General features: G+C 31.9%; 31 protein-coding genes, 2 rRNA genes and 1 riboswitch. Of the genes, 27 read left to right on the top strand and 6 right to left on the bottom strand.

Annotated features, from left to right (window positions below; genetic code table 11):
- From ACK2WN_RS07605 to ACK2WN_RS07545, 13 genes are all read left to right on the top strand, one after another.
- Positions 1 to 98 (top strand): 23S ribosomal RNA (locus ACK2WN_RS07605); the annotation flags it as partial.
- Positions 99 to 166: 68 nt separating this feature from the next.
- Positions 167 to 283: ribosomal RNA gene (gene rrf, locus ACK2WN_RS07600) — 5S ribosomal RNA — on the top strand.
- A 59-nt stretch (positions 284 to 342) separates the two neighbouring features.
- A riboswitch (cobalamin riboswitch) is annotated at positions 343 to 527 on the top strand.
- Positions 528 to 746: 219 nt separating this feature from the next.
- On the top strand, positions 747 to 1,478 hold the full coding sequence (locus ACK2WN_RS07595) for an energy-coupling factor ABC transporter permease (protein WP_006440549.1): 732 nt from the start codon (positions 747 to 749) through the stop codon (positions 1,476 to 1,478).
- Complete coding sequence (locus tag ACK2WN_RS07590; protein ID WP_050754681.1) at positions 1,441 to 1,803, top strand: energy-coupling factor ABC transporter substrate-binding protein; 363 nt, start codon at positions 1,441 to 1,443, stop codon at positions 1,801 to 1,803. Before ACK2WN_RS07595 ends, ACK2WN_RS07590 begins: the two co-directional genes overlap by 38 nt.
- Positions 1,804 to 1,905: 102 nt before the next feature.
- Positions 1,906 to 2,586: a cobalt ECF transporter T component CbiQ gene (gene cbiQ, locus ACK2WN_RS07585; protein WP_201416658.1), complete on the top strand. Its 681-nt coding sequence runs from the start codon at positions 1,906 to 1,908 to the stop codon at positions 2,584 to 2,586.
- Between the two features lie 32 nt (positions 2,587 to 2,618).
- Positions 2,619 to 3,434, top strand: a complete 816-nt coding sequence (locus ACK2WN_RS07580; protein WP_416155275.1) for an energy-coupling factor ABC transporter ATP-binding protein — start codon at positions 2,619 to 2,621, stop codon at positions 3,432 to 3,434.
- Between the two features lie 116 nt (positions 3,435 to 3,550).
- Entirely contained in the window at positions 3,551 to 5,818 is a 2,268-nt protein-coding gene (locus tag ACK2WN_RS07575; RefSeq protein ID WP_414698394.1) for a DUF3553 domain-containing protein, read from the top strand.
- Positions 5,819 to 5,873: 55 nt separating this feature from the next.
- Positions 5,874 to 7,166, top strand: coding sequence for a M18 family aminopeptidase (locus ACK2WN_RS07570; RefSeq protein ID WP_416155274.1), 1,293 nt, complete (start codon positions 5,874 to 5,876; stop codon positions 7,164 to 7,166).
- A 69-nt stretch (positions 7,167 to 7,235) separates the two neighbouring features.
- Positions 7,236 to 7,994 carry a patatin-like phospholipase family protein gene (locus tag ACK2WN_RS07565; protein WP_329998920.1) on the top strand — a complete coding sequence of 253 codons (759 nt, stop codon included), beginning with the start codon at positions 7,236 to 7,238 and terminating at the stop codon, positions 7,992 to 7,994.
- Between the two features lie 90 nt (positions 7,995 to 8,084).
- The gene (locus tag ACK2WN_RS07560; RefSeq protein WP_334304218.1) at positions 8,085 to 8,603 is read left to right on the top strand and encodes a peptidylprolyl isomerase; all 519 of its coding nucleotides are present in this window, start codon (positions 8,085 to 8,087) and stop codon (positions 8,601 to 8,603) included.
- Between the two features lie 496 nt (positions 8,604 to 9,099).
- A complete protein-coding gene (locus ACK2WN_RS07555) occupies positions 9,100 to 12,390 on the top strand; it encodes a cell wall-binding repeat-containing protein (protein ID WP_416155273.1) in 3,291 nt (1,096 codons plus the stop codon).
- Between the two features lie 310 nt (positions 12,391 to 12,700).
- Positions 12,701 to 16,210: a cell wall-binding repeat-containing protein gene (locus ACK2WN_RS07550; protein WP_416155272.1), complete on the top strand. Its 3,510-nt coding sequence runs from the start codon at positions 12,701 to 12,703 to the stop codon at positions 16,208 to 16,210.
- A gap of 313 nt (positions 16,211 to 16,523) precedes the next feature.
- Positions 16,524 to 19,907 carry a cell wall-binding repeat-containing protein gene (locus ACK2WN_RS07545; protein ID WP_416155271.1) on the top strand — a complete coding sequence of 1,128 codons (3,384 nt, stop codon included), beginning with the start codon at positions 16,524 to 16,526 and terminating at the stop codon, positions 19,905 to 19,907.
- A gap of 216 nt (positions 19,908 to 20,123) precedes the next feature.
- Here ACK2WN_RS07545 and ACK2WN_RS07540 read toward each other — a convergent pair whose 3' ends face one another.
- Both ACK2WN_RS07540 and ACK2WN_RS07535 read right to left on the bottom strand, forming a co-directional pair.
- Positions 20,124 to 20,468 (bottom strand): hypothetical protein, encoded by a 345-nt coding sequence (locus ACK2WN_RS07540; RefSeq protein ID WP_329998926.1) that lies wholly within the window; start codon positions 20,466 to 20,468, stop codon positions 20,124 to 20,126.
- An 8-nt stretch (positions 20,469 to 20,476) separates the two neighbouring features.
- On the bottom strand, positions 20,477 to 20,725 hold the full coding sequence (locus tag ACK2WN_RS07535; RefSeq protein ID WP_040410605.1) for a hypothetical protein: 249 nt from the start codon (positions 20,723 to 20,725) through the stop codon (positions 20,477 to 20,479).
- Positions 20,726 to 20,904: 179 nt separating this feature from the next.
- On the opposite strand from ACK2WN_RS07535, the gene ACK2WN_RS07530 reads away from it, so the two are divergent.
- The 12 genes from ACK2WN_RS07530 (at position 20,905) to purB (ending at position 35,167) form a co-directional block, all read left to right on the top strand.
- A complete protein-coding gene (locus ACK2WN_RS07530; protein WP_300529394.1) occupies positions 20,905 to 21,654 on the top strand; it encodes a YkgJ family cysteine cluster protein in 750 nt (249 codons plus the stop codon).
- An 18-nt stretch (positions 21,655 to 21,672) separates the two neighbouring features.
- The gene (locus tag ACK2WN_RS07525) at positions 21,673 to 22,617 is read left to right on the top strand and encodes an MBL fold metallo-hydrolase (RefSeq protein ID WP_416155270.1); all 945 of its coding nucleotides are present in this window, start codon (positions 21,673 to 21,675) and stop codon (positions 22,615 to 22,617) included.
- A gap of 87 nt (positions 22,618 to 22,704) precedes the next feature.
- On the top strand, positions 22,705 to 23,508 hold the full coding sequence (locus ACK2WN_RS07520; protein WP_118549222.1) for a GTP pyrophosphokinase: 804 nt from the start codon (positions 22,705 to 22,707) through the stop codon (positions 23,506 to 23,508).
- Positions 23,509 to 23,513: 5 nt separating this feature from the next.
- Entirely contained in the window at positions 23,514 to 24,206 is a 693-nt protein-coding gene (locus ACK2WN_RS07515; RefSeq protein WP_416155269.1) for a metallophosphoesterase, read from the top strand.
- A 33-nt stretch (positions 24,207 to 24,239) separates the two neighbouring features.
- Positions 24,240 to 24,806, top strand: a complete 567-nt coding sequence (locus ACK2WN_RS07510) for a 5' nucleotidase, NT5C type (RefSeq protein ID WP_416155268.1) — start codon at positions 24,240 to 24,242, stop codon at positions 24,804 to 24,806.
- 13 nt (positions 24,807 to 24,819) lie between these two features.
- On the top strand, positions 24,820 to 25,311 hold the full coding sequence (locus tag ACK2WN_RS07505; protein WP_416155267.1) for a hypothetical protein: 492 nt from the start codon (positions 24,820 to 24,822) through the stop codon (positions 25,309 to 25,311).
- Between the two features lie 423 nt (positions 25,312 to 25,734).
- Complete coding sequence (locus tag ACK2WN_RS07500; RefSeq protein ID WP_329998930.1) at positions 25,735 to 27,015, top strand: adenylosuccinate synthase; 1,281 nt, start codon at positions 25,735 to 25,737, stop codon at positions 27,013 to 27,015.
- Positions 27,016 to 27,145: 130 nt separating this feature from the next.
- A complete protein-coding gene (gene purF, locus ACK2WN_RS07495; RefSeq protein WP_270840118.1) occupies positions 27,146 to 28,549 on the top strand; it encodes an amidophosphoribosyltransferase in 1,404 nt (467 codons plus the stop codon).
- Positions 28,550 to 28,568: 19 nt separating this feature from the next.
- Positions 28,569 to 29,639, top strand: coding sequence for a carbamoyl phosphate synthase small subunit (locus ACK2WN_RS07490; RefSeq protein ID WP_270840117.1), 1,071 nt, complete (start codon positions 28,569 to 28,571; stop codon positions 29,637 to 29,639).
- Positions 29,639 to 32,845, top strand: coding sequence for a carbamoyl-phosphate synthase large subunit (carB, locus tag ACK2WN_RS07485; RefSeq protein ID WP_329998931.1), 3,207 nt, complete (start codon positions 29,639 to 29,641; stop codon positions 32,843 to 32,845). The genes ACK2WN_RS07490 and carB overlap by 1 nt, the downstream gene beginning before the upstream one ends.
- Before the next feature lie 117 nt (positions 32,846 to 32,962).
- Positions 32,963 to 33,673, top strand: coding sequence for a phosphoribosylaminoimidazolesuccinocarboxamide synthase (purC, locus tag ACK2WN_RS07480; RefSeq protein ID WP_300529410.1), 711 nt, complete (start codon positions 32,963 to 32,965; stop codon positions 33,671 to 33,673).
- Positions 33,674 to 33,736: 63 nt separating this feature from the next.
- The gene (gene purB, locus ACK2WN_RS07475; RefSeq protein ID WP_300529412.1) at positions 33,737 to 35,167 is read left to right on the top strand and encodes an adenylosuccinate lyase; all 1,431 of its coding nucleotides are present in this window, start codon (positions 33,737 to 33,739) and stop codon (positions 35,165 to 35,167) included.
- A 199-nt stretch (positions 35,168 to 35,366) separates the two neighbouring features.
- Here the strand turns inward: purB and ACK2WN_RS07470 are convergent, their stop codons facing one another.
- The 4 genes from ACK2WN_RS07470 to fba form a co-directional block, all read right to left on the bottom strand.
- Positions 35,367 to 36,257, bottom strand: coding sequence for a LysR family transcriptional regulator (locus tag ACK2WN_RS07470; RefSeq protein WP_300529414.1), 891 nt, complete (start codon positions 36,255 to 36,257; stop codon positions 35,367 to 35,369).
- 344 nt (positions 36,258 to 36,601) lie between these two features.
- Positions 36,602 to 37,138 carry a serine O-acetyltransferase EpsC gene (gene epsC, locus ACK2WN_RS07465; protein WP_300529416.1) on the bottom strand — a complete coding sequence of 179 codons (537 nt, stop codon included), beginning with the start codon at positions 37,136 to 37,138 and terminating at the stop codon, positions 36,602 to 36,604.
- 95 nt (positions 37,139 to 37,233) lie between these two features.
- Positions 37,234 to 38,142, bottom strand: a complete 909-nt coding sequence (gene cysK / locus ACK2WN_RS07460; RefSeq protein ID WP_329998937.1) for a cysteine synthase A — start codon at positions 38,140 to 38,142, stop codon at positions 37,234 to 37,236.
- 625 nt (positions 38,143 to 38,767) lie between these two features.
- On the bottom strand, positions 38,768 to 39,694 hold the full coding sequence (fba, locus tag ACK2WN_RS07455) for a class II fructose-1,6-bisphosphate aldolase (protein ID WP_416155266.1): 927 nt from the start codon (positions 39,692 to 39,694) through the stop codon (positions 38,768 to 38,770).
- 314 nt (positions 39,695 to 40,008) lie between these two features.
- Here fba and ACK2WN_RS07450 point away from each other — a divergent pair, with 314 nt between their 5' ends.
- Both ACK2WN_RS07450 and rlmD read left to right on the top strand, forming a co-directional pair.
- Positions 40,009 to 40,734: a pseudouridine synthase gene (locus ACK2WN_RS07450; RefSeq protein ID WP_416155265.1), complete on the top strand. Its 726-nt coding sequence runs from the start codon at positions 40,009 to 40,011 to the stop codon at positions 40,732 to 40,734.
- A gap of 57 nt (positions 40,735 to 40,791) precedes the next feature.
- Positions 40,792 to 42,168: a 23S rRNA (uracil(1939)-C(5))-methyltransferase RlmD gene (gene rlmD, locus ACK2WN_RS07445; protein WP_416155264.1), complete on the top strand. Its 1,377-nt coding sequence runs from the start codon at positions 40,792 to 40,794 to the stop codon at positions 42,166 to 42,168.
- Positions 42,169 to 42,457: the final 289 nt, after the last annotated feature.

Below are 42,457 nucleotides of genomic sequence, written 5' to 3'. Positions count from 1 at the left end.
AGTAAGACCCCATGAAGACTACGTGGTTGATAGGTCGGAGGTGGAAGTGCAGTAATGTATGCAGCTTACCGATACTAATAGGTCGAGGACTTGACCAAGAAAATATTTGGTGATTTGATTAATATGTATGTAGTTTTCAGAGTACAATCTCTGAAAATAAAGATTATGTGGTTATTATAGAAGAGAGGATACACCTGTTCCCATTCCGAACACAGAAGTTAAGCTCTCTATCGCTGATGGTACTTGGGGCGAAGGCCCCTGGGAGAGTAGGACGTAGCCACGTAATCTTTTTTTATGTAATAATATAAAAAACTATAGTATAATAAAGTTAATAAGACAAATTGAATATAAATAGTTTTCGGTTTCCGCAAGGAATTAATAAGGAATCAGGTGAAAGACCTGAGCAGCCCCCGTTACTGTGAAGCTGACGAAAGTTAGAATAAAGCCACTGTAATTATAAATTATGGGAAGGTTAATGAGTAGGATGAAGCAAAGCCAGGAGACTTGCCGAAAATATAGAGTAAATTTCTTCGGGGATGGGGAAAGTTTCTTGAAAATATAGTATTATAAAAGCTAATTTTTAATTTTGAGAAGATATTATATAGAAATTTCTGAGTCCTGCAGTTTTTGTAGGACTTTTTATTTTTGAGTTATTTTAGAGTAGGTTGATTAAACAAAAATTCTTGAAACAAATCTCTCTTTTATATTTGAATGTCTTAAAATATATATAATCAAAGGAGAGAAATATGAAAGAAAAGATGAAATCAGTTCTTGCAGCTGCACTTATGCTAGTGGTTTTAAATCCAGTACAGTCTAGTGCAATGCACATCATGGAAGGATTCCTTCCAAAGCAGTGGTCTTTAATATGGACTATAGTATTTATACCTTTCTTCATAGTTGGTATAAGATCAATCAACAAAATAGTGAAAGAAGAGCCAAAGAAAAAAGTACTATTAGCTTTATGTGGAGCTTTCGTATTTGTACTATCAGCTCTTAAAATTCCATCAGTTAATGGAAGTTGCTCACATCCAACAGGTGTAGGTCTAAGTGCAATATTATTTGGACCAGGAGTAACCGTTGTACTTGGTACAATAGTATTATTATTCCAGGCAATCTTACTTGCTCATGGTGGTTTAACTACATTAGGTGCAAATGCATTCTCAATGGCAATAGTTGGCCCAATAGTATCATACCTTATATTCAAAGGAATGGAAAAAGTATGCAAAAATAGAAAAGTAAATGTATTCTTAGCTGCAGCACTTGGAGACTTAGCTACATACACTGTAACATCATTCCAGCTTGCATTTGCATTCCCAGCTGCTACAGGTGGAGTAATGGCATCTGCTATAAAATTCTTAGGAATATTCTTTGTAACTCAGGTTCCAATAGCAATAGCAGAAGGTATATTAACAGTAATCGTATACAACCTAATAGTTGAAAATGTGGAAGGAGTTGATTTTAATGTCAAAAACAACTAAAACTAACATATTACTAATAATATTAGCAATAGCATTAATAGTACTTCCACTAGTAGTAAACCCAGGTGCTGAATACGGAGGAGCTGATGGTCACGCTGAGGAAGCAATAACAGAAATAAATCCAGAATATGAACCATGGTTTGCGAGTTTCTATGAACCACCAAGTGGAGAAATAGAAAGTTTATTATTCTCAACTCAGGCTGCATTTGGAGCAGGAATAATAGGTTATATACTAGGGAACTTAAAAGGTAAAAAATCTGGAAGAGAAGAAATGAGAAAAGAACTTGAAGCTAAAACAAGTGAAAAAAGCGACGATAAAGAATAATAAAAAATGACAATTAATAACATAAAAAGTATAATAATAATTAGGGAGAGCTGCATTACTTGCAGCTTTTCTAATATCTAAAATAAAAGGAGGAGAATAGAGATGCTAATAATAGATAAATACGCATACACAAATAGTCTTAGCGAAAAAAATCCATACATAAAAACAATATTCTCCATACTATTTTTAATAATATCATTAATAATAGAAAATCCAGTATATCAAATAGCTATAATAACTGCTATGTCGATAATAATACTATCTACATCCAAAATGGGAATAAGTGAATATCTAAAGCTACTTTCAATCCCATTAATCTTTATGGTAATGAGCATACTGGCTATAATCATAAGCATATCCACAGAAAAAACAGATATGTTGACATATTTTACTATTGGAAGTACATATATGGGAATATCAAAATTTGGACTTTCTAGTGCATTAAAAATACTAGCAAGATCAATATCGTGTCTAACATGTGTATATTTCTTGATGCTTACAACACCGTTTAACCAGTTAATACAAGTATTTAAAAAACTACACATACCAGACAATGTAATAGAAATTGCTATGCTTATCTATAGATTTATATTCATATTCTTAGAAGAAGTACACGAAATATACAAATCTCAGGAAATGAAAATGGGGTATATGGGAATGAAAAACTCATACAATTCATTGGGGTTATTGGTAAATATGCTCTACAAAAGGATGATGAAAAGATACGAAGATATGTCTATAGCACTAGATATGAAATTATTTGATGGAAAATTCCACATATAATGAAATTCCAAAGATATTAGGATGGTGAAAATATGTATAAAATAGAAAACCTATCATTTAAATATGAAAAGAATAAACATGCATTAAAAAATATAAATATGGATTTCTCAAAAGGAGATATAATTGGAGTAATCGGTGAAAATGGATGTGGAAAATCTACCTTATTTATGAATATGACTGGAATACTAAAGCCAGAATCAGGAGAAATTCTGTACAATGGGGAAAAAATAAAGTACGGGAAAAAAGACTTATACAATCTTAGAAAAAGAGTAGGAATGGTGTTCCAAGATCCAGAGAAACAAATATTTTACTCTAAAGTTTACGACGATATAGCATTTACTATGAGAAACATAGGTATGGATGAAGAAGAAATAAAAATAAGAATAGAAAAAGCACTAGAGGCTGTAAATGGAAGCGAATTTATAGATAAGCCTGTCCAATTTTTAAGCTATGGGCAGAAAAAAAGAGTTGCAATAGCATCAGTAATCGCTATGCAAAATGAAACAGTACTCTTAGACGAACCTACATCAGGACTAGACCCAAGAAGTACAGATGCAGTTGTAGAAATAATAAAAAATATGAAAAAAAATGGCACAAAAGTAGTAATATCTAGCCACGACATGGATTTGATATACGAAATATGTGACTATGTATACGTAATGAACAAGGGAGAAATAATAAAAGAAGGAAATCCAGACGATGTATTCATAGATGAAAAAATGATAAAAAACGCTGGATTAAAAACACCTTGGATAATAAAAATCTACAACGAACTAAAAAACAATAAAACTAATAATAATGAAACAAACTTAGAAATAATAAAAACAAAATTCGCACAGTACAAATAAAAATATTAAGGAGCTGAGGCAAAATTAATGCAACGGCTCCTTTTTTGTTCACATTGTAAAAATTCTTATAATAGCTTAAAATATATATTATAATCGAACAAAAGGAGAACACGATAATGAATTTAGATACATTAAATCCGTCTCAAAGACGGGCGGTTGAGAGAACTGAGGGACCTGTTCTTATACTTGCAGGAGCTGGTTCGGGAAAAACGAGAGTGCTTACAACTAGAATAGCACATCTAATAGACAAAGGTGTACAGCCAGCAAACATACTTGCAATAACATTTACCAACAAAGCGGCAAATGAAATGCGAGAAAGAGTAGAAGAAACTGTAGAATCAGACACAAAAGATATGTGGATTAGCACATTCCACTCTTGTTGCGTAAGGATACTTAGAAAAGACATAAACAAAATAGGATACAACAGAAGTTTCGTAATTTACGATGCTGCTGACCAGGTAACGCTAATAAAAGACTGTTTAAAAGAATTAAACATAAGTGACAAGGCATTTGAACCTAAAACAGTAATAAGCTATATATCAGGTGCAAAAGATAAATTAAAATCTCCAAAACAGTACAAAGACGACTGCGCTGGAGACCCAAGAATGTCTAAAATTGCGGACATATACTCTCTATATCAGGACAGATTAAAAAGAAACAGTGCACTTGACTTTGACGATTTAATAATAAAAACTGTAGAACTATTCAAGAAAAATCCAGAAGTACTAGACTACTACAGAAGCAGATTTAGATACATAATGGTCGACGAGTATCAGGATACAAGTATGGCTCAGTACGAATTTATAAAACAATTAGCAATGGGGCACAAAAATATATGTGTCGTAGGTGACGACGACCAGAGTATATACGGATGGAGAGGTGCCGACATCAGAAACATACTTGAATTTGAAAAGGATTACGATGATGTTTTTGTAGTTAAATTAGAACAGAACTACAGATCAACTCAGGTAATACTTGATGCAGCCAACCACGTAATCTCAAACAACATAGAAAGAAAAAGAAAAAAACTTTGGAGTGAAAAAACTGAAGGCGAAAAAATAAAAATAGAACTAGCAGAAAATGAATTAGAAGAAGGAAGATTTATAGCCGAAACGATAATAGATAAAGTGCAGGGCGAAGGAAGAAAATACAGCGATTGTGCAGTACTTTACAGAGCAAATGCACAGGCTAGACCTATAGAAGATGCACTTAACAGAGCCGGAGTTCCTTACAATATATATGGAGGAACAAAATTCTATGAAAGAAAAGAAATAAAAGACTTAATTGCATACCTTAGAATAATTGCAAACCCTCAGGACGACATATCTCTAAAAAGAATAATCAACGTTCCAAGAAGGGGAATAGGACTTAGAACAATAGAAAAAATAGAGGACAGAGCGAGCCTAAAACAGGAAAGTATGTACTCTGTACTTTTAGACATAGACTCAAACTCAGAAATATCAACAAAAGCTAAAAAACAGATAAATGGCTTTGTAGATTTAGTAGGAACTCTTAGAGCAATAAAAGAAGTATATCCTGTAAGCAAATTGATAGAAAAAGTACTAGACAGCACAGGATACATATACGAGCTAGAAGAAGAAATGAAGAAAAATCAGAATAGCATGAATGGTAAATATGAAGAAGCTCAGGATAGAATAGACAACTTAAACGAGTTTATATCTATTGCACTTGAATTTGAAAATAGCGATGATGAAAATCTTGAAGATAAATCGTTAGAAACATTCCTAACGAGTGTGGCACTTACATCAGAAACGACTGAAGATGAAGAGCCAAATAGAGTATCTCTAATGACAATGCATACATCTAAAGGTTTAGAATTCCCAGTTGTATTCATAACAGGAATGGAAGAAGGATTATTCCCAATTTCTAGAGCAATAAAATCTATGAAAGACTCAGATATAGAGGAAGAAAGAAGACTTTGCTATGTCGGAATTACAAGAGCTAGGGAAGAACTATACCTTACAATGACTGAAAAAAGAACTCTTTACGGAAAAACAAACCATGCTATACAGTCTAGATTTATAGAGGAGCTTCCAGATGAGTGTATAGAGAAACTATACATGGGCAAAAGAGAGCTAACATACACTAAGAGCAGCTACAACATATTAGACAAGTACACTAAAAAATACATGAATAGCATGAACAGAGAAGAAGTTGCTAAAAAAATGAATGCAACAAATAAAAATGAAAATAAAATGGCAGAACCTGAGGATATTAAACTAGGATCAAAAGTATATCATCCAAAATTCGGCGTTGGAACAGTAGTTGCAATGGCTGGAAGTGATGTAACAATAGCATTTGAAAATCAGGGAATCAAAAAAATAAACAAAGAATACACTACACTAGACTTAGTGAAAGAATAAAAAACTAATCAAAAGAATAAAACAAACTAAAAATAAAAATTGGGATGTGAAATAAATGAAAAAATTTGCAGAAAATATGTTAGATTTCATATACGAAAGTCCAACACAGTTTAATGCAGTTGAAGTATCTGCAGAAATGCTTGAAAAAAACGGATTTGAAAAATTAAATCCAAAAGAAAATTGGAAACTAGAAGTGGGCAAAAAATACTACACAACAAAAAATTCTTCGGCATTAGTAGCATTTAAAGTAAACTCTGATAAAGTTGAAAAAGAAGGATTTAGAATAATAGGATCACATACAGATTCACCAGGATTTAGAATTAAACCTAATGCTGAAATAGAAAGCTGTGGCGCATATCTAAAGCTAAACACAGAAGGATACGGTGGAATGATTTTAAGCACTTGGCTTGATAGACCACTTGCTATGGCAGGGAGAGTATTTTTAAGAGGAGAAAATCCATTTAAGCCAGTAGAAAAAATTGTAAACATAAACAAACCAGTTTGCATAATACCAAACCTTGCAATACACATGAATAGAAGCATAAATGACGGATATAAATACAACAAACAGACTGATATGCTTCCTCTTGTTGGATTAATAAATGAGCAGCTAGAAAAAGAAAACTACATGGTAAAACTTCTAGCATCTGAACTGGATGTAGAAGTAGAAGAAATAATAGATTTCGACATATTCCTATACGAGTACGAAAAAGGATGCTTCACAGGAGCTAATGGAGAATTCATATCTACAGGAAGATTAGACAACCTTTCAATGTACTACTCATCTGTTGAAGCACTACTAGACTCAAATTCAAAATCAGGAATAAGCATAGCAGTAGGATTTGACAATGAAGAAGTAGGAAGCTCTACAAAACAGGGAGCCGACTCAAACATGCTTCTAAACATACTAGAAAGAATATGCATCTCTCTTGGTAAAGACAGACAGCAGTTCTTTGAAGCAATAGAAAACTCATTCATAATATCTTCAGACTTAGCACACGCTGTACATCCAAATGTAAACAGCATGGCAGATCCTACAAACAGACCAGTTATGGGAAAAGGTCCTGTAATAAAAGTTCACGCTGGACAGGCATACACAAGCGATGGATATTCAATCTCTGTCTACAAAGAAATTTGTAGAGCGTGTGGAGTAGAATATCAAGAATTTGTAAATAAATCCGACCAAAGAGGTGGAAGCACAATAGGTCCAATATCTTCTACACATATAGACATACCATCTGTTGACATAGGCGCGCCTATACTATCAATGCACTCTATAAGAGAACTAGGATGCAGCGAGGATTTCTACAATACTTACAAAACTTTTGTGAAATTCTATGAAATATAGGGTATAATATTCTATAAACTATTAAATTTATTTTATAGTAAAATGAAAATATGAAAGAGAGATGGGAAAATGAAAATAGCTCTATGTATGGAAGGTGGAGGTGCAAAAGGTGCCTATGAAGCGGGTGTTGTAAAAGCTCTTTACGAAAATGGAATAAAAGAATATGCAGCAATTTCTGGTACTTCAATAGGTGCAATAAATGGATACTTTCTAGCCACTGGAAATATGGAAAAATTAGCATATATATGGAACAACGTTGAAGAAAATCTTGGCGGTACAAGTATACAAATAGTGGATAACAAAGTAAATAACGACAACCTAATAAAAGGATTATACATGCTTGAAGAAGATTGCAGAGCAGAAATACCTCTATATGTAAATTATGTAGAAGTTCACGACAAATGTATAGAAGAAAAAATAGTTGAAACTTCAAAACTAGATAAGAATGAATGTCTAGAATGTATAAAATACAGCTCACTTCTTCCATTTAATCCTATAAAACAGAAAGGGTTCAAAGAAGGATTTATCGAGGATGTAGCAGAAGGTGCTTACGAAGGGGAATGCTTAGACGGTGGAATGTGCAGAAGCCTTATAGTTGAGCCAGTACTTGAAGTAAACCCAGATAAAATAGTAATAATATCTACTCAGAACGACTATGAAGTGCCAGAAGAATTAATCGAAGAATTTGGTGCAGATAAATTTGTAGTTGCTAGACCTAAACAGAAATTTGAACCAGGTGCTACACTAAATCTTAACATGGACTTCTGTAGAAAAATATTTGCTGATGGATATGAAATAGGACAGGAATTAGTTAAAGAATTTAAATAATATCGGTTAAAATAGTATATTATACGGGTATATATTTTGGTATAATATACTGAGAATAAAGAAAGTGAGGATATTTAAATGGCTATAGAAATGAACAATCCAATAGTAACAATAGAAATGGAAAATGGTGGAATAATAAAAGCAGAACTTTACCCACACATAGCTCCAAACACAGTTAACAACTTCATAAGCTTAATAAACAAAGGATACTACAATGGAATAGGATTCCACAGAGTAATAGAAGGCTTCATGATACAGGGTGGATGCCCAGATGGAACAGGAATGGGTGGACCAGGATACTCAATAAGAGGAGAATTCACAGGAAATGGATTCACTAACAACTTAAAACACGAAAGAGGAGTACTTTCAATGGCTAGAACAATGGATCCTAACTCAGCTGGATCTCAGTTCTTCATAATGCACAAAAACTCTCCACACCTAGATGGACAGTATGCTTCATTTGGTAGAGTAATAGAAGGTATGGATGTTGTTGATGAGATAGCAACTACTAAGACTGGTTGGGGAGATAAACCAACTACTCCACAGGTTATGAAATGTGTTACAGTTGATACTTTAGGTAAAGATTACCCAGAAGTAGAAAAATTCTAATAAAATAATAAAAATTTAATAAAATTATAAGATAGACTAATTAATTCTAGTAAATGTTACTAGATTAGTTAGTCTATTTTTTTGTCTATTTACTTAATTAAGCTTATAAATTTTTCTTAATAATAAAATAATACTAATTTGAATATAATGTGAGGTTAATTAGAAGTTTAAAAAAGAATATTAAAAATAAAAATAAATTTAATATTCGTATCTAGTGGAACGTTAAAACAATTAATAGAGTATTCTTTTTAAGGCTTGTGAATGAATAATTGAAATATCTACTTTAAAGTTACAAATAAATATCCTTTGTTAATTAATAAAATTAAGAAAAAGCATTGTTTTTTTTTTTTTTTTTGATAACATTATGTATGAGAATATTAATTAAATTTAATTAAGGGAGATGGTTAAAAAATAGCTTAAGGAAAAATAAATTTTAAACTTGAGCAAATTTGTGGAATATTCGTATTTAAATGTGTAGGTAAAGGAGATGTGGAATATGAATAAAAAATTAATATCATTTTTAGCAGCAACAGCTATGATTGTTACGGTAAGTCAAGAATCAATGGCATTAAATGGTGAAGAAATAGAAAAGAATAATACAAGTGTAGAACAAACTAATTTACGCCAAGAATTAACAACATATGATGAAATTGATAACAGTAAATATAAAGAAGAACAAAATAATGGAAATAAAAATCAAAACAATAATGTAAAAGAAGTAACAGTATCTAACTGGAATGATTTAAAAAGTAATATTGAAAATGCAAGTGATAATGTTGAAACTAAAATTATTTTAGATGGTAGTAATGGAATCATAAATAAAAATAGTTCAGATGAAGCTATAATTATAAAATCTAATAAAAACATTACAATAGTAGCTCAAAATAATACAATTATACAAAGAACTTCAAATATGCCTGACAAAGGAGAGTTTGTAGTAGAAAAAGATGGAAATTTGACTATAGATGGAGATTTGATTATAGAAGCACCTAATTATGAAAATGAAGGAATGCTTACATATGCGAATTTTGTAAAAGTAAATGAAGGTGGAAATTTAACTATAAATTGTAAATTAACAGTTCATACAAGTGATGGATATAATAACAATAGTCAAGGTAATTTAGGGTTGATTCTTTGTAATGGTAATATGGTAATAAATGATGGTGCAAAAATTTCTGGGTACACAGTAAATAAGGCAAGTAGAAATGTTGAACTAGCGGCTGTTGTGGTTAAAGGAGAGAATGCTACACTTACTATGGAAGGCGGAGAAGTAAGTGGAAACTATAATTTAGGAGCTAACTATGCTGAAGGAGCATCAATTCAAGTTAGAGAGGGTGCTAACTTTACTATGAATGGTGGTATGATTAAAGAAAATGGAATTGTACCTAAAGGTGAAGATTGTTGTATGTGTGGAAGTGGTGTTTTTGTAGAAGGAGAAGGGAGTACTTTTATAATGAATTCTGGTGAAATTTCTGATAATGAAGCAATGAATGGTGCTGGAATCTATGCAAAAAATGAATCTAAATTAGAGATAAATAATGGGAAAATAATTAAAAATAAAATTCCTTATAATGGTAGAACTTGTTATGGAGGAGGAATATACGCTGAAGATACAAATTTAAAAATAGGGGAAAATGGAAATGTAGAAATTGCTAATAACGGTTCTAGTGAATTTGGGAATGAATGGAGAATGATACAGACTTATGGTGGAGGAATTTACACAAAAAATAGTAATGGTACTATAAAAAATGCAACAATATCAAAAAATACAACAGATGGAAATAATCTACAAGGTGGAGCAGGAGCTTATTTTGAAAATAGTAATATAACAATAGAAGATAGTAGCATAAAAGAAAATCAAGCAGGCGAAGCAACAAATCAAGCTGGTGGAGGAATAAGAGTATATGGAGATAGTGAAATAACTTTAAAGAATACATCAATAAATAATAATAAAGTATCTCCAAATGCAAAAACAGAAAAATACAATTTTGGATATGGTGGAGGAGTATTTGTAGACATATCTAAAAAAGGAAGGGTAATATTAGAAAATTGCAATATATTTGCTAATGAAGCTAGTTATCAAGGTGGAGGTATTTATATAAATGCGGGATGTTTAGAATTAAAAGGAAAAACAAATATTAAGGATAATAGTATTACATCAAAACAAGAAGGTTTAGGGTATAGTAAAGGGGTTTATATTGAAAGAGGAGCAGGTGGATTATTAGAAATTTCGGGAGATACAGAAATAAATAAGGAAGATGATGTATATTTAAATACAGGAACATTTATAAATGTTACAAATAAATTAAATAAAATAAATGGAACAAATCCTATAAGTATAACAAGTGCTGAAGAAAATATAGAAGACGAAAAAACAGAAGGAACAAAACTAGTAGAATACTCAGAAGCAGCTGGTGGAGAAGCAGAAGCTCTAAAGGCTACACTAGGAAGATACTTCATACCAAGCAAATATATGAATCCAGATTTGAAAATAGGACAGAGTCAAAAGACAAAAAATGTACTAACATATGTAAAAGAACTACCAACAAACAATTTACCAGTAATAAATGCATCAGATAAAGAAATATATGTTGGAGATAACTTCGATCCTCTAAAAGATGTAACAGCTACAGATGCAGAAGATGGAAAAATAACTCTAACTCAAAACAACATAAAAGAAAACACAGTAGATATAAGCAAACCAGGGGAATACAAAGTAACATATTCAGTTACAGATTCAGTGGGTGCTACAACTGAAAAAACTATAAAAGTAACAGTAAAAGCTAAAAGCACTGGTGGTGGCGGAGGTGGAACAATAGTAACACCACCAACAGATCCAGACAGAATAGAAGGTAACGACAGAATTGAAACATCAGTAGAAACAAGTGAAGACCTATATCCAAATGGAACAAATGCCGTAGTACTTGCAAATGCAGAAAGATACACAGACGTACTAACTGCAGATCCATTTGCAATACAGGAAAAAGCATCAGCTCTACTAACATATAAATACGAAATACCAGAAAAAACACTAAAAGAAATAGAAAGACTAGGTGCTAAAAAAATCTACATAAGTGGCGGATATGATGCAGTATCTAAAAAAGTTGTAGACGAACTAGCAGCAAAAGGATATGAAATATTCAGATTTGACGGTGTAGACAGATACGACACAGCTAGAAAAATAGCAATAAAAATAAGAGAAAAAGGAAATACAAATGCAGCAGAACTTGCTTCAGGAGAAGATTTCCCAGATGCGTTATGTATGACACCTCTAGCAGTTAAAGATCACGCACCAATACTACTAACTAAAAAAGATTCTATCCCTAAATACACAAAACAGGCACTAGCAGAATGGGATATAGAAAATATAAAAATTGGTGGATTAGACCAAGCTGTATCAAAAGAAGTTGAAAAACAGATAGACAAAGGATTTAGTATAGATAAAAATAAAAAGGATGATTCAAATGTTTATGATGGAGCGAAATCAATAAATAGATTTGGTGGAAAAGATAGATACGAAACATCAACAATAATAGCTGCAAATTCTTGCCCAATGTCAAGACTTGGAGTATATGCAACAGGAGAAAACTTCCCAGATGCGTTGATAGCAGGAAATTATGCAGGAAGAAAAAATGCTCCAGTACTACTTGTTAAGAGAGATACTCTACCAAAAGTTGTAAGAGATTATACAGAAAAATCAGAAATTAGAAAAGTAACTGTAATTGGTGGTGTAAATGCTGTCAGTGATAAAGTGTTTGATTTAATAAAAGCGGCGATAAATAAATAGAAAATATAAAGAAAAAGATACATGATAATCTGTATTGTAAAAAGCTAAGAAGTTATTAAAAATAGATTAACTTCTTAGCTTTTTTATTTTTTGAATCTGAAATGTAGTAAAAAATATTTTTAATTTATTTGATTTCATTAGAATAAATAAAAATTCAAAATTAGTTAAAAATAATATAAAAAAATATTTACAAAAAAAAAAAATAATATAAAATATAAGAAAGTGATTATTGGTATATACCTTATGAAACATAAATACGTTTTGATTAGGAAGATACCAGTTTTAAAAAGAATTGTTATAGGAGGAAATTATGGGCAAGTTTAAAAAAGCAATTGCAACATTTTTAGTTGCTTGCATGACAATGGTTACACCATTATCAGCAGGAATGTCAAATGTTTCAGCAGCTGAAACAAAACAAACAAATTTAAAAACAAAAATGAGTGTCTATTCTATTGATGCTGGTAGAAAATTTTTCTCAGTAGAACAGCTTAAAGAAATAATAGACACAGCAGAAAAAACAGGGTATACTCATGTACAGATATTATTTGGTAATGATGGTTTAAGATTATTACTAGATGATATGACAATTATGGCGAATGGGCAAACGTATGCTAGTGATGAAGTTAAAGAAGCAATAAAAAATGGAACAAAAACATATTATGATGATCTAAATGGAACAGTTTTAACACAGAGTGATATAGAAGATATATTAGCTTATGCTAAAACAAAAAATATAGGAATAATTCCAGTAATAAGTAGTCCAGGGCATATGGATGCTATATTAAATGCTATGGAAACTTTAGGAATAGAAAATTCTAAATTTGATTATAAGGGGTATGTTTCTAAAACAACTATAGATTTAGCCAATGAAAAAGCAGTTAATTTTACTAAGGTTTTAGTTGAAAAGTATGCTAAATTCTTCAATGGAAAAGTAGAATACTTTAACTTTGGTGCAGATGAATACGCAAATGATTCAACGCTTAATAATACAGCTTTACCTGAAAAAAAATCAGGATTTTTAGTTTTACAGGAGCTTGGCTTATATGATGAATTTGTAAGTTATATAAATTCTTTATCAGCAACAATAAAAGAAAATAATATGAAACCTATATGTTTCAATGATGGTATATATTATAAAGAAGATGAGTCAAATGGAACAATAGATACAGATATAATAGTTGCTTACTGGATAACAGGTATTAATCATTATGAACAAGCTTCAGCTAAATTCCTAAGAAAAAAAGGTTTTAATATATTAAATACTAATGATCAGTGGTATTATGTAGTTGGTCGTGATGGAAACAAATCTGGTTGGTGGTATGGGACTGATATGGCAACAAAAGGTATGAAAGAAAATAAATTTACTCATGTACCAACTGCTAATGACAAAGAAATATCTATAGTAGGAGCTATGGCTTGTACTTGGTGTGATACTCCTAGTGAAACATATAAACCAGAAGTGGTAAAAGGTTTAATGGAACTATTTGCGCAGCAGAATCCAGACTATATATACAAAGTAGCTGACTATACAAAAGTAGAAGAAGCTATAGCACAGATACCTTCTGATTTATCTAAATATACAGAAGAAAGTGTTCATGAATTAAAGAAAGCTTTTGAAGCAGTTGTATACGGAGAAAAAGTTGAAAATCAGGCTAAAGTAGATGCAATGGCAGATGCTATAATAAAAGAAATATCAGAACTTAAAGTAGCAACAACTAAAAAAGATAAAAAAGCTATATTCTCTATAGATGCTGGTAGAAAATATTTCTCAAAAGACCAGATAATACAGATAATAGATAAAGCTTACAGAAATGGATATACAGATGTTCAGTTAATAGTAGGTAATGACGGTTTACGTTTTGCTTTAGATGATATGACTATAAAAGCTAATGGTAAAACATATAAAAGTGAAGATGTTAAAAAAGCTATTACAAAAGGAAATGATATATATTACAAAGATCCAAATGGTGATTATCTAACAGAAACTGAAATGGATAAAATATTAGCATATGCTAAAAGATTAGGTATAGGAATAATACCTGTTATAAATTCACCAGGTCATATGGACGGTATATTAAATGCTATGGAAGCATTAGGAATACAGAATCCTCAGTATACTCATGGTGGTAAAAAATCAACAAGAACAATAGACTTAAACAATGAAGAAGCATTAGCATTCAATAAAGAATTAGTTAAAAAATATGCTACTTACTTTGCTAAAAATGGAAGTAAAATATTCAACTTCGGTTGCGACGAATATGCAAATGATATAGATTCATCTGCTGAAGGATACTACAATGGATGGAGTAGACTTCAGGGTGAAGGAATGTATCCTAAATTTGTAGACTATGTAAATGATTTATCTAAAATTATAAAAGATGCTGGAATGAAACCAATGTGCTTCAATGATGGTATCTACTATAATAAAAAAGATGAATATGGAAAATTTGATGAAGATATAATAATATCTTATTGGACAGCAGGATGGTGGGAATTCTACACAGCACCAGCATCATACTTATATGAAAAAGGACATCAGATACTAAACTTAAATGACGCTTGGTATTGGGTATTAGGAAGTTTTAAAGATGAACCACTTCCATATGACTTTGAAAATGCTATAGCCAATATAGAAAATAAAGGATTCAATGATGTTGCGGGAGATAATACAGGTGTTCCTACAATAGGAAGTATGCAGGCTGTTTGGTGTGATGATCCATCTAAAGCACATGACATGGATAGAATAATGCAGTTAATGGATAGATTCTCAGAAAAACATAAAGACTATTTAGTTCGTCCTAATACAGATAACAACAATGGTGGAGGAATAGTAGTACCACCAAGTAAACCAGAAAAACCAGAAGTGGAAGTAAATAGATTAGAAGGAGCTAATAGAATAGAAACAGCAGTTGAATCAAGTAAAGAGTTATATCCAAGTGGAACAAATGTTGTTGTATTAGCAAATGCAGATAGATTTACAGATGTTTTAGCAGCAAATCCTCTTGCTGCTCAGGAAAATGCTTCATCTTTATTAACAAATAAAGATAAATTAGCAACAAATACTTTAAAAGAAATAGAAAGATTAGGAGCTAAAAAAATCTACATAAGTGGAGGATATGAAGCAGTTTCTAAAAAAGTAGTTGATGAACTTAAAAATAAAGGTTATGAAGTTGTAAGATTTGCTGGAAAAGATAGATATGAAACAGCTAGAAAAATAGCAGATAAAATAAGAGAAAAAGGAAACAAAGAAGTTGTAGAATTAGCTTCTGGAGAAAACTTCCCAGATGCATTAGCAATGACATCAATGGCAGTTAGAGATAATGCTCCAATACTTTTAACTAAAAAAGATTCTATACCAGAAGAAACTAAAAAAGCTTTAGCTGAATATGACGTTAAAAATGTTAAAATAGCAGGTCTTGATAAAGCAGTTTCTAAAGAAGTTGAAAAAGAAATAAATAATGGATTTGAAATAGTAAAAGGAAGTAAAGAAGATGCTAATGTCTATGATGGAGCTGAATCAGTAAGAAGAATCGGTGGAAAAGATAGATATGAAACAGCTTCAAAAATAGCTAATGAAATATATCCAACAACTAAATTAGCTATATATGCAACAGGAGAAGACTTCCCAGACGCGTTAATAGCTGGAAACTATGCAGCTAAAAAACATGCACCAGTACTTTTAGTTAAGAAAAATAATTTACCAGAATCTGTAAAATTATATACAGAAAATGCCAAAATAGAAAAAGCAACTATAATAGGTGGTGTAAATGCCGTTACAGAAAATGTAGTTGAAATGATAAAAGAAGCTATAAACAATTAAGTATTTAATATTAAGAACAATTCCATTAATTAAATAAAAAATAAATTAAAGTCGAGAAATTATATTAAAAAAATTATTTCTCGACTTTTTTTCTTATTATATCAAAAATATAAAATTACACTTAAAGAAAATTTAGTTAGTAAAATAATAAAAAAACTATTTACAAGTTAAATAAAAATTAATAAAATATAAGTACAAAATATTGGTATATACCATATAAAACATATTAAATATTTATAAAAATTTCAAGTATATAAAAATTATGAGTATGTACCAAAAAAATTAAAATTTAATAAATTTGTAGGAGGAACTTATGGGCAAATTTAAAAAAGCAATTGCATCTCTTTTAGTTGCTTGTATGACAATGGTAACACCATTATCAGCAGGAATGGCTACAGTTTCAGCTGCTGAAACAAAAACAACAGATGCAAGAATAAGCACAAAAATGAGTGTATACTCAATAGATGCAGGTAGAAAGTTTTTCTCAGTAAATCAGATTAAAGAAATAATCGATACTGCAAACAAAACAGGATACACACACGTTCAGTTATTATTTGGTAATGACGGACTAAGATTAGTATTAGATGACATGACAATTACGGCAAATGGGAAAACGTATGCGAGCGATGATGTCAAAGAAGCTATAAAAAACGGAACAAAAAAATATTACGATGATCCAAATGGAACAGTTTTAACTCAGAAAGACATGGAAGCTATATTAGCACATGCTAAATCAAAAAACGTTAAAATAATTCCAGTTATAAGCAGCCCAGGACACATGGATGCAATATTAAATACAATGGAAGCTCTAGGAATAGAAAATCCAAAATTCAACTATCAGGGAACAGTTTCTAAAACTACTCTAGACTTAAACAACGCAAAAGCAGTTGAATTTACAAAAGAATTAGTTGAAAAATATGCAAAATACTTCAACGGAAAAGTAGAATACTTCAACTTTGGTGCTGATGAATATGCAAATGATGCAACATATCATGGACCAAGTAAAAAATCAGGATTCTTAGTTCTTCAGGAAGAAAAACTATACGATGACTTCATAGACTATATCAATGATATGTCTGCAATGGTAAAAGAAAACAATATGAAACCAATATGTTTCAACGATGGTATATACTACAACCAGGACGAAAAAAATGGAACAGTAGATACAGATATAACTGTTGCATACTGGACTCCAGGATTTGATAGATACTCTCCAGCTCCAGCTAAATACTTAATAGAAAAAGGATTTAAAATACTAAACACAAACGACAACTGGTACTATGTTGTTGGACGTAACGGAGAAGGTTGGTGGTATGGTTCTGCAATGGCTACAGACAGTATGAAAAAATTCAAATTTGACAGAGTAGTTGGAACAGCAGACAATGAAAAACCACTTCCAATAGTTGGAAGTATGGCTTGTACTTGGTGTGATGAACCACAGAAAGAATACAAACCAGAAATAGTAAAAGGTTTAATGGAATTATTTGCTAATCAGAACAAAGATTACATATATCCAAAAGCTAACTATGCTAAAGTTGAAGATGCAATAAAAAAAGCACCAAAAGACTTAGCTAAATACACAGAAGAAACAGCATACAATCTAAATAGAGCAATAGCATCTGTAACATATGGTGAAAAATTATCAGACCAGGCAAAAGTAGATGCTATGGCAAACGAAATAACAAAAGCTACTGCAAACTTAAAAGTAGCTACAAGCAAAAAGAAAAAATCTGCTATATTCTCAATAGATGCAGGTAGAAAATATTTCTCAAAAGATCAGTTAATAGAGATAATAGAGAAAGCACATAGAAATGGATACACAGATGTTCAGTTAATACTAGGAAATGATGGACTTCGTTTTGCACTAGATAATATGGACATAAAAGTAAATGGTAAAACATACAAAAGTGAAGACGTTAAAAAAGCAATAACTAAAGGAAATGATATATACTACAAAGACCCTAATGGAGATTACCTAACAGAAAAAGAAATGGATGAAATATTAGCCGTAGCGAAAAGATTAGGTATGGGAATAATACCAGTAATAAACTCTCCAGGTCATATGGACGGTATATTAAATGCTATGGAAGCTTTAGGAATAAAGAATCCACAGTATAGCCATAACGGTAAAAAATCAACAAGAACAATAGACTTAAACAATAAAGAAGCAATAGAATTCAACAAAGAATTAGTAAAGAAATATGCAACATACTTTGCTAAAAAAGGAAGCAAAATATTCAACTTCGGTTGTGATGAATATGCAAATGATATAGATTCATCTGAAGAAGGATACTACAACGGATGGAGTAGACTTCAGGGTGAAGGAATGTACCCTAAATTTGTAACTTATGTAAACGATTTATCAAAAATAATAAAAGATGCTGGAATGAAACCAATGTGCTTCAACGACGGTATATACTACAACAAAAAAGATGAATATGGAAAATTTGATAAAGATATAATCATATCTTATTGGACAGCTGGATGGTGGGAATTCTACACAGCTCCAGCAGCATACCTATACGACAAAGGACATCAGATAGTAAACTTAAATGATGGATGGTACTGGGTATTAGGAAGCTACAAAACAGAAGACAACAAACTTCCATACAAATACGAAGATGCAATGGCAAATATAGAAAAATTTGACTACAACAAAGTTGCAGGAGATAGCTTAGGTGTTCCTACAATAGCAAGTATGCAGGCTGTTTGGTGTGATGAACCATCTAAAAAACACGAAATGGACAAAATAATGAACTTAATGGATGCTTATTCAGCTAAACATACAGATTACCTAAAAAGACCAGGTATGAAAGTTAACGTTGCTGAAAGAATAGAGGGTGAAACTAGATACGAAACTTCTCTAGAAGTAAGTAAAAAAGCATTCTCTAAATCAGAAAAAGCATACTTAGTATCTGGAGAAAAATTCCCAGATGCATTAAGTGCAGCTTCTTTAACTGCTAATGGAAATGGTCCAATACTATTAGTAAATGATAAAACAATAGACAAAGTATTAGCTGAAGTAGATAGATTAAACGCTAAAGAAATAGTATTAGTTGGTGGAGGATCTATATCAGCGTCTAACAAAAACAAAGTAAAAGAATTTGCTAAATCTCACTCAGCAACTGTATCAGAACTTGCAGGAAAAGATAGATTTGATACTGCTGTAAAAGTTGCTAACAAAACTATATCTACACTTGGAAACAAAGGAAAAGTTATAATAGCTGACGGAAGAAACTATCCAGATGCTGTATCAATAGCACCATATGCTTCAAAAGAAGGAATACTAGTACTTCTAGCAAATGGAAACAATGTTTCAAAAGAAGTTAAAGACTTCTTAGCTAAAAACAATATAAAAGAAGCTATAATCGTAGGTGGAGATAAGGCTGTTGGAAAAGAAGTAGAAAAACTATTCAAAAAAGTAGATAGAATATCTGGAGCTAATAGATATGAAACATCTGCAAAAATAGCAGAAAAATTCTTTGCAAATACAGATGGAATATTTATGGCTAGTGGAGAAGCATTTGCTGACTCATTATCTGTAAGCTACTATGCATCACAGAAAAACACTCCAGTTGTACTTACAATACCAAACAGACTTCACGATAACACTAGAAAATATATGGAAAACAATAAATATAAAAATTACTATGTTATAGGTGGAGAAGCAGCAGTTACTTCAAATATATTTAAATAATATTTTATTTTAATAAGAGATTATACAAAAATATTAAAGCTCTATAGAATTTCTATAGAGCTTTATATAATAATCAAAAGAAAATTATTGAAATATACTATCGACTAATGGTAAAATAGTATAGTACGAAATGTATTAAGAATGTAAAGACTAAAAACAAAACAAAGCTAAAAACAAAAAATGGCCCGATGGTTTAAATCGGGTCATTTTTTGTTTTTATAATCTGTCGAATATCCTATCAATAACAACTTTTTCGTACTCGTTCTTTATCGAGATTGTAGAGTGAGAAAAATCTATCTCAAAATTAGCAAATGCAGACAGTAAATCAATATCTCTAAGCATATGTACTGTCATATCGTATCCTTCTTTGTCTATTCTCAAAATAATCGCTCTAACAAATGGAAACTGGATACGAGAGCTAAACATCCTACTGTCAGATGCGTCTATATCAACACTTCTGTAGTTAATATCTACAAAAATATCAATATCCTCATCAGACTCTCTAATAACTCTAAACTCAAAATCAGAATCGAGCTTTAAATTTCCGATATTATAAATCATCGAATCACCTATCTCTTTTTAAGGAATTTAGGTCCTAAATATTTTTTTATTTCTTCTTCTGGAGAGAAGTCATCTATTAGTATTTCTTTTCCAGTATCTTCAAACACTACTAAAACTTCACAATCTCCCTGTAAGAAGAATTTTCTAACTGTTTCTTCCTTAACTTCTCTAACTTTAACGATATTTTTCTTTTCCTTTTCGAAGTCTTTTGTATAATAACTTCCCATCATATTTATATATTTTGTATATCTGTTCATAATGTCCTCCTATCAGTATTTCTAAATTTATAAAAATTTTTATCATTAATAATATAATTATACGAAAAAGCTCCTAATCAAGCAATATAAATTGAAATATGCATAATTGATGGAATATATGTAAATTAGGCTAATATATGTTAAAATAAAAGAATCAAACATTACAAAGGGGTATTGAGATGGCTAGTATAAAAAGAGATGAAATAGAAAAATCTATAGCTTATGCTGAAAAAAATGGCATATTTGAAAAATTAAATAAAATATACGATACAGTACCTTCAGGAAAATGTGAAGGTTGTGCAAAATGCTGCATGGAATCCGTTGGAATAAACTTAACTGAGTTTTTAAATATATACAAATATCTAAAAGAAAGACCTGAAATATACAACAAATACATCGACAAGGTTTTGGACTACTACTTTATGGAATACAAAGAAAAGAAACCATGTCCATTCCTTGATGAAAACAAAAGATGTGCAATATATGAAGTTAGACCATTAAACTGTAGAATATTTGGTCACTGGTACAAAAGCGACTACAATTTAAACCTAGACTCTATAAAAGAAAAGAATAGAGATTACAGAGATCTTATGAAAGCTAGATACGGATTTGAGATAAACGAGGACGTTGTAGAGTATAGAATAGAGTACTGTGAGAAATTCATCCCAGATAGTGGAGAAAGACTATCTAAAGAAGAAAGACTTTCTTACCTAGACCAGATAATGATATTGGATTCTCAGATATATTCAAAAGGAATGATAGACATAGATTTTAGAGATAGAGGAATAGTGGAGTACTTTATAGACTCATTATTCTTTACAGATACATCATATAATATGAAAATAAAAATTTCTCAGGACTTTGATAAAGGAGAAAAAGTGCTTAGAAAAATTAAAAAGATAGTGTCTGTAGGCAAAAAAATAAGATAACAAAGAAGAGTGATAGAAATGAAAAATATAGCAAAAAACACATACTTTATAAAAGGTGGAACAAATACTGGTGTATATACATACGGAAATAACGCTGTAATAATAGATCCAGGTCTTGCAGGTGCTAGACCTAAAAGGATATTAAAAAAGATAGAGGATGCAGGTTTTGAATTGAAATATATACTAAACACACATGAGCATGATGACCATTATGGTGGATGTGGGCAAATTAAAGAGCAAAAACCATCTGTAATCAACGTATCATCAGCTTATGGAAGCCTTTACATAGAAAATCCAATACTTTTCCCTACATACATAGTAGGTGGAAATAGCTGTGAGATAATGATTAACGCATCTAAGATGAAGGAAAGAGATATAACTACTGTAGATAAGGTAATAACAGAGGGAATATTTGACTTAAATACAGGTGAGTGTATAGAGGATGATGGAAGAACTCTTAGTGAAAACGAGATAAGAGTAGTGGATTTAAAAGGTCATACTGAAGGAAGTATGGGATTTTTAACATCAGATGGAGTATTTTTCATAGGGGATTTACTTGTTGGAGAGGAAATGCTAGATAAATTTGACTTTCTATTTACATTCGACGTTGCAAAACAGTTAAAATCATTAGATAAACTTGAAAAAATGGAATACGACAAGATAGTATTAGGACACTCTAGAGAAATTATAACTAGAGAAGAGTCTAAAGCTCTTATAGAAAAAAATAGAGCTGCTGTTATAAAGTATATAAATCAAGTAAAAGAAATTCTATCTAAAGAAGAGTTGGGATATGACAAACTTTTAAAACATATAATAGTAGATAACGACTTAAAGTGTAATTACAAGGAGTATCACTTCTTCAAATCAGCACTTGTATCTCTAGTTGCATACTTATTAGACAACGGCGAAATAGATTACAAAATAGAGGATGGAGAATTATTATATTTTTTAAAAGAAAATTAGATTTTAGAAAAAATTATCCTAAAATATGTTAAAATAGACAATGGAAAATTTCAAAAGTTAAAAAAGAATAAAAGAGGAGGGATAAATATGCAGTATGAAGATTGGAAGGCCATACTAGCTCCCTACAACAATGCAGTAGAAGAACTAAAGGTAAAATTCAAAAATATAAGAAAAGAATTTTTAGAAAGAGGAGATTATTCTCCAATAGAATTTGTAACAGGTAGAACTAAAAAAATAGCGTCTATAGTTGCAAAAGCTAAAAAATTAAATGCTAAAGATATAGAAGCTGAAATAGAAGATATAGCTGGTATAAGAATAATGTGTCAGTTTGTTGAGGATATCTATACAATAGTAGAGCTTATAAAAAACAGAACTGATATGACTATCATAAATGAAAAAGACTACATAAAAAACTACAAGGAAAGTGGTTATAGAAGCTACCATGTTATTATAAGCTATCCTATAAACACTGTAGACGGATCAAAAGAGGTAACATGTGAGATACAGATAAGAACACTTGCAATGAACTTCTGGGCTACTATAGAACATTCTCTAAAATATAAATACGAACACTATATACCAGATACATTGGCGGTAAGACTTAGAAGAGCAGCAGATGCAGCATTCTTATTAGACCAAGAAATGGGAGAGATAAGAGAGGATATAATGAATGCTCAGTCTATGTATCGGATGAGAGAATTAGCTGTTAAGGACGTACTTGATAGAATTCAAGAAGTTAGAGAATTAGGATATACAAACAACGCAATACAGTATCAGAGAAATCTCGATATGATACAGAATTCTATGGAAGACGTAAAAGAAATACTACAGCTTAAAGACGAAATAGGTCGCAAAATAGAAGAAATAAAAAATCATAAAATGAAGGAATAAATAATATGAGTTTATATGCAATAGGAGATTTACATTTATCTTCTTCTGTAGATAAACCAATGGATATTTTTGGAGAGAAGTGGCAAAACCACGATGAAAAGATAAAAAATAATTGGGAATCTACAGTTAAAGAAGATGATGTTGTTTTGGTGTTGGGCGATGTATCGTGGGGGACTAAGATGAAGGATGCACAGTCGGACTTCGATATGATACATGAGCTTCCAGGACAGAAGTTCTTTATAAAAGGGAATCACGACTATTGGTGGACTACAGCTACCAAACTGAATAAGATGTACGACGATATGAAATTTATTCAGACGGGATTTTTTACATATAAAGACTATGCAATCTGTGGTGGAAGAGGATGGATTTGTCCAAATGAGTTTAAATTTACTGAAGAAGATAAGAAAATTTACGATAGAGAAGCAATAAGAATAGAAATATCTCTTAAAGAGGCAAAAAAGGCTGGATACGAAAAAATAATAGTAATCACACATTATCCACCTACTAACGACTCTTTAGAGGATTCTGTTTTTACAGATTTATATGAAAAATATGGAGTAGAGAGAGTTTACTACGGACATCTTCATGGAGAGGAATCTTTTAAGACAGGTCTTAAAGGTATTAGAAATGGTATAGAATACAATCTAGTATCTGCGGATTATATTGATTTTATGCCAGTAAAAGTAATGGATTAAGTAAATACATGGAAAGAGTGAATTAGATTTAAAATGGGTATAAATATAGGTATAGATATAGATGGAACGGTGACGGATCCTTATGGATTTATACCGTTTTTAAATGAAATTTTTAGAAAAAACATAACAAAAGAGCAGTATACTACACTTGATTGGGAGCAGCTTTATGGAACTGTTGAAGGAGATTTTTATATAAACTTTGACAATAATTACAGCTATACATATGAAGCTGCAGAGCCAGCAGAGTTTGCAGTAGATGTAATAAAAAAGCTCGAGCAATCTGATGATATAAATGTATATTTTGTAACTGCTAGAAGAGAGTGCTTAAAAGAAATCACTGAAAAATGGTTTGATAAGTATGGTATAAATGCAAACAATATATATTTATTAGGTCCAGTCAAAAAAAGTGGAAAAGCTCTTGAATTGGGATGCGATATTTTTATTGAAGACGATCCAAACAATGCTATGGATATAGCAAAAAATGGAATTGATGTTCTTTTGATTGACACAAACTACAATAAAGATGTAGAATGTGATAATATAACTAGGGTAAGAAATTGGAAAGAGATTGATGAATTCATCTCCAATAGACTAAAATAAAGGGGGTAGAAAAATGGTTTCTTTAAAGCTAATGAATGACAATGGAAAAATACAGGTCAAGAGTAGAGATATAAAAGATTTACTTTTGATGAGCGAGGATATAGAAAAATGTCAGGACATATCAGACACTATAAAAGAAAAAGATATATTAGTATTTGATTGTCAGCTGGCTAAAGATTTATTCTTATCTAATAAATATGATTTAGATCCAATAGTTAGTTCTCTTACAGAAGGGTTAGAAGAAGGATATTTTGATATGTTCTTTGAAGATATAAGAGATTATATAAAAGGTTTTACAGATGAATTTGAAGAGGATTTACAGGAAAAATATGGATTTGACGATGTAAGATGTCATTTTGAAATATACAGTATAGGTCAGGATTTTGATGATTTTAAATTTATACTTTTAGTAGCATTTAAAAGAATTGAAATACAGAAGTTAGACAGTATAGTTAAAATAGTTGGAAGAAGACGGCTTTTAGGGGCTTCAAAATTCTATAGTTAGTTAATAAAATGAAATTGACTGCAATGTTATTATATAACTTGCAGTTTTTTTGTGCCTCAAAAGAAATAAATGCGTTTTATTTTAAAAAAATATTAAATATATTTCGTTATATAACGAATATTTATGATAAAATTTCAAAAATATTTTTGTGTAACGTTTTCCTTGATTGACATATTACTTGATAGAATGATATAATAACCTAGATTTGAACATGAGGGTGTTTATCAGGGGAAAAGGGTAATTTTTTAAATTCATTTGGTAATTTTTATACCCTTCTTTTGGTAAACACCTTTTTTGGGGCGAAAAATAGAAAGTTCATCTAAACCACATTTTGAACTAAGAAAAAAATGGGTAGTAAAGTACTATTGAGTACTTTAAATATTGTCATTATCGCAGTAGGGCGGTAGAAAGGATAGGTAATATATGTTAACAGCTATAACAGGAATAAACTGGGGAGACGAAGGAAAAGGAAGAATGGTAGACCTTCTTTCAGAAGATTACGATGTTGTTGTAAGATACCAGGGTGGAAACAATGCGGGACATACAGTAATAAATGAAAAAGGAAAATTCGTTCTTAATCTACTTCCATCAGGAATATTAAGAGAAGATGTTGTAAATGTTATGGGGAACGGTGTAGTAATAGATTTAAAACATCTTCATGGAGAAATGGGAAGATTAAGAGAAGCTGGAATAAAAATAACTCCAGCAAACTTAAAAATAAGTGATAGAGCTATAATATGTATGCCATATCACGTTCAGCAGGACTGCTTAGAAGAAGAAAGATTAAAAGACGCTAAGTACGGTTCAACAAGAAGAGGTATAGCTCCAGTATATGGAGATAAATACATGAAAAAAGGTATAAGAATGGGAGATCTTCTTGATAGTGAAGAAAGCTTAAAAGCTAAAATAGCAAATATAGTTGAATGGAAAAACCTTATGATAGAAAAAGGTTACGAATCTGAAAAATTAGATGCAGAAGAAATGTTTGCATGGATAAAAGAGTACGGATATGAATTAAAAGATTATATATGTGATACAGGTCTTTTCATAGATAATGCAGCTGCAAATGGTAAAAATGTAATGTTTGAAGCACAGTTAGGTGCTTTAAGAGATATAGACTTTGGTATATATCCATTTACATCTTCATCATCAACTATAGCTTCTTATGCACCAATAGGGTCTGGTGTGCCAAATAGAAAATTAGACCTTACTGTAGGTATAATGAAAGCTTACTCTACTTGTGTTGGTGAAGGACCTTTCACAGCTGAATTATTTGGAGAAGAAGCAGAACATTTAAGAAAAGCTGGTAACGAATACGGTGCAGCTACAGGTAGACCAAGAAGAGTTGGTGGATTTGACGTTCTTGCATCTAAATACGGTGTTAGAATGCAGGGAGCAGATGAAATAGCTCTTACTAAATTAGACGTTCTTTCATACATGGATAAAATACCAGTATGTGTAGGATATACTTTTGAAGGAAAAGAATTAGATGTATTCCCAATAGGGGAAAAATTAGAAAACGCTAAACCAGTTTACGAATACGTAGATGGATGGCATGAAGATATATCTGGTTGCAGAAAATTAGAAGAATTACCAAAAGCAGCTAGAGAATACATAGAATATATAGAAAAAGCTGTTGGGTGCAAGATAAAATACGTTTCAGTTGGAGCTGAAAGAGAAGAATACATAGTAGTACCAGACTAGTATTTTTGCATCGTTGCAGACAATTTGAGAATAATGGGATATGTTTTGTAAATTTTTACAGGGCATATCCCTATTTAAAAGAAAAACTATAAAGTAAACAAAAACTATATTAAAAAAGAGGAATAGAAGAATGGAAGAAAAGTTAAGAGAAGAATGTGGAGTTTTTGGGATAAGAACCAAAGAAAATGATTCAGCTAGTATGACTCATTCTGCACTTATGGCACTTCAGCACAGAGGTCAGGAAGGTGCAGGAATAGCATCGTTAGTTGGAGAAAAAATAAATTTATTTAAAAATAAGGGATTAGTAAGCGAGGTATTCTCACCAAAGGATATAAGCGACTTAGGAGATGCTGAAGTATCTATAGGACACGTTAGATACTCTACAACAGGCTCTAACTCAAAGGCAAATACTCAGCCAATACTAGCGGAGTATTTAAGGGGAAGGGTTGCAGTTGCTCACAATGGGAATATTGTCAACTCAATGGAAATAAGAAAAGGTCTTGAAAAAGAAGGATGTATATTTAGATCTACTAATGATAGTGAATCTATAGCGAAATTAATCGCATTTGAAATGCTTACAGAAAAAGATGAATTAAAAGCTATTGAAAAAGCAGTTGAAAAACTAGAAGGTGCATTTTCACTTGTTATAATGACATCTCAAAACAAACTAGTAGCGATAAGAGATGGATGGGGATTTAGACCTCTTTGTATAGGTAAAGGTGAAAATGGAATAGCTGTGGCATCTGAAAGCTGTGCATTTGATAGTATAAACTATGAATTAATTAGAGATATTGAACCAGGAGAAATGGTCGTAATAAACGAAGATCTTTCTATAGATAGCAAAATGATATTAAATAGAGAAAAAAAGGGCTCTTGTATATTTGAGTATGTATACTTTGCCAGAACAGACTCAAACATAGATGGATTAAATGTATACGATGCAAGAATAAACATGGGAAGAGAACTTGCAAAAGAATTCAAAATAGACGCAGATGTCGTATGTGGTGTGCCAGATAGTGGAATAGAGGCAGCCATTGGATATGCAAAAGAAAGCAATATGCCTTTTGAATTTGGATTTGTAAAGAATAGATACATTGGAAGAAGTTTCATATTCCCAACACAAGAGCAGAGAGAAAAAGCGGTTAAACTAAAATTAAATCCTCTTGCAAGTAATTTAAAAGACAAGAGAGTAATACTTATAGACGACTCTATAGTAAGAGGAACTACAAGTGCTAAGATAATCAAAAATGTAAGACGGGCAGGTGCTAAAGAGGTGCATATGCTTGTATCTTCACCGATGTTCAAACACACTTGTAACTTTGGAACAGATATAGATAGCGAAGAAAATCTAATAGCAAATAAAATGGAATTAGAAGAAATCAGAAAAAGCATAGGCGCTGATTCACTAGGGTTTATAAGCATAGAGGGGTTAAAGAAAGCATGTGGAAAATGTTGCAGAGATTTCTGTACAGGATGTTTCGATGGAAATTATCCTCTTATAATAGAAAACTACAGCAAATCACAGTTTGAATAGAAAAAAGGAGGCACTAACTTTGGAAAAGAAAATCAACTTAATTCTTGAAAATGGAAAGATTTTTGAAGGAAAATCTTTTGGACGGGAAAAGGAAATAACTGGCGAAATAGTATTTACTACTGGAATGACAGGATATTTTGAAACACTTACAGACCCAAGTTACTGTGGGCAGATAGTTGTTCAGACATTCCCACTTATAGGAAACTACGGAATAATAGAAGAAGATGCCGAAAGTAGAGGCTCTTTTGTAAAAGCTTATATAGTTAGAGAGTACTGTGAACATCCTTCTAACTACAGATGTGAGGGTACACTTGATGAATACCTTAAAAAGAACGATATACCAGGAGTATACGGTATAGATACAAGAGAACTTACAAGAGTACTTAGAGAACATGGTACTATGAAGGCAAAAATAACTTCTGAACCAGTTAAAGAAAATGAAAAAATAGATGTAGAATACTTTGATATGGTTGAAGCAGTTACTTGTGAAGAGTCATTTACTGATAAAGTGGAAGATGCTAAGTATAACGTAGTATTATGGGATTTCGGTGCTAAGAGAAATATAAGAAGAGAATTATTAAAAAGAGGATGCAATGTAACAACAGTGCCTGCATCTACAACAGCTGAGGAAATAAAAGCATTAAATCCAGACGGAATAATGCTATCTAATGGACCTGGAGATCCAAAGGACAATGTAAAAATAATAGAAGAATTAAAAGAACTATGCAAGGCAAATATACCTACATTTGGAATTTGTTTAGGTCATCAGTTATTAGCTCTTTCTCAGGGAGGAACTACTATTAAATTAAAATATGGACACAGAGGTGGAAATCAGCCTGTTAAAGATCTTTCAACAGGAAGAATATACGTATCAAGCCAGAATCATGGATATGCAGTTGACAATGATGAATTACCTAAAAATGCAGAATTATTATTTACAAATGTAAATGACGGTACTTGTGAAGGAATAAAATACACAGATATGCCAGTATTCTCAGTACAGTTCCATCCAGAAGCTTGTGGTGGACCACAGGATACAGCATATTTATTTGATAGATTTATAAGTTTAATGGAAGGAGTTGAGATATAATGCCTAAAAATAACGACATACAGAAAGTACTTTTAATAGGTTCAGGACCTATAGTAATAGGACAGGCAGCAGAATTTGATTATTCTGGAACACAGGCTTGTCAGTCTTTAAAAGAAGATGGAAAGGAAGTTATACTAGTTAACTCAAATCCAGCGACTATAATGACTGACAACGCAATGGCTGACAAAATATATATAGAGCCATTAACAGTTACTACATTAAAAAGAATAATAGAAAAAGAAAGACCAGACAGTATACTTTCTACATTAGGTGGGCAGACAGCTCTAACTCTTTCAATGCAGTTAGCTAAAGAAGGATACCTAGAAAAAATGGGTGTTAAGCTTCTTGGAGCAGACCCAGAAACAATAGATAAAGCTGAAGATAGACAGATGTTCAAAGATACAATGCTTGAAATAGGACAGCCTGTAATACCTTCAGAAATAGTTGAAGACCTAGATTCTGCTGTAGAATTCGCAGGAAAAATAGGTTACCCAGTAATAGTTAGACCAGCGTTTACTCTTGGAGGAAGCGGTGGTGGAATCGCAAACGACGAGGAAGAATTTAAAAAGATTGCAGAAAATGGACTTAGATTATCTCCAATAACACAGATATTAGTTGAAAAATGTATATCTGGATGGAAAGAAATAGAGTTTGAAGTTGTAAGAGATGGAGCAGGAAATGCTATAACTGTATGTTCAATGGAAAACTTTGACCCAGTTGGAGTACATACAGGAGATAGTATAGTAATAGCTCCAGCGGTTACACTTGCAGATAAAGAATACCAGATGCTTAGAACAGCAGCTATAAAAATAGTTGATGCTATGGGTGTTGAAGGTGGATGTAACTGCCAGTTTGCACTTAATCCAAATAGCGACGAATATGCTGTAATAGAAGTAAACCCAAGGGTTTCAAGATCTTCGGCTCTAGCTTCAAAAGCTACAGGATACCCAATAGCAAAAGTTGCTGCAAAAATAGCACTTGGATATAGATTAGATGAAATAAAAAATGAAATAACTAAACAGACTTACGCATGCTTCGAGCCAGCTCTTGACTATGTTGTTGTTAAATTCCCTAAATGGCCATTTGACAAATTTGTATATGCTAAGAGAGAACTTGGTACTCAGATGAAGGCTACAGGTGAGGTAATGGCTATAGGACAGAACTTTGAAACAGCACTTATGAAAGCTGTTAGAGGATCTGAAAACAAAACAGACTGCTGTACTCTTCCAAAAGTTGCTGCGTATTCAGATGAACAGGTAAAAGAAGCTCTTCATGTATGCAACGATGAAAGAGTATTCGTAATATATGAAGCATTAAAAAGAGGAATATCTTGTGAAGAAATACATGAAATAACAAAAGTAGATAACTGGTTCTTATATAAAATGAAAAATATAGCAGAAGTAGAAAAAGAACTATCTAAAGGAAATGTATCAGAAGCTACTTATAACGTTGCAAAAAGATACGGATTCTTAAACTCTACAATAGAAAGAATAAGTGGAGAAAAAGTAAATTACTCAGCTCCAGCGTCATTTAAAATGGTCGACACTTGTGCAGGAGAATTTAAAGCAGAAACTCCATACTTCTATAGTTGCTGTGATGAAGTAAATGAAGCGGATGAGTTTATAGAAAGAAAAGGAATAAGAGAGAGAAAAACTGTAGTAGTTCTTGGTTCAGGACCGATAAGAATAGGACAGGGGATAGAATTCGACTACTCTGCAGTTCACTGTGTATGGGCACTTAAAAAAGCAGGATTTGATGTTGTTATAATAAACAACAACCCAGAAACTGTATCTACAGACTTTGATACAGCGGATAGACTATACTTTGAACCACTTACTCCAGAAGATGTAATGAACGTAATGAATACAGAAAAACCTTATGGAGTAGTAGTTGCATTTGGTGGTCAGACAGCTATAAACCTAACTAAGTTCCTAGAAAGTCAGGGAATAAATGTATTAGGATCTAGTGCAGAAAGCATAGATATGGCAGAGGATAGAGAAAGATTTGATGAACTTCTTGAATCTCTACACATAAAAAGACCACAGGGACATACAGTTCTTACAGAAGATGAAGCCTTAAAAGCTGCAAATGAACTTGGATACCCAGTACTTATGAGACCATCTTACGTATTAGGTGGACAGAATATGATAATTGCATTCGGCGATGAAGATATCAAAGAATACATGAAAATAATACTAAAATCAAACAAAAAGGACAACCCAATACTAATAGATAAATATATGATGGGTGTAGAAGTAGAAGTTGATGCTATATGTGATGGAGAGGATATATTAATTCCGGGAATAATGGAACATATAGAAAGAGCAGGAGTACACTCAGGTGACTCTATAGCAGTTTGTCCTTCATGGAATATAAGTGAAAAACTAAAAGAAAAAATAGTTGAATACTCAAAACAGCTTGCAGTTTCTTTAAAAACTAAGGGACTTGTAAATATACAGTACGTTATATACGAAGGAAAAATATATGTAATAGAAGTAAATCCAAGATCTTCTCGTACAATACCTTACCTAAGTAAAATAACTGGTGTTCCAATGGTTGAGCTTGCAGTTAGAGCAATGCTTGGAGAAAAAATAAAAGATATGGGATTTGGAACAGGGCTATTTAAAGGACAGAAATACTTTGCAGCCAAAGTACCAGTATTCTCATTCGAAAAATTAATAGACCTAGATGTACACTTAGGACCAGAAATGAAATCTACTGGGGAAGTTTTAGGTATAGGTAGAAATCTAAAAGAAGCAGTATTTAAAGGACTAGCAGCTGCTGGATACCATATGGAAAAAGACGGTGGAGTATTTATATCTGTAAAAGATGGAGATAAACCAGAAATAGCAGAAGTAGCTGAAAAATTTGAAAGACTAGGATTTAAATTATACGCTACAGAAGGAACTGCCAAAGTTCTTGAAGAAGAAGGAATGGATGTTACAGTAGTAAATAAAATTCACGAAGACAGAGTAAACAACACAAGTAAGTTAATAGAAAGTGGAGTAGTAAAATATGTAATTTCAACATCTTCTAAGGGTAGAATACCTACAAGAGACAGTGTTAAAATCAGAAGAAAAGCAATAGATTACGCTGTTCCTTGTCTAACTTCAATAGACACAGCAAATGCACTTGCAGAAAGTTTATTAAGTCACTACTCAGAAGAAAATACCAGACTAGTTGATATAAATTCAATATATGTATAAAATTGTAAGTGATGATGAAAACTGCACATATATAATAGAAAATTTAATATATGTGCAGTTTAGAATTTGAACTTATAGAATATTATGAAATGTATACTTTAAGGGGAGGAAACTAAGATGAATAAAGGAAAAATGTTATATGAAGGTAAAGCCAAAAGAGTCTATGAAATAGAAGGGAATGATGATTGCTTATTAATATCATACAAAGACGATGCAACTGCATTCAATGGACTTAAAAAAGGACAGATAGACGGAAAAGGTGTTATAAACAACAGAATGGCCAACTTTATATTTAAAAAACTAGAAGAAGAAAAGGGAATAGAAACTCATTTAGTTGAAGAAATTTCAGATAGAGAAACAATAGTTAAAAAGGTGGAAATAGTACCACTTGAAATAATAGTTAGAAACATAGCTGCAGGTAGCTTTTCTAAGAGATTTGGTGTAGAAGAAGGAACTGTACTAAAAAATCCTACATTAGAATTCTGCTTAAAAGACGATGCACTTGGGGATCCAATGATAAACGACAGCCAGATAATGGCAATAGGTGCAGCTACTAAGGAAGAACTAGACGCTATAAAAGATATGACAATGAAAATAAATGATTTCTTAATAGAGTATTTCAAACAGGCTGACATAGAATTAGTAGACTTCAAAATAGAAATGGGAAGATACCATGGAAGAATAATCTTAGCAGATGAGATATCTCCTGACACTTGCAGACTTTGGGATATAAACACTCACGAAAAACTAGATAAAGATAGATTTAGAAGAGATTTAGGTGGAGTGAAAGAAGCCTATGATGAAGTAATGAGCAGATTAGGAATATAATTTGAACTTATTATATAAACAAAAAGAGTATAATAAAAATTAAAATAAAAATCGGAGGATAATATGAACGAAATATATCAGTCACCACTAACATCACGTTATGCGAGTAAAGAGATGAAACAGCTTTTCTCTAATGACAAAAAATTCCGTACATGGAGAAAATTATGGATAGCACTAGCTGAATCAGAAATGGAGCTAGGTCTTGAAATAACTCAGGAACAGATAGACGAATTAAAAGCAAATCAGGATGATATAAACTACGATGTAGCTGTTGCAAGAGAAAAAGAAGTTAGACACGATGTTATGTCTCATGTTTACGCTTACGGACAGCAGTGCCCTAAAGCAGCAGGAATAATACACTTAGGAGCTACTTCTTGCTACGTTGGAGATAATACAGACTTAATACTAATGTACGAAGGTATGGAACTTGTTAGAACAAAATTAGTAATGGCTATAAAAGCATTATCTAAATTTGCAGATGAGTATAAGAGTCTTCCAACACTTGGATTTACTCACTTCCAGCCAGCTCAGCCAACAACAGTAGGTAAGAGAGCTACACTATGGATACAGGACTTATTATATGATTTAGAAGAAATAGAACACTTCTTATCAGATAAAAGACTTCTTGGATCAAAAGGAACAACAGGAACTCAGGCCTCATTCCTTGAATTATTTGAAGGGGATTACGAAAAAGTAAAAGAGCTTGATAGAAAAATAGTTGAAAAAATGGGATACGACAAAGTAATAGCTGTATCTGGACAGACTTACACTAGAAAAATAGACAGCAAAGTTCTTAATATATTATCTGGTATAGCTCAGTCAGCTACAAAATTCTCAAACGACATAAGACTTCTTCAGCACTTAAAAGAAGTTGAAGAACCATTCGAAAAGAAACAGATAGGTTCTTCTGCTATGGCATATAAGAGAAACCCAATGAGAAGTGAAAGAATAGCAGCACTTGCTAGATACGTTATGGTAGATGCTTTAAACCCAGCTATAACAACAGCTACTCAGTGGTTTGAAAGAACATTAGACGACTCTGCCAACAAGAGAATAAGCGTGCCAGAAGCATTCTTAGCAGTAGATAGTATACTAAGCTTATACTGCAACGTTGCAGATGGATTAGTTGTATATCCAAAAGTTATAGAACAGAGATTAATGAGCGAACTTCCATTTATGGCTACAGAAAACATAATGATGGACGCTGTTAGAAAAGGTGGAAACAGACAGGATTTACACGAAAGAATAAGAGTACATTCTTTAGAAGCTGGTAGAATGGTTAAGGTTGAAGGTAAGAAAAACGACCTAATAGAAAGAATAGCAGCTGACGAAATGTTTGGTGTTACTCTTGAAGAATTAAACGAAATACTTAAACCAGAAAAATACGTTGGATGCGCACCAATGCAGGTTGAAGAATTCCTAAAAAATGAAGTTGCTCCAGTACTAGAAGCTCACAAAGACGACAAAGAAATGGACAACGAAATAAATGTATAAAAAATATGGGACTGTTGCATAAATTGCAACAGTCCCTTTTTTTAAGAACTCTATTTAGTGATTTAAGTTACGACAGATAAATTCCAAGAGTCCTACTTTAAGCTTTTTAAAATAAAAATATGAACCTTTAAAATATGTTATAGTAATTAATGTATTTGTAAACATTAATAGGCTAATAACCAAAAAAACCGATTAATATCTACAAATTGATTGCATGTTCTTCAATGAATTTTTTAAATTCATTTATAAGTGGTATTTCATAAGAAGATTTTAAATAAGCCATATATACAATATTTTGCCAGTCTAAGTCTGATATTTCTATAGATTTAACTCCCTTTAGATTTACAGTATTGTTTTCTGGAACTATTGAAATTCCAAAGTCACCAGTTATTAGAGAAGCTATAACACCTAAATCATCAGTCTTGTAAGATATATTTGCCCAGCATTCTTTCTTGTTTAAATAAGAAGATAGTTTTTCTGAAAGTGTATGATTTTTAGTATAAAGAATGTGATTATATTCTAATGTGTCGTCTATAGAAACAGATTCTTTATCGGCTAGAGGGTGCCCCTCTGGAACTAGAAGTATAGCATTCTGTTTAAATACAGGTGTATACTCTATATTTTTTTCATTTATTCTATTAGAACAGAATATAAAATCAAAATTCTTTGAATATAACCCCTTGATTAATTCCTCAGTAGATTCAGCATCGTAGTAAAATTTAAAGTCGATGTTTTTCCCAGTATGTTCATTTAAAAATTTTCTTGCCAGATCCGGAATAAATGAAGCAGCCATATTTTTATGGAAAGCTATATCTATACATCCTTCCCCTATTTCTGAAAGGTGTATTGAGTTGATGCTTTCATCAATAAGAGCTAAAGCCTTCTCGATGTCTGTTAAAAAATTCTTCCCAGCTCTAGTGAGCACTACATTTCTACCTTCTTTTTCAAATAGGCGAATATTAATCTCTCTTTCTAGTGAAGCTATTGCATGGCTAAGACTAGGCTGAGTGATTGATAACTGCTCAGCAGCTTTTGTGTAGTGTTCGAGATGGGCTAAAGTAACGAAATATTTAAGATGATATAAGTTCATAACAATTTCTCCTTTTTTAAATGTAAAAACAAATTCATCAAATACATATCTCTTATCCATAGAAAAAATATATAATTGTAATAATTAATTATTTAACATTATAACACAATATGAATAAATTATCTACAAAACTTAAAAAATTAAGTGATTAAAATTATGAATTTAAGAAGCTAAATTTATTAAAAACTTGAAAAAGTAAATAATAAATCGTTATTAATTTTGGTGAAATGAAAAAAATATATAATAATAAAGCATTATAATTTGATAAAAAAATTTCAGACGTAACATATTTTTAGTAAATATGTATGACGTCTGAAGTATTTTTTATAATAAATATCTATGGTTTATAGAGCGATATTTACTTTTTCTCCGTTTAGTTTAACTATTTTTGCTGGTATTCCAACAACAGTTGCGTTTTCTGGCACGTTTTTAAGAACTACCGCATTTGCACCTATTTTAGAGTTATCCCCAAGTTTAATATTTCCAAGTACTTTTGCACCAGTTGCTATAGTAACGCCATTTCCAACTGTAGGGTGTCTTTTTCCTTTGTCATGTCCTGTACCGCCAAGAGTAACCTGGTGGAACATCACTACATCGTCGCCGATTTCAGCTGTTTCGCCTATTACAACACCGTTTCCATGGTCTATAAATAATCTTTTTCCAATTGTAGCACCTGGGTGAATTTCTATACCTGTAAGAAATCTAGCTACCTGAGATATAAATCTAGCTAAGAATTTTAACCCCAGATTGTTTATAAAATGTGCTATTCTGTGGAAAAATATTGCGTGAATTCCAGGGTAATTTATTATAATGCTCAGGGCATTTGTCGCCGCTGGGTCCTGTGCTTTATATGTGTTTATTATATTTCTAAAACTGCTCATATCTAATCCTCCAAAGCCTAATCATAATTTTTTATTTCTTTCTATTTATGTTTCTAACTGCCACTTTAAAAATTACTTGTACAGATTTTTAAAACTTATTTGTATAAATCTGTTGAAAGGTATCTTTCTCCATTATCGGGAGCTATAAATAGAACTTTCTTGCCTTTACCAAGTCTTTCAGCTGTTTTGATTGCCGCTGCAAGTGCTGCACCACCTGAAATTCCAAGCATAACTCCTACATCTGATGCTGATTTTATAGCGTTTGAATAAGCTTCTTCAGATGAAATCTGTTCCACTTTATCTATTAAATCTGTATCTAGTATTGATGGTATAAATCCTGCACCTATACCCTGAAGTTTGTGAGGAGATGGGCTACCACCTGAGATAACAGGAGATAAATCTGGCTCAACTGCTATTATTTCGATATCTTTGTAGTTTTCTTTAAGTACGCTTGCATTTCCAGTTAATGTGCCACCAGTACCGACACCAGCTACAAATGCGTCTAAGTTTTTAAAGTCTTTTATGATTTCTATTGCTGTGGAGTTTTTGTGAGCTTCTGGATTAGATTTATTATTGAACTGATCAAACATTTTGTATCCTCTAGTTTCTACTAATTCTTCTGCTTTTGCAATAGCTCCATTCATTCCAAGTTTTCCTGGAGTAAGGACTATTTCTGCACCATATGCTTTTAAAATCTTCTGTCTTTCTATACTCATAGTATCTGGCATAACCATGACAGCCTTTAATCCGTTTGCAGCTGCAGCCATTGCAATTCCTATCCCTGTGTTTCCACTTGTAGGTTCTACTATAGTATCACCTGATTTTATAGTTCCATCTAGTAGCATTTTTTCCATTATGAATGCTGCAATTCTGTCTTTTATTGATCCTCCTGGATTGAAGAATTCAAGCTTTCCGTATATTTCAGCGCTGTTTTCAGTTTCGAACTCTTTAAATCTAAGAACCGGTGTATTTCCTATAGTTTCAGTTATTTTGTTGTATATCATAATATTTTCCTCCGTCTGAACCTTTTTGCTCTATTATTTTTATTTGAATTTTGTTTTGAAATTTAAAATAAAGATATTTTGGCGTGAGTTAGACAGTCTAAAAAAATTATGATTATCTTTTAAAGAATTGTAGATTTACATCTGTTTGATTAGTAATTCTAGATTTGATTGGATTTTTGACATTAAAAAACTGTTTCCATAAAACATACTCGTAAAAAGCAAAGGCTAAAATATATCTAAAGGGGATGATATGCAAAAATTATTATCAGGCCTGCTACGAGTATTTATTTTTTATGAAAACAGCATTAGAAATCTATTTAATCAATAGATTTGAAATTCAATTTTAAAATTTATCAAACTAAAGAGTAACACCGTTTTTAGAGAAAGTCAAAGTCCCGCCATAAAAAATACTGTTATTTAATTGTTTTAAATTGTAGCAACAACAACAGCAACACATAGCATGACCATTCCTTTCTTTTCTAAAATTTATCTATTTAAGATATGTGTTATCCTTACTTTAATTTGATAATATACCCAAATTAAAAATATGTCAAGATTATAAAAAAAAGAAAGTGTAGCAAAAGCCACACTTTCAAATAAATTTCAAATTGAAATCAAAATACAATTAGTTTATAGAGTTTTCTGATCCTAGAACATTATCTATTTTGCTTTCTACAACAGCCTGTATAGCGTCTTTACCAGCACCTAAGTATTTTCTTGGGTCGAACTGAGATGGGTTTTCAGCTAAGTATTTTCTTATAGCTGCAGTCATAGCTAATCTTAAGTCAGTATCCATGTTTATTTTGCAAACTGCCATTGAAGATGCTTTTCTTAACATGTCAACTGGAACACCTTTAGCACCAGCTATATTTCCACCGAATTCGTTACAAGTAGCAACTGATTCCTGATCAACTGCAGAAGCACCGTGAAGTACTATTGGGAATCCTGGTAATCTGTTCTGTATTTCTTCTAATATGTCGAATTTTAATTCAGCTTCACCTTTGAATTTGAAAGCACCGTGAGAAGTACCTATAGCTATAGCTAATGAGTCAACTCCTGTTCTTTCAACGAATTCAACTGCTTCGTCTGGGTCAGTGTATTTGTGTACATTTGAGCTAACTTCATCTTCAACACCTGCTAATACACCTAATTCAGCTTCAACAACAACTCCTCTTTCGTGAGCGTAGTCAACAACTTCTTTAGTAACTCTTACGTTTTCTTCGAAATCGAAGTGAGATCCATCTATCATAACTGAAGTGAATCCAGCATCTATACAAGATTTAACTGTTTCGAAGTTTGGACCGTGGTCTAAGTGAAGAGCAACGTCTACACCTATTTCATCAGATGCAGCTTTTACCATTTCAACTAATGTATGAGGTCCAGCATACTGTATAGCTGATTTAGAAGCCTGTATCATAACATATGAGTTTTTAGCTTTTGCTCCTTCTAATACACCCTGTAACTGTTCTAAGTCACTTATGTTGAATGCACCTATAGCGTATCCACCTTCATAAGCTTTTTTAAACATTTCTTTAGTAGTAATTAAAGCCATTTTTAAATTCCTCCTATAAACTTTTAAAAATTTATCCATCAAATATATTATACAGAGAAAAACAAAAAAGGTATAGACTAAATTGAAAAACAGTACGTTGCAAACATTTTCTTTTTGAAAAAAATTTAGAGTTAATATTTTTTATGATATTTTTACTGATTTTTTATAATAAAATTTTGAAAATCTGATTATTGCTTGAGATAAACGGATTTTTTTCTGTTAATTGAAGATAAAAAATGATAATATTAATATATTATGATTTAAGCGAAAAATATACGATGATGTAAATAAAAATTGAAAAAGGAGGGAAAATTTTGGCTAAGAAACAAAGAGTAGACAAGGTGTTATCTAACTTAGGCTATGGAAGTAGAGCTGAGCTTAAAAAATTCTGTAAACAAGGGCTTGTTTTTGTAAATGGAAAAGTAGTTTCTAATCCAGGGCTTCAAGTAGATACTGATATAGATGAAATAGTATTCAACGGAGAAAAGATAAACTACAGAGAATTTATATATCTAATGATGAATAAACCAGATGGATATATTTCTGCGACATTTGATAAACACGATCCAATAGTGCTTGATTTAATAGACAATGAGTATTTAGTGTTTGAGCCGTTTCCAGTTGGAAGATTGGACAAAGATACTGAGGGGCTTCTTGTGTTGACTAATGATGGGCAGCTTGCACATAGAGTATTATCACCTAAAAAGCACGTTCCAAAAACATACTATGCAAAAATAGATGGAAAAGTAACTGAGGAAGATATTGAGGCATTTAAAAATGGAGTAACTTTGGACGATGGATATGAAACTATGCCTTCAGAACTTGTAATATTAAAATCTGATGATATTTCTGAGATAGAACTTACAATACACGAAGGAAAATTCCATCAGGTTAAGAGAATGTTTGAAAGTGTTGGAAAGACTGTGGTATATTTAAAAAGACTTTCTATGGGAGCTTTAAAATTAGATGAAACACTAGAATTGGGTGAATATAGAGAGCTTACAGATGAAGAAGTTAAATTAATAGAAGTAAGAGAATAAGTTGTTTAGACAATTTGATAAATTATAAAAAATATAATCGAATAATAGGAGGTAAACGTGAAAAAGAGAGATATAATCGAGTTTGAAATCGGTAAAATGGAATTTGGCGGTGTGAGTATAAGCCAGTACGGAGATAGAAGAATAAAGATGAAAGGCGGAATAAAAGGACAGAAAGTGAAAGCTGCCGTTAAAAGAACTGGAAGAGGTAAGGCAGATGTTAAAATGGTAGAGCTTTTAGAAAGATCTCCAATAGAAACTGCGGAAGTTTGTCCTCACTTTGAAGGTTGTGGTGGATGTACTATGCTTTCTGTTGACTACGCAAAACAGCTTGAAATAAAAGAAGAACAGGTACTTGAACTATTTGAAGACGCTGGAATAAGAGGATTTGAGTTTTTAGGTGTTCAGGGAAGTCCTGACAATGTTGGATACAGAAATAAAATGGAATACACTTTTGGTGATGAGGTAAAAGGTGGACCACTTACACTAGGACTTCACAAAAAGGGTAGACATATAGATATACAGACAGTTGACGGATGTATGTTAGTCGATTCTGATTTCAATACAATATTAAAAGAGTCTTTAGCATTCTTCCAAGATGCAGAGTTACCATACTACAGAGTTGTAAATCACGAGGGATATTTAAGAAACCTTGTAGTTAGAAAAGGTATACACACAGATGAAATAATGGTAAATATAGTAACATCATCTCAGTGCGAGTTTGATATGAGCAAATTTGCCGATATGATAAATGGATTAGAATTAAAAGGAAATGTAGTGAGCATACTTCACACTATAAACGACGGACTTGCAGATGCAGTTCAGTGTGATGAGATGAGAATATTATACGGTGTAGATTATCTACATGAAGAGATATTAGGACTTAAATTTAAAATATCTCCATTCTCATTCTTCCAGACAAATACAAAAGGTGCAGAGCAGCTTTATACTATAGCTAGAGATTTTATTGGAGATCATTCTAACAAGGTTGTTTTCGACTTATACAGCGGAACAGGCTCAATAGGTCAGTTAATGGCAGAAAAAGCTAAGAAAGTATATGGTATAGAGATAATAGAAGAGGCTGTTGTTGCAGCTAATGAAAATGCTAAATTAAATGGTTTAGATAACTGTGAATTTATTGCTGGGGATGTTAAGGACACTGTTAAGAGCTTAGATGTTAAGCCAGATTTAATAATAGTTGACCCTCCAAGACCAGGTATACATAAGCAGGCAATAAAGGATATATGCGATTTCGGTGCTAAGGAGATAGTGTATATTTCTTGTAATCCAAAGACTTTAGTTGATGATTTAAAAGATTTTATAGGTTATGGATATATGCCAGAGAAGGTTAAGTGCATGGACATGTTCCCGTCGACTCCTCATCTCGAATCGGTTGTTAAATTATACAAAATAATGAATATGGCATGTCAGTGCTAATGTAATAGAAAGGCAAGATAATAACTACTATCTGCTCCTAGGTTCCGACGCCTTGTCGTATCCACGAGTGGATGGCGTCTCCAATAGTCGCTAGATAGTAGTTTGGAATAGATAAAGCTATATTAGTATTTAAAAGATAGTATATAGGTACTCGTTGTTATGACGGGTACCTTTTTTCGGTATGACGGGCATGCTATTAATCTGTGGTGAAAGTCCATAAAAGGCGTAGCTACCAATGAACTTGATAGTGACTTGCAAGGTTTATGCTGCGAAGCATAGGCGAGAAGAA

This window comes from Peptacetobacter sp. AB800 (assembly GCF_047807365.1).
Taxonomy (GTDB): Bacteria; Bacillota; Clostridia; order Peptostreptococcales; family Peptostreptococcaceae; genus Peptacetobacter.
Note: the sequence above shows the minus strand (reverse complement) of the source record. Positions and strands in the feature narration are given on the sequence as shown.

Excerpts from the sequence above, each read along its gene's own strand:
- purC (WP_300529410.1), top strand. The coding sequence starts at position 32,963 with ATGAATAAAGGAAAAATGTTATATGAAGGTAAAGCCAAAAGAGTCTAT.
- ACK2WN_RS07515 (WP_416155269.1), top strand. The coding sequence starts at position 23,514 with ATGAGTTTATATGCAATAGGAGATTTACATTTATCTTCTTCTGTAGAT.
- ACK2WN_RS07570 (WP_416155274.1), top strand. The coding sequence starts at position 5,874 with ATGAAAAAATTTGCAGAAAATATGTTAGATTTCATATACGAAAGTCCA.
- cysK (WP_329998937.1), bottom strand. The coding sequence starts at position 38,142 with ATGATATACAACAAAATAACTGAAACTATAGGAAATACACCGGTTCTT.
- ACK2WN_RS07505 (WP_416155267.1), top strand. The coding sequence starts at position 24,820 with ATGGTTTCTTTAAAGCTAATGAATGACAATGGAAAAATACAGGTCAAG.
- epsC (WP_300529416.1), bottom strand. The coding sequence starts at position 37,138 with ATGAGCAGTTTTAGAAATATAATAAACACATATAAAGCACAGGACCCA.
- ACK2WN_RS07580 (WP_416155275.1), top strand. The coding sequence starts at position 2,619 with ATGTATAAAATAGAAAACCTATCATTTAAATATGAAAAGAATAAACAT.
- purB (WP_300529412.1), top strand. The coding sequence starts at position 33,737 with ATGAACGAAATATATCAGTCACCACTAACATCACGTTATGCGAGTAAA.
- ACK2WN_RS07520 (WP_118549222.1), top strand. The coding sequence starts at position 22,705 with ATGCAGTATGAAGATTGGAAGGCCATACTAGCTCCCTACAACAATGCA.
- fba (WP_416155266.1), bottom strand. The coding sequence starts at position 39,694 with ATGGCTTTAATTACTACTAAAGAAATGTTTAAAAAAGCTTATGAAGGT.
- ACK2WN_RS07545 (WP_416155271.1), top strand. The coding sequence starts at position 16,524 with ATGGGCAAATTTAAAAAAGCAATTGCATCTCTTTTAGTTGCTTGTATG.
- ACK2WN_RS07590 (WP_050754681.1), top strand. The coding sequence starts at position 1,441 with ATGTGGAAGGAGTTGATTTTAATGTCAAAAACAACTAAAACTAACATA.
- ACK2WN_RS07470 (WP_300529414.1), bottom strand. The coding sequence starts at position 36,257 with ATGAACTTATATCATCTTAAATATTTCGTTACTTTAGCCCATCTCGAA.
- ACK2WN_RS07510 (WP_416155268.1), top strand. The coding sequence starts at position 24,240 with ATGGGTATAAATATAGGTATAGATATAGATGGAACGGTGACGGATCCT.
- ACK2WN_RS07575 (WP_414698394.1), top strand. The coding sequence starts at position 3,551 with ATGAATTTAGATACATTAAATCCGTCTCAAAGACGGGCGGTTGAGAGA.
- ACK2WN_RS07555 (WP_416155273.1), top strand. The coding sequence starts at position 9,100 with ATGAATAAAAAATTAATATCATTTTTAGCAGCAACAGCTATGATTGTT.
- ACK2WN_RS07565 (WP_329998920.1), top strand. The coding sequence starts at position 7,236 with ATGAAAATAGCTCTATGTATGGAAGGTGGAGGTGCAAAAGGTGCCTAT.
- ACK2WN_RS07550 (WP_416155272.1), top strand. The coding sequence starts at position 12,701 with ATGGGCAAGTTTAAAAAAGCAATTGCAACATTTTTAGTTGCTTGCATG.
- ACK2WN_RS07500 (WP_329998930.1), top strand. The coding sequence starts at position 25,735 with ATGTTAACAGCTATAACAGGAATAAACTGGGGAGACGAAGGAAAAGGA.
- ACK2WN_RS07535 (WP_040410605.1), bottom strand. The coding sequence starts at position 20,725 with ATGAACAGATATACAAAATATATAAATATGATGGGAAGTTATTATACA.
- purF (WP_270840118.1), top strand. The coding sequence starts at position 27,146 with ATGGAAGAAAAGTTAAGAGAAGAATGTGGAGTTTTTGGGATAAGAACC.
- ACK2WN_RS07540 (WP_329998926.1), bottom strand. The coding sequence starts at position 20,468 with ATGATTTATAATATCGGAAATTTAAAGCTCGATTCTGATTTTGAGTTT.
- ACK2WN_RS07595 (WP_006440549.1), top strand. The coding sequence starts at position 747 with ATGAAAGAAAAGATGAAATCAGTTCTTGCAGCTGCACTTATGCTAGTG.
- cbiQ (WP_201416658.1), top strand. The coding sequence starts at position 1,906 with ATGCTAATAATAGATAAATACGCATACACAAATAGTCTTAGCGAAAAA.
- carB (WP_329998931.1), top strand. The coding sequence starts at position 29,639 with ATGCCTAAAAATAACGACATACAGAAAGTACTTTTAATAGGTTCAGGA.
- ACK2WN_RS07560 (WP_334304218.1), top strand. The coding sequence starts at position 8,085 with ATGAACAATCCAATAGTAACAATAGAAATGGAAAATGGTGGAATAATA.
- ACK2WN_RS07530 (WP_300529394.1), top strand. The coding sequence starts at position 20,905 with ATGGCTAGTATAAAAAGAGATGAAATAGAAAAATCTATAGCTTATGCT.
- ACK2WN_RS07525 (WP_416155270.1), top strand. The coding sequence starts at position 21,673 with ATGAAAAATATAGCAAAAAACACATACTTTATAAAAGGTGGAACAAAT.